Origin of the sequence: Citrobacter sp. Cpo045 (assembly GCF_030332875.1) — a bacterium.
Taxonomy (GTDB): domain Bacteria; phylum Pseudomonadota; class Gammaproteobacteria; order Enterobacterales; family Enterobacteriaceae; genus Citrobacter; species Citrobacter portucalensis.
The window spans coordinates 1-57,671 of record NZ_JAOWGZ010000086.1; the positions used below are offsets into that span (position 1 = coordinate 1).

Here is a 57,671-nt window from a genome sequence, read left to right on the forward strand (position 1 = left end):
CCATGCCGAACTCAGAAGTGAAACGCCGTAGCGCCGATGGTAGTGTGGGGTCTCCCCATGCGAGAGTAGGGAACTGCCAGACATCAAATAAAAGCGAAAGGCTCAGTCGAAAGACTGGGCCTTTTGTTTTATCTGTTGTTTGTCGGCGAGCGCTCTCCTGAGGAGGACAAATCCACCGGAACTTTATCCGGCATATATATTTAATGAATAACCTGCGATAAAAACGCGCGAGTGCGTTCCGATTTGGGGTGAGCAAAAAACTCATCCGGTGGTGCCTGTTCCACAATCTCGCCAAGATCCATAAAGATCACCCGATCAGCTACTGTGCGGGCAAAGCCCATTTCATGGGTTACACATAGCATGGTCATGCCCGATTGCGCCAGACCTATCATGGTATCCAGCACTTCTTTTACCATTTCAGGATCCAACGCTGATGTGGGTTCATCAAATAACATGATTTTGGGTTTCATACACAGCGAGCGTGCAATGGCCACGCGCTGTTGTTGTCCACCAGAGATTTGCCCGGGATATTTATGTGCATGTTCGGCAATGCGGACCCGCTCAAGGTAGTGCATTGCCAGTACTTCAGCCTCTTTTTTCGGCATCTTTTGCACCCAGATAGGCGCCAGCGTGCAGTTTTGCAAGACAGTCAAATGAGGAAAGAGATTAAAGTGCTGAAAGACCATGCCAACTTCTTGTCGGACGCGCTCAATATTGCGGATGTCTTCATTGAGCTCAATCCCATCCACTACTATGCGTCCTTGCTGATGTTCTTCCAGATGGTTAATACAGCGGATAGTTGTCGATTTACCCGAACCGGAAGGCCCGCATAATACGATGCGCTCTCCCTGTTTTACCTTCAGGTTGATGTTTTTCAGGACATGAAACTGTCCGTACCATTTGTTGACGTTTTCCAGCGTAATCATCGCGTCGGTAGACGGCATTAATAATTGGCTCATAAATTCCTCAGTGCGGTGTACGCCCGGTGTTAAAACGTTTTTCCAGATGTTGGCTGTAACGCGACATACTGAAACAGAAGATCCAGTAAATCAGTGCAGCGAAAACATATCCTTCTGTCGACATACCCAGCCACGCAGGGTCCACAGTTGCCTGCTGTACGCTACTGAAGAGATCAAACAGACCGATGATGATGACCAGGCTGGTATCCTTGAACAGGGCGATAATCGTGTTAACCAGACCAGGGATAACCAGCTTGAGGGCTTGCGGAAGAATGACCAGCCCCTGAGTTTTCCAGTACCCTAGCGCCAGTGATTCCGCGGCCTCATACTGACCTTTCGGTAGGGCCTGTAACCCTCCGCGAACCACTTCTGCGACATAGGCCGACTGGAAAAGAATAACGCCGACCAGCGCCCGGATAAGCTTGTCGATACTGGTTCCTTCGGACATAAACAGAGGAAGCATGACCGAGGACATAAACAGAACGGTAATCAACGGTACACCGCGCCAGAACTCAATGAAAATGACGGATAAAACCCGCACGACTGGCATATGGGAACGACGTCCCAACGCCAGTAAAATGCCCCATGGAAGCGCGCCTGCAATCCCCACGGATGCAATAATAAGCGTCAGTGTTAATCCGCCCCACTGCCGGGTTTCTACGCGTTCAAGTCCGAAAAAACCACCGTACATCAGCCACCAGACGACAATCGGATATATGACTGCCCAGATAGCGATATAACGGCCACGGTGGGGAATGGTTTTCCAGAACATCGGAACAATAGAAGCCAGACCAATTATCAGGGCCAGATTTACGCGCCAACGCTGATCGTGTGGATAAAGCCCATACATGAATTGCCCGAAGCGTTCATGGATGAACACCCAGCAGGCTCCCGCTTTGGTACAGTCTGCCCGGGTAGAACCGACCCAGTTGGCCTGAAAGAACACCCAGTTCAACAGTGGCGGGAGAAATGACCAAATCAGCCATACGCATAGCAGGGTGAGCAGGCTATTTGACCAGCTGGAGAACAGGTTTTTACGCACCCAGAGTAGACTGCGGCGTGCCGGATTGCTGCGCTGGCGCGAGGGGTGAGACAGCAGTGCTTTTGTCATCATGGCTCCTTAGCGCTCAATCAGTGCAATACGGCGGTTATAAATATTCATCAGCAAAGAAATACTCAGACTGATGATCAGGTATACCGACATGGTGATGGCGATCGTTTCAATGGCTTGCCCTGTTTGATTGAGTACCGTGCCGGCAAACAGTGAAACCATGTCCGGGTAGCCAATGGCGGCTGCAAGAGAAGAGTTCTTGACGATATTCAGGTACTGGCTGGTCAGTGGGGGTATGATGACGCGTAGCGCCTGTGGAATGATTACCTGGCGTAACGTCACCGGATTTGGCAGACCCAGCGAGCGTGCGGCTTCATGTTGGCCGTAAGGAACGGCCTGAATGCCCGCCCGAATAATTTCTGCAATAAATGCCGAGGTATATACCGAAAGCGCCAGAGTCAGTGCCGCCAGTTCAGGAATAAGCACCATACCGCCACGGAAGTTAAAACCACGGAGCGCGGGAATATCCCAGTGAAGCGCAGTGCCAAACATCCACTGTGAAATCACCGGTAAAAGTACGATCAACGCCAGAGCCGTGGGCCAGGTCCGACGTAGCTGACCGGTTTTGGTCTGATGCATTCTGTTGAAGCGAAATAATCCGATGGTGACGACGAGAGCGATAACGACAGCGGTACAAAAGGCAAAAAAACCTTCTCCCATTTGCGGGGCCGGAATATAGAGCCCCCGGTTACTCAGGAACATCAAATCCAGCGCGTTAACGGCCTGGCGTGGGCCGGGCAGATTACGTAATACGGCGAAATACCAGAAGAAGATCTGCAGCAGCGGCGGTATATTGCGGAACGTTTCGATGTAGATCGTCGAGAGCTTTCGCAATAACCAGTTATCTGACAGGCGTGCCAACCCGAGAAAGAAACCGAGAATTGATGCGAAAACAATGCACAGTGCTGAAACTAACAGAGTATTGAGCAGGCCGACCACAAAGACACGACCATACGTATCGCCTTGCTCGTAATCGATCAGATGCTGGACAATGCCAAATCCGGCGCTGCGATCGAGAAAAGAAAACCCCGAGGTAATACCGCTATTGTTCAGGTTATTTATCGTGTTATGAATGAGATAGACCGCAATGCTGATAACCGCAATGATGGCGAGTATTTGAAATAACCAGGCGCGGACCGCAGGGTTAGAAAAGGATAACGATCCTTTTACGGTTGAGCGGCGATGGAACATAAGAAAACCTCAGTAACTATGACTCTGGGCTGAGCGCCGCAGTTGCGGCGCCCGTTACATCACTACGCATTAGCGCACCGGTGGCGCATACTGAATGCCACCGTTATTCCAGAGGTTGTTCTGTCCACGTTTGATCTTCAGCGGACTTTCCGATCCAACGTTACGTTCAAAGATCTCCGAATAGTTACCAACCTGCTTGATAATGTTGTAGGCCCATTTGTTATCAAGCTTCAGATCCTTGCCATAATCCCCTTCTTTACCCAACAGGTGTGCCATATCCGGTGTTGCTGGATTAGCCGCTTTGTCATCGACGTTTTTCGAGTTAACACCCATTTCTTCCGCATTTAGCATGGCGAACAGCGTCCAGCGAACAATGGAGAACCACTCATCGTCCCCACGACGTACGACAGGTCCCAGAGGTTCTTTAGAAATAACTTCTGGCAGGACGATCCATTCCGCAGGATTGCTCAGCTTGATGCGTAGGGCATACAGCTGAGACTGGTCGGAAGCCAGCGTATCGCAACGTCCAGATTCCAGAGCTTTGGCTGATTCATCCGAACGGTCAAAGGTGACGGGGGTGTACTTCATCTTGTTGGCTTTAAAGTAGTCGGCCACGTTTAGTTCGGTATCGGTTCCCGCCTGAATACAGACCGTTGCACCATCCAGCTCTTTAGCGCTCTTCAGGCCTGCTTTATTGTGGGTAAGAAAGCCAATGCCGTCGTAATACGTTACACCAGTGAAGGACATGCCCATACCGGCATCACGAGAAGAGGTCCACGTGGTATTACGAGAGAGCATGTCGACTTCACCAGACTGTAATGCGGTAAAGCGTTCCTTGGCGGTGAGCGGGGTATATTTTACTTTACTATCATCGCCAAATACGGCGGAGGCAACGCCACGACATACATCAACATCAATACCCGAGAACTTGCCGCTTGCATCGGCGTAAGAAAAGCCAGGCAAGCCGTCGCTGATCCCACATTGCACAAACCCTTTTTTCTTTACGGCATCAAGTGTTGCGCCGGCATGTGCCTGATTTGCAACAGCAAGCAGCACACCGGCCGCAGCCAGGCTGGCGATTATCATCTTTTTCATAGAGCATCCTGTGTGGAGGAATTATTGTTATGGAAACGTTCTGAAAACGTCTTTTACCTGTCTGTGGCTTTGGCCATACTCTTTTAAGCAAAGGTAGTGCCAGTTTTTTGCGCCTGATTATTCGACGCAATATGCAGAGTGTAGACAGGAAAAAATAAATGCAGCGCCCTGAAGTGGTGCAAAATTGAAACGTAAGCCACATTTCGGCGCAAAAAATTTAAAAATCAGACAGGACGCGTGATAACGATTTCTGGCGTTAATATTAATGACGTGAGAATAATGAAAAGAAAATGTGGTGTTACGAAAAACAGAAAAAATGCTAATTTCAAATCGCGGATGTGTGAGTGAAATCTATAATAATTTTATTACATGTCAGGTTCTATTAAGCAACGTTTTGTCTTATATGTAGATTTTATGCTTATTGCTAAAAGCGCGGTAATAACCGCGCTTTTAATATGATTTATTTGGTCAGGGCGACAATCCCAAGCGTCAGTCCGGCAACGGCTGCAGCACCACCGGCGATGGCTCCGGCTGTTTCCCAGTTATCCTGGGTGGTGCCTTTCATACAGGTATTGGTATGAACCAGGCGTCCCTGATCGTCGTATACAGGTACGCAAGGAGAATCGTGTGCACAGCCAGCCAGGAATGCGGTAAGCAGTGCAACGGATATTAATCTTTTCATGGTGTTACCTCAAAATAAGCGTTTCGCTAATTAAGCAAAGACAAACGCTAAGCCATCTGCGAACTCGGCGATTATTTTACCACTTCTTAAAAAAGGACTGACATGAGGAATAATCTCAATTCATGTGGATTGTAAAAATAATGGATAAAAAGAAAGGCTGCAGGCGAGTTTAGAGGGATAGTTTAAATGAAATAAATGGCTATCTTACTAATAAATAAAGAGGAGCATCGTAGGTGAAAAAGGCGTCCGTAGACGCCTTTATTTTACAAATTAATCGTTGTGCCGACTAAAACGCCGTCTTACGACAACAAAGAAGACGGGGACGAAGAAGATAGCCAACAATGTTGCGGTCAGCATTCCTCCCATAACACCGGTACCGACCGCATTCTGCGCACCACTACCTGCACCGTGACTGATAACCAGAGGCATAACCCCCAGAATAAAGGCCAGGGATGTCATCAGGATAGGACGAAGACGCATGCGCGATGCCTCCAGCGTCGCTTCAATCAACCCCTTGCCTTCTTTATCCATCAGGTCTTTGGCAAACTCGACGATCAGGATGGCGTTCTTAGCCGAGAGGCCGATTGTGGTTAGTAAGCCAACCTGGAAATACACATCGTTATTCATCCCACGCAGTGATGCTGCTAACAATGCGCCCACAACACCGAGCGGTACAACCAGCATCACCGAGAAAGGAATAGACCAGCTTTCATACAATGCGGCAAGGCAAAGGAAGACAACGATTAGCGAGATGGCATACAGCGCAGGTGCCTGGTTACCCGACAGCCTTTCCTGATAGGACATCCCCGTCCAGTCATGACCAATACCGTTTGGCAGTTTTTCCGCCAGGCTTTCCATCAGCGCCATTGCTTCACCGGTACTTCTGCCAGGCGCTGCTTCTCCCAGCAGTTCCATAGAAGGCATACCGTTATAGCGCTCCAGGCGCGGTGAGCCGTAGATCCAGTGTGCGGAACTGAACGTGGAGAACGGAACCATTTCGCCATTGGCGCTACGAACATACAGATTATTGATGTCCTCCGGTAACATACGGAACTTGGCATCGGCTTGTACGTACACTTTTTTCACGCGTCCACGGTCAATGAAGTCATTGACGTAATAGCCGCCCAGCGCAGCTGAGATAGTTTCGTTGATATCAGACAGTGAGACACCAAGCGCTTGCGCTTTCTCCTGATCGACATCCAGCTTGAACTGTGCGGTATCCTCGAGCCCGTTTGGACGCACACGAACCAGCAGGTCAGGGTGTTTGGCAACCATGCCCAGCAGTTGGTTACGTGCCTGGGTTAGCGCAGCATGCCCCAACCCGCCCTGATCAATCAGCTCGAAGTCGAAGCCCGTCGCGGTACCCAGTTCAACGATGGCTGGCATGTTGAAAGGGAACACCAGACCATCACGAATCTGACTAAACGCTCGGGTAGCGCGGGCGATAATTGATTCAACGTTATTTTCGTTACCGCTACGTTCTTCCCATGGCTTGAGGCTGACGAACGCCATCCCTGAGTTTTGCCCCTGGCCGCTGAAGCTAAAGCCGTTAACCGTAAAGACGCTTTCAACGTTGGCTTTTTCATTGTTCAGGTAGTAGTGGGTGACCTGATCCAGCACCTTCTGGGTGCGTTCTTGCGTGGCGCCTGCAGGAAGTTGAATCATCGTCAGGAAGACGCCCTGATCTTCCTCTGGCAGGAAGGAGGTTGGCAGGCGCATAAACAGCACCGCCATCCCGATGACGATTATCAGGTAGACGACCAGGTAACGCCCAGTTTTACGCACAATACCGCTGACGCTATTGGTGTAATGATTGACGCTGTGATCGAATTTGGCGTTGAACCAGCCAAAGAAACCGCTTCTTTTCTCGTGATGTTCAGCTGATACCGGCTTCAGCAACGTTGCACAAAGTGCGGGAGTCAGGATCAGCGCGACCAGTACTGAAAGTGCCATGGCGGAAACGATGGTGATGGAAAACTGCCGATAGATAGCCCCGGTTGAACCGCCAAAGAAGGCCATCGGGATAAATACCGCAGACAGCACCATGGCGATACCAACCAGTGCTCCCTGTATTTGTGACATGGATTTTTCCGTCGCCTCTTTGGGCGGCAGATGATCCTCCATCATCACGCGTTCCACGTTTTCCACCACCACTATCGCATCATCGACCAATAGACCGATGGCGAGCACCATGCCGAACATCGTCAGGGTGTTTATTGAGTAGCCAAACGCAGCAAGCACGGCAAATGTGCCCAACAATACGACAGGTACGGCGATGGTAGGAATGAGCGTTGCCCGGATGTTTTGCAGGAACAAATACATGACCAGGAACACCAGCACGATCGCTTCAAACAGTGTTTTTACCACTTCATGAATGGAGATGGTCACAAATGGCGTCGTGTCGTACGGGTAGACCACCTTCATTCCCTGCGGGAAGAATGGTTGCAGTTCAACCAGCTTGGCTTTAATCGCGTTCGCGGTATCCAGCGCGTTTGCCCCAGTTGCCAGCTTGATCCCAAGGCCGGATGCAGGCTTACCGTTAATACGCGCCACGACGTTGTAGTTTTCCCCGCCTAACTCGATACGCGCGACGTCTTTCAGGTGAACAACCGAACCATCGCTGTTCACGCGTAACGTCACTTTGCCAAACTCTTCAGGGTCTTTCAGTCGCGTTTGCGCAATGATAGAAGCGTTAAGCTGCTGGTTAGGTAATGCAGGCGTCCCCCCTAACTGACCTGCGGCAATCTGATCGTTCTGTACCTTCAACTGATTGATCACATCAACCGGCGTGAGCTGATATTTGTTCAATAAGTTTGCATCCAGCCAGATGCGCATGGCGTACTGTGCACCAAACAGCTGCACGTCACCCACGCCATTCAGACGGCTGATTGAGTCTTTAACGTTCGAGGCGACGTAGTCGGAAATGTCATCCTGTGTGGTTTGTGGGTTGTCAGAGACAAAACCCGCGACCATCAAAAAGCTGCTGCTGGATTTCTCGACGCTGATCCCTTGCTGCTGAACTTCTTGCGGCAGTAGCGGAGTGGCGAGCTGCAGTTTATTTTGCACCTGCACTTGCGCGATATCGGGATCGGTACCGGACTGGAAAGTCAGTGTAATAGTCACACTCCCGGCCGAGTCGCTGGTGGAGGACATGTACATCAGGTTATCGATACCATTCATATTCTGTTCGATAACCTGTGTGACTGTATCCTGAACCGTCTGTGCATCTGCACCAGGGTAGGTGGCAGAAATAGCGACCGCAGGAGGCGCAATGGTCGGGTACTGTGCCACGGGCAGTTGCATGATTGCCAGAGCACCCGCCATCATCAGAATGATAGCCAATACCCAGGCAAAGATAGGACGCCTGATAAAAAAGTTAGCCATGTCCGGTTACCTTATTGGGCTTTCGTGGCAGGGGTTTCGGTATCGGCGGTTGCTTTAACCTGAACGCCTGGACGTGCTTTCTGTAAGCCGCTCACGATAACTTTGTCACCCGGTTGCAGGCCTTCGCTGATGAGCCACTTGTCACCAATAGCTTGTGCGGCAACGACTGCGCGAGACTCAACCTGACTCTTGTCGTTAACGACCATTACGGTGGCATCGCCGCGAGGCGTACGCGTTACCCCCTGCTGCGGAACGAGAATGGCATTTGGCTGGACGCCTTCATCAATGCGTGCGCGCACAAACATGCCCGGCAACAGCGTGTGCTGCGGGTTAGGGAACACGGCTCTGAGGGTGATTGAGCCGGTGCTTTCATCAACCGTCACATCAGAAAACTGCAAAGAGCCTTTTAGCGGGTATGACTGACCATTTTCCATCACCAGTTCGACAGTACTGCTGGCGCTGTCTTTATGCAGACTCCCTTGTTCAACGGACTGTTTGAGGCGCATAAAGTCGTTACTGGACTGTGTCACGTCGACGTAAATGGGATCGAGCTGTTGAACGGTAGCAAGCTCAGTAGCCTGGCCATTCGTGACTAATGCACCTTCGGTGACGTTAGATTTACCGATGCGTCCGCTAATTGGCGATGTCACTTTGGTGTAGGCCAGATTGATACGCGCGCTTTCGACCGCCGCTTTTGCCGCGATCACGGAGGCATCGGCCTGACGAGCATCAGCAATTGCCTGATCGTACTCTTGCTGGCTGATGTACTTGGTGCCAACCAACGGCACATAGCGTTTTACCGTTAAATGCGCGATTGCAGCCGCCGCTTCACTCTTCGCCAGTTCACCTTTGGCGCTGTCATAGTCAGCCTGATAAGTCGCGGGATCGATCTGATAAAGTGACTGTCCGGCTTCAATATCGCTTCCCTCAGTGAAATTCCGTTTAAGCACTATCCCGCTGACCTGGGGACGAACTTCTGCAATTCGGAATGCCGTTGTGCGCCCGGGTAATTCGGTCGTTACGGCTAAAGGAGCCTTTTCGACGATATGGACAGTCACCTGCGGTTCTGCGGGATGAGCTTGTGTTTCTCCCTGATCGTTACAACCGGCGAGTAATGCAGCGGAGACGATGATGAATGAGGGCAGGAGTGAAAACCTGGCATTTTTCGTCATTTCTATTCCTTAAAAAACCGAACGCTCGTTATTAACCGGGTAAAGCAGGGGGCGATAACGCGCACAAGAAAAATAATAGTTGGCTATCCTACAAATTATTAGCTTGCGATGTAAGCAATACTTATTTATGGGCACGATACACGGCACGTAAAAGCAAAAAAAGATTAATCGACAGCTGTTTCATTGTGGTGTTAATAGCAATACTATGATTCGCATAAACACAAATTGAAATAAACATTTGGTTTATGAATATATTTGTTGTTGGTATTCGTTTTGTTTATTCGTGTGCAAAGTCCGTAATAATATTTTTTAGAACTCGTTTAAATAAATGCTAAGTGATACATTTGTTCCGTATCGCAAATATTAGATAAGAAAGTTAATCATTCTCTACTCTACCTCAGACAGTCGGAACCATGGCCAGAAAAACGAAAGCTGATGCCCTCAAAACGCGGCAGCACCTGATAGAAACGGCAATTGTACAGTTTGCCGCACGTGGCGTAAGCAATACGACGCTAAACGACATTGCGGATGCCGCCAGCGTGACGCGTGGCGCACTCTATTGGCATTTCGAAAATAAAACTCAACTGTTTAATGAGCTATGGTTACAACAACCACCTTTACGCGATCTTATTCAGGACAAGTTAATTGGTCGTTGGGGTGATAACCCTTTACAGCGATTGCGAGAAAAGTTTGTGGTGGGGTTACAATATATTGCAGAGAACCCTCGTCAGCAGGCATTAATGCAGATTTTATATCATAAGTGTGAATTTCATAACGATATGATATCTGAGCAGGATATTCGCGATAAAATAGGTATCAGTCATCAAAGCATTCGTGATTCCCTGCAAAAGTGTGTCGATGACAATTTGATTGCCACCACTCTTGATTTAGATGTCATCATCATTATTCTGCACGGTAGTTTTAGCGGAATTATAAAAAACTGGTTAATGAATCCAGTGAGTTATGATCTATATGGGCAAGCTCCAGTATTAGTTGATAATGTACTAAAAATGTTAAGCCCAGACGGTAGCGTCATGCAATTAATGCAGAGTGAAAACCAGGTCGGATAGTTTTACCGCCAGAGGCTGACGGCTGTCGAAGTGTTATCTGAGGTGCTATTCGAGGTCGACGCAGTTGACCAGCTTAAGGGGATTCACTGAGTTCATATTCCGGCACTTGTCGTGCTCTGTTGTCATCAGCTCTATCCATTGGATGAGCAGCGCATCAAAAAGAAAAACGAAGACCGCAAAAACAACCAGCCACCAATACTTGCGAATCATTCCTAAACCCTGTGTATTCATGCCCAAGTGTGCAGGGAATATACACGAAATTTTTAAGCTGAAAAGCAGACTTACAATGCCTTTACTTTGTTGAAAGATCGCCACTCCTTGCCGTCAATCGACTCTTTTTAGACAGGTTTTTTGTCTTACGTTTTTTCACCTTGGCAAGCTCAATTTCTGAAAAATGAGAACCGATACTCAGTCTTCTGAGTCCCATTTTTACGTATTCAGTATTGATCTCAATCCCGACAAACTTGCGACCCAATTCCACGGCGGTAGCTCCGGTGGTGAAGCTGCCGGCAAACGGATCCAGTACCTTGTCATCTGGGTTCGAGGACGCCAGAATTATACGCTCCAGGAGGGCTTTGGGTTTCTGGGTGGGGTGGTTTTCGTATTCGTCCATCAGATAGCGTACGCGTGGGAACTCCCAGACATTGCCCGGCACTTTTTTCTGATTGTAGGGCTGCGGCGGGTTTTTTCTGTAGTCTATTAGCGCGCGTTTAGCGCCAGTTTTGGCTTCAACCAGAATATCGTCACGATTAAATGTGTAGTTTTTCTGATCTTTTACCATCATCAGGATCGGTTCATACATCGAACCAAAGTAATTTTTGGCCTGTACTCCTGAGCTATCGTATGACCACACGATACGACTCTTGATGGTAAAAAGCGGGCGGCATTTGAGATCGATGTACGGCATGTTCTCCGTACTGTTCATGATGTACATGGTGCCGTGTGGTTTGAGGATGCGATGGCACTCGTCGATGCACTCAAACAACCACGCCAGAAAGGTCTCTTCGTCCCAGGATTCAACCATCCCGTCAAAGTCTTTCCCGATGTTATAAGGAGGGTCAGCAAAAATGAGTTCGACGCTTTCAGACGGCAGTTTTTTCAGTTCAGTTAGCGCATCGCCCAGGATTATCTTTTTAGATTCATCGCCAAAATAGACAGGTTCACATCTCGCGTTCATCGCCAAAGCCTCCCGTGTGACGTCAATAAAAAAGGCGCTTCCCCATGCCGAGTAGCGCCTTTTAAAACAAACATTTAACTGATTAGTATCAGTTCATGCCGTATTGTAAAATACAGAGTCATTATACGTAATTTATTATCACTCTAGATAATTTGTATTCATCATAAATAATTGATGCGGAAAGAGATATTTATTTTTTATTGGCTCGCATTGTATCATCAGTTATCAGTTACTCCCTGCATACAGTTGTCAAAAAGGTTGTCATTAACTCTATGGCCGAAAATAAACTCTCAGATGTTCAATTGCGTGCGTTAACCCGCAAAGTCATCGAAAAACCTTTTGATGTTGCTGACGGTGGCAGCCTTTCTGTTCGCGTTACACCATCAAGGCGCAAAATCCTTGATGGCGAGAAGAGACCGGCCAATAACATCCAATGGTTGTTCCGTTATAAGAATAAGCATAAAAGCGCCAATACTTTGACGCTAGTGCTGGGCAAGTATCCTGCCTTATCTCTTGCTGAGGCGAGGGTGAAACGCGACCAATGCAAACGGTGGCTTGCTCATAATCTAGATCCTAAAGACCAGTTTGACCAAGAGTCAGCAAAAACCATGAAACCTGTCACTATCAGGGAAGCATTGGAACGCTGGATTAATGAGTACGCGGCGGAAAACCGGGTCAACTTTGAAAGGCATAGACGCCAATTCGAAAGACATATTTATCCTTTCATCGGCGAATTGCCACTTGAACAGTGCTCTAAAGCAAGATGGATGGAGACATTTAGCAGAATCAAAAAAGTCGCGCCGGTAGCAAGCGGCTACATATTAGGTAACTGCAAGCAGGCGTTGATTCACAACCGCAGGCTGCACGATGTTTACAGTGATGCGCTGGAGGATATCAAAGTTACTGATGTTGGAAGAAAGCAGTCAAAACGTGATCGTGTTTTAACTTCTGAAGAACTTAGTGGCCTTTGGAATGCGCTAAAAAGCGAATATGCGTTTCTACCTTACTACACCGCGCTTTTAAAATTGCTAATAGTGTTTGGTGCAAGAACACAAGAAATTCGTCTTTCGACATGGTCGGAATGGAACGTGAAAGAATGGATTTGGACAGTTCCGCGAGAACATAGCAAGGGTGGGGAGAAAATCATCAGACCCGTGCCTGAATCTATACAGCCATTTATTTTACAGCTACGCCAAAATCATCTTGATAGCGGAATGCTGCTTGGTGAAATGAAGAAACCCGAAGCTGTCAGCCAGTGGGGGCGTATCTTATACAGACGATTAGAGCATTCAACGCCGTGGACGTTGCATGACCTGCGCCGCACTTTTGCCACCAGTCTAAATAACTTGGGGATAGCCCCGCATGTGGTTGAACAGTTGCTGGGCCACTCAATGCCAGGAGTGATGGCGGTGTACAACCGTAGCCAGTACATCCCGGAAAAACGGTTAGCCTTGGACAAATGGATAAAATATTTAGAAAAAATAAACCTTTTAAAATCAGATAATTAAAAATTGATGATTATATAGAGTTATGTAGCGTTATTTGCAGTTAAGTTTATGAATTTAAAGGGTATTTACTGCTGATACAATTTGAGTATTATTGTCATGTAGTAATAAAAAGCCCCCAGCAGAACTGAGGGCTTGAATAAGGCGGGGATCGGTTCACGTCGCCAAACAGAAAACCGAACCCCTTAATACCAAAAAGCCGGTGAAGGCTGTAATGGTCGCGTTCTTTGTTAACGCAACATAATCATAAATCATTACAGACCACATATCCACCGGCCATGTTTTGAGGGCCGTAAGATGGAATTACTGACTGCTAAGCAAGTCACAACACTAACAACATTATCCCGCATGACTATCTGGCGCTATATCCAGGCTGGCACGTTTCCTAATTGCATAAAATTAGGGCCAAAACGCGTGGCCTGGCGGCGCAAAGATGTTATGGCGTGGCTTGAAAGCCGCCAGCCAGTACAGCGCTGAGGTGGCTTATGAAGAAAACAACCGTAAATCAGGCTATCAGTCGCTATAACAGCCTGTTGCGTAACCCACAGCGCCAGTTAACCGTTGGCGAACTTACCGCCCAGCGTATGGCGGCAGCACAATTATTGTTGCAAGCATGCATTCGCGAAGGTGTAAACCGCCCGTGGACTATTGTTTCACGTCACGCCGCTATGGCTGATAGCCTGGTGCCGTTTCGAATCAGCGATTCTGAATCATGGGCGATGTATCTGGAGTTAAAACGCGGGGTGCGATATGAGAAACGCGCCTAACGTTAAGCTATTACCTAAAGACCCTTTTACGGAAGCAATTATTTTTGCCGGTTCTGACGCTTGGAGCCATGCCAAGGGCTGGGAAGAAGGAATGGGTAAACAAGTTGCCGGTGACACTACTCCTCCTGTCTATCTTGGGCCAGGACAACTGGATGATTTAGATAATCTACGAATTATCGACGATGGTCGCCGGTCTGCGCGGGTATATCTGGCTGGTGATATTAAGCAACTTCAAATCAGCACTATTGCTGACAAGCTGGCAGTGGCTGGAGTTAAGGAAGCCCGTTTATTTAAAGGCATTACTGACCGTGAACCGGAAAAATGGAACATGGACAGGCTTAGAGACGCCGCCCTACGCGGTGAAAGCCTGGTGGGCATGCTGCGCAAAGAAGAACGAGCAACCGCCGCAGCAACTGTAAAAGACATTCACGATATGGCTCCTGTATTAATGACAACCTGGCCAAATATTGGAAGCAATGGCCAGCCTTTAAACACACGCCCTAATGTTGAACGTCTATTAGATAACTACAGCATTTCTGCAAAATATAATGAGATTAGCAAGGACGTTGAGGTTTTAGTACCTGGCGTTAGTGGCGGTTCAGATGCTCGCGATAACTGCGCTGTGAGTGAAATTTTAAGCCTCGCCGCACTGAACCGGTTACCAATGAGTAATATTGAAGGTCATATCAAAACTATCGCTGTGCGCAATACTTATAATCCTGTCAGGGATTTCATCAATCAACGTGAATGGGATGGACGAAGCCGATTTGCAGACCTGCTGAATACTATCAGCACGCCAGATGACTACAGTCGCGATCTGCTGGCCATGCTGGTGCGTCGTTGGTTGCTGTCTGCCGTGGCGGCTGCTTACTTAGAAGCGGGTTTCTGGTCCAAAGGCGTGCTGGTTTTCCAGGGCGAGCAGTCACTGGGTAAAACAGCATGGTTTAAAGCGCTTCTGCCCCCTGACAATCGCAACCTGGTTAAGGTGGGAGCAACTATTGACCCCGGCAATAAAGACAGCGTGGCCAGCGCAATTAGTCACTGGCTTGTTGAGCTAGGCGAATTGGATGCGACGTTTCGCAAGGCGGATATTGCCAAGCTCAAAGCATTTATCAGCCAGGACCGTGATGACCTGCGCCGCCCTTATGACCGGCTTGAATCGAAGTACCAGCGCCGCACCGTGTTTTTTGCGTCAGTGAACCCGAAACACTTCCTGGCCGATGACACCGGGAACGTTCGCTGGTGGACCATTCCTGTAACTGCCGTTAACTACGAGCATGGCATAGACACACAACAATTATGGGCCGAAGTTCTTTCCTGGTTTGAAGCAGGTGAACGCTGGTGGCTGGACCGTGATGAAGAAGCCATGCTGGAAGTCGTGAACGAACAGCACGGGCAAACTGACCCGATTGAAGAAATGATATTGGCGCGTTTTGATTGGAACAGTGATCGCCTGGCTGCATATATAGAAATGACTGCAACGGATGTTCTGTTGTCTATTGGGCAGGATCGGCCAACAAAATCCCAGGCAACGCAGTGCGGTAACATTCTGCGAAAACTGACAGGAAGGGATGCACGTAGAACAAGTAAAGGGCGTTTTTACCTAATGCCACCGAAAGTTTTTGGACAGCAAGACCATCGCTATTTTGATGGGCCTAACCACCAGTTTTGAGGTAATACTATGAGTTATCGCGCATATATCATTGCTTTTGACCCGGAACACGGCACCTACACCGAAACCGAAATTATGGAGGGTTTCGCCACTGAACAGGAAGCGGTAGACCATGCTCGCAATAGGCTGCCAGAGGTGCAGCAGGAACTGGCCAAGTTGGGTGAAAACCTGCTATGCAGCTACCGCATAAGGGTAGTGGATTCCGCTGAAATCTTGCCGTTCATCCGATCATAACATCACAACAGTTGTTGCCCATTACCCTGGCGAATGCCGGGGCTTTTTTTATTTTCAAAGTGACGCCTAGGTGTCATTCATTTATAAGGTGTCATGGTAGGTGTCATTGTTCTCAAGCCATAACCCGCAAGGGTTGCGACATTACTAATGACACCTATGACACCTATGACAGCATTTTTAAAGAAAATAACGACCACTGTAATAATGTAACAGTGGTCGTTATACTTTATAGAAATGGGTGTCATGGTGTCACAGGTGTCATTCATTACAGTATCTTGTTTGTATTTTTCTTTAATAATCAGCGTGTTTCCCGCTATGACACCTAATGACACCTTTCCAACATAACGCCGTCATGGTGACATTAGGTGTCATCGCCATCTGCTGCCAAAATATTCTGGGTCCTCCTGAGGGCGTACCGGGAGGGCGGGGGCATTGGTCCCGCGTAATTCGCGTTGTGCGTGCCCCTACAAAACTCACTTTATGATTACGTCAAGTAAATCAATCATTTATGTGAATCCTATCAAAGCACTGGCACCATACGTGCGCGATTGCAAAATAAAGCGAACACGTTTTACACACGCTGAATTGTAAAGATGTGTAAATATCGATTACGCCGGATTATGCCGGGTTATTTGCAAGTATTCAGGGTTATAAGTTACTGATTTTACATTAAAAAGCTCACATTGTGGCTATTGTGTTCGGTCTGGTTACTGTATATCTTTAAGTCATTCCAGGCGATTTATTGCACAACAACCGGAGCATTTTTAATGAACGTTTTATCTCAACTTATCAACGACGCGTTGAACCACCAGGGCGGCCACATTCGCACTGACGCCAACGGTGAAATTACTCAATTCATCCCTGTGGAACCTGCAGCAGTTCGCTACCTGTCCATGAATGACGTTTTATCCCCGAAAGGCGGCAAACAGACAACCATCAACGCTGTGCTGGCTGAACGTTCACTGGTGGCACAGGCAGGCGCTGAAATCATCCGCATTCCTGGCCCGATGACCACGCAACCGACCGGCAAAACCGGCGCAACGACTGGCCGCGAAGTGGCTGACCGCTTCGTTGTCATCCGCCCTGGCAAGTTCGCCAAAGTGGCTGACGGCGAAGAAATCACCATGAGCGGCCTGCCTTACCTGGTATCAGCGTTCAACCACAACAACGCACCAGCTTACGGCGTTGGCTACACCCTTAGCCGCAAGCAGATGAAACACGACTTCGCAGACGATACCACGCTGGAAGTGGTCAACACCGCCATTGAGCGCGGCATAGCTGATCTTTCTGACTTCGTACTGCTGAACCACCTGGAAAGCGTAGCGGAAAACCTTACCAGCCCGTCATTCACAGCAGTGGCACAGAAGATTGCAGCCAAAAACCTGCGCTTTGATGAAGTTAAAGCCATTGTTGGCGGTGATTGCACCGGCCTGGAACTGCAAGACGGCGTTCTGCGTGCCTACGGTGTACGCGCTGAAATCAGCGGCCAGACTTTCAGCACAATCATTGGCGCTTTCGGCAATGCAGCCGTTGCCCTGGATGATGAAATTCGCGTCACCGCCAGACGCGTGCTGAATGGTGCGGTTGAAGTGGTGGTTTGGGTGAACGCATCCGCACTGGTGCCTGACTCAACTATGTTCTGGAAGGCTTGATCATGTGGTGGGGCAGCAAAAAAGCGGCAGCGGAGCGCGCTGCCCTGCCGGGTGAAATCCTGGCAGCTATCGAAGGTGTGGCCATGTATGTGCGCCACGGTGATGAAAACACACCGCGCATCGTAGTGCAGCCGGTTGGCTGGTCAGGATTCATCTACAGCGATGACGCTGCTGAAAAATGGATTCGCAAGGCTTACCCGGAGCTTAAGCAGTACCAGATTGAACGCGCCGTGAATTACCTCGCTTCCCTGGTGCGCAGTCACTACCGCGAGCAGCGCCCGAAACAGAAGCGCGAAAGCTGGATGAACAGGTACTAAGCCATGAAACGACAAGAAACACGCCAGCACGTAACGGTACGCCTCGCCCCTGACCTGGTGCGCCAGGTCGAAAGAGAGCAAGCCAAACTGGAACGCAGAACAGGTATCCGCCCTTCACGCAGCCAGGTGATTGAAAAGTTTCTGAGTAGCGGGCTGAACGGCAAATAATGGCCAAGAATACAGGTTTCACCGGTTCCCTGTGCCCCAAATAACCGGCCAAATTTAACCTTCATCGTTCCTCAGACGATGGATGCTGGAACCAGGTTGGTGGTCATCCTGGAGGTGAAAAACCACAATAACCCTCACATCATTCTTAGCGGGCAAGACTATGAAAAATCACGACCTGTACGAATCAATGAAAGAAGAAGCGCGTTTGATCCTTAGCGAAACAAAGCGTTTCCAAACCATTTCAGAGAAAAACCCTATCAGCTACGAAGCAGCCGACCTGCTGGCAAATCTTCGTAACCGTTTAAACGCATTCGAACACATGACCGATGAAGCGGGCCGCATCATGCGTGACGAAGCGGAAAGCCACGCATCCACCCTGGAACGCAAGAAGTGGCAACCATCCAGCCGCATCAGTTCCGGTGAACGGGCCAAGCGCCAGGCAGTGAAGCGCGGCGCTATCCTGGTGCGGAGCGCATAAGAATGGCAACCAACAACAACATTTATGAAGCCGTTCTGAACGTCATCGGCGTAGCCGACAAGATGACGAAGAACAACGCAAGCCAACTGACCGACGCACAAAAGTTGGCGCTCAAGAACCTTAGCGGCGCGATGAAGTCCTGGAAAGGTATCACGTTTGGGATGCGCGACATCACCGCCAACGACAAACCAACAGAAAGCAAAACCGCATAAGGGGGCACCATGCTGGACCGTACTCACACAAAACCGGAAGGAACAAACCCCTGGCCTGAACTGGTGGATATGGTCCTGCCCAAAGTTATGGTTTGCGAAACAGCGGAGGGAATGCAGGCACAGCGTAAACATCGCACCGAATGCGCCCTGCAACTGGCTGCTGCCGCCCTGCGGGCTGCTGGTGAACACACCCTGGCAGAAAATCTACTTAATTAATTCTTTCAGAGACAAATTATTATGGCCAATAAGAAGTTGAACGCCACAATCACCATCGGGGGTGCCGTTTCCGGCAGCCTCCGTGGTGCGTTTGGTACGGTGGAGAAATCCACCATAAAGATTGGCGCAGCGATTAAGCACATGTCGCGCGAACAGCGCCAGCTTAACGACGCTATGAAGCGTTATGCGCAGGATGGTGCAATGGTCGGGCGCATGAAAGAGCGTTACCAGGCTGTTGTCGGCCAGGTGGAACGCCTTCGCGCTGCGCAAGAGCGTTTAAACAGAGTGCAACGCGCCAGTGCGGAAAACCTGGCGAAGCAGGCACAGCTACGCGGGCAGATTATCGATACCGTTATGGCTGGCGCTGCCGTTGCCGCACCCATCAAGATTGCTGCCGATCGTGAACAGCACGCCATTGGCATTGCCAAACAACTGGACGGCGCACGCGATGCAGCGGGCAACCTGACGGCGAAGTTTTGGGAAATGCGCAAGGCCGTTGCTGACCTTGGGCACGAAATTCCACTGGCCACAAACGACCTGTTTGACATGGCCACAGCAGGGCTGCGCATGGGCGTAGCTGGCGACCAAATCCTGGGGTTCACCCGGAACGTGGCCAAACTGGCCAGCGCCTTGGAACTGAACCCGGAAGAAGTCGCAGACAATATGGGCAAAATCCAGAATGTTTATCGACTTACTCAAGCTGAGCTTGTGCGCCTTGGTGATGCTATTAATTACCTGGACGACCAAAACACCGTTAAAGGCGGTGAGCTTATCGACTTCCTACAGCGTGTTGGTGGTTCCGCCTCCCTCGCCAAACTCACTGCCAACGATATGGCAGCAATCGGCACCACGCTGATTTCTATGGGTGAAAGCGCAGACACTGCTGCAACGTCAGTGAAGGCGCTTGTTTCCAAGATGACGCTGGGCAGCAAATCCACGAAATCTGCGCGCGAAGCGTTCAAGGAATTGGGTTATTCCGCGCAGGAAGTGGCGAAATCCATGCAACTGGATAGCGTCAAGACCATCGAAAACTTCATGAAGACGGTGAACAAGCTGCCAGATTACAAGAAATCCGGCATCCTGGTGTCCATCTTCGGGCAGGAACACGTTGGTTCTATCTCCAAACTGGCAGCCAACATGGACAAGTTTGGCGAGGCGTTGCACCAGGCTAATGGCGAAATGTCCAAAGGCAGTGTGCAGAAGGAATTCCAGAACACCGTCAACACCACCAACGCGCAGATGGTTATCCTTCGTAACCGCACAGCTGACGTGGCTGACAATATCGGCACCGTCCTGCTACCGACCGTCAATGACGCAGCCAAAGGCATTGGCCGCATCACAACTGTTGTGGCGAACTTCGCGGCGGAACACCCTGGCCTGACCAAAGCCGTGGTGGGCACAGCGATGGCGCTCACGTCCCTGCGTGTGGCCACCCTGGCGGCGCAGTTCGGCTTCACTTTCCTGAAAGGTGGAGTGTTGCAGATGTCCAGCCTGTTTGCCCGCATGAACGCATCTGCCGTTCTGGCCAGCACTCGTGGCCTGCCTGCGGTGGCTACCGGCATTCGTGCCGTTGGTGCGGCGTTCATATCCACTGGCGTGGGTGCTGCCGTAGCTGGCCTGGCGCTGGCAGGTTATCAGATTTACCGCCATTGGGCTGGTGTGAAGGCTTTCTTTGGCGGAGTGGGTGAAGGCATCAAATCCGGGCTGGAACCGCTTAGCGACGCTCTGAGCCGCCTTTATGAACGCATGGGGCCGCTGAAACCTGTCATTGATGGTGTGGGTGCTGCGGTTAAGACGGTTTTCAACTGGTTCACGTCATTGACCGAGCCGGTCAAGTACAGTGGCGAGGAACTGGATAAGGCCGGTAAAATGGGGATGACGTTCGGTAAGACCCTGGCGGCTGGCATCGAGCTTGTGACCGCACCGATCACGTTCCTGATTGATAAGATTCTGTGGGTGTCTGACAACATCGGCAACCTGACCAACAAGGCACTGGAGTTTAAAAACGCCGTGTCTGATGTTGCTGGTGGTGCGTGGCAGAAAACCAAAGATTTCTTTACCGCACCATTCCGCGACGATGTACAGCAGCCAGCAGCAACCACTGCCTCTGGTGCTGCCCTGCCGTCACCTGCACTGGCCAACCGCTCTGGTGGCACTACGGTGCATAGCAACGACCAGTACCACATCAGCGTGAAGGCAGAACCTGGTATGAATGAAGATGCATTAGCCCGGAAGGTGATACAGCAACTACGACAGCAACAAGCAGTAAGGCAGCGAAGCATGATGATAGATGGCGCGCAAACACCATAAGGGTTGTCAGTACGGTTGCAACAAAAAGTAAAGGGACTGAAATAGCCCCTTTAATTTCATGCCGTTACAGCTTGACTTTAGTTCATGCCGTATTTTTTCAGTTTTTTACGCAGCGTACCACGGTTGATGCCCATCATCAGGGCAGCACGGGTCTGGTTACCGCGGGTGTATTGCATCACCATGTCCAACAGGGGCTGTTCTACTTCAGCCAGTACCAGCTCATAGAGATCATTCACATCCTGACCATTCAATTGAGCAAAATAGTTCTTCAGTGCCTGTTTAACCGAGTCACGCAGGGGCTTTTGAGTTACCTGGTCCTGAGAGTTAACGGTAGAAACGGTCAGTACGTCAGAATTTACGCGTTGTTCGAACATAGTTCTGTCAGCTCTTTATTTCTGTTTACGCAAAATTTTCGAAGTATGCCTCCAACGCCGCCAGCTGTTCGCTGGAATCTTCAATGGCGTTGAATGTGCGCCGAAACTGGTCATCCGGAGCGTGTTCCTGGAGATACCAGGATACGTGTTTACGCGCAATTCGGTACCCTTTTGCCTGACCATAAAAGTCGTGCAGTTCCCGAATATGCGCACAAAGCAAGCGCTTCACCTCTGCCAGAGGCAGCGGGGGCAGCAGCTCCCCAGTGTCCAGATAATGCTGGATTTCCCGAAAGATCCAGGGTCTTCCCTGAGCTGCACGTCCTATCATCAGGGCATCCGCCCCCGTATAGTCGAGTACAGCTCTGGCTTTATGCGGGTCAGTAATGTCGCCATTCGCGATAATCGGAATGGAAACTTTCTGCTTAACTGCCCGAATACTGTCGTACTCAGCATCTCCATTGAACAAACAGGCGCGGGTGCGTCCATGAATGGTCAGAGCCTGAATGCCACAGTCTTCAGCCAGTTGGGCAATCTCTACGCAGTTACGGTGTTCCGGAGCCCAGCCGGTGCGAATCTTGAGTGTGACAGGAACGTCCACTGCATTGACGACCTCGGTTAGTATCGATTTCACTAAATCCGGGTACTGCAAGAGGGCTGAACCTGCGAGCTTGCGATTCACTTTTTTAGCCGGACACCCCATATTGATATCAATAATCTGGGCGCCGCTTTCCACGTTAATACGTGCGGCATCGGCCATCTCAACAGGGTCGCTACCGGCAATTTGCACCGTGCGAATTCCTGGCTCATCAACGTGCACCATCCGTAAACGAGACTTGTCACTTTCCCAAACCTGCGGGTTAGAAGACATCATCTCGGATACTGTCAATCCTGCTCCCATCTCATAGCACAGCGTCCTGAATGGTCTGTCAGTGATGCCAGCCATAGGTGCTGCGATCAGGCGATTTCTGAGCTGGTATTGTCCGATGCGCATGAGTTAAGAAATGACCATACTGTGACTGCAAGGCGGCGTATATTACGCATTTTTCGCACGAGATGAAAGGCCAAACTTTGACCAATCCACTGAGGTGGATCAATGAATTGCCGTAAATGTGAACGCATGAAAATATTTAATCATATAAATCATCGCATTATAAAAATGTGTCGATTTTATATACACATATAATTTTGCGTAACTTCTCATTTTTTCTTCAGCTGCAGACGGTACTGACAAGATATTCTGCTGAATTAATCAGCAAATTACCTCGTCATTGTGTGATCGCTACCTCATTTTAGTACAGGATCTCGGTATCCCCAGAATAGCTGTCCGTAATCTTGCGTTCATTCAACGGCTGCAGCGGGCGATTGTTTGCTGGCCCAACAATGTAGTGGAATTTATCCATCTGTTCGGCAGAAAGAGCAACAGGCGTTTTCAGGATAGTCCAGGTGACGCCTTCGGTGCAGGGAGGCGTTGTTAACGAACCACGGTAGCGCCAGTAGGTTTTATTGTCGGGTAAAAGCTGGTGGATATCGACCGGCGAGAAGATGGCCATGCTGCTGTCCTCCATGGTTGGAAAGGACTCCCACAAATTTTGAATCGCCTGGTTTGGTTCGCCGATATCAAACATAACCGCCACGATAGCGATGTCTCCGGATTGATTTTTGTGGACCAGCTGCAGCTCCAGCGGATAGGTTTTACCGTTGAGGGTATGTTCGCTCGGGGCATGAAAATCAAATTGTTTTAAATAATAAAGCGTTTCATCAATTTCAATAGAATTAGATGCGTAGCTACTCATCGTTGCTTGCAACGTATGGTTAATGCTCCGAAATCTAGTTGGGCCATCGACGTACTGCATGTTCAGCGCGGGGAGACCGAGTTTACTGGTTGTGGTGGTCTGGATGTCTATGGGGGATTGGTTTATGCCTGTCTGGCACGTTGCATACGCTTTGCTGATTTCTCCCCACCGTGCTGGGCCGTTTTCTTCGGTATATCCCCATGGTACGGCCAGCGTGGTCAGTGGCATCATGCATGCTGCCAGCAAAGTTGTTGTAAAACAGTTGAAACGCATACGTTTACTCAACGAGAATCAATATAAAAAATAACAAAATCAATTGATTATTATATCGCTGAGGAAAGTGTCGGTATGCTGGTCAATTGTCTGAAAATGGCGTGGTCAGATAACCACGCCGGAAGGGATTATTTTTTCTGGCCGGTAATGCGACACCACTCTTCTTTCTCGATAACCGGATCGAGCGTAAAGAGATCGGCATAGGCTTCACAGACGCTTTCCGCCTGGCTGGCAAGAATACCAGAAAGCCCCAGCAAACCGCCCTCAATGGGCAGTACGCTGATTAACGGAGCCAGTTCACGTAATGGGCCAGCAAGGATGTTGGCGACCACCACGTCGGCTTTCATCGCCTCTGGCTGGTCTTTCGGCAGATAAAGCTCCAGACGCTCAGAAACACCATTACGCTGGGCGTTATCACGGCTGGCCTGAATCGCTTGCGGGTCGATATCCACGCCAATGGCTTTCGCCGCACCCAGCTTCAGTGCCGCAATGGCAAGAATGCCGGAGCCGCAGCCAAAGTCGATAACCGTTTTGCCGTTAAGATCAAGACCGTCCAGCCATTGCAGGCACAGAGAGGTAGTGGGGTGCGTGCCTGTACCAAACGCCAGACCCGGGTCCAGCATCACGTTGACAGCATTCTCATCCGGGACATCGCGCCAGCTTGGGCAAATCCACAGACGTTCACCAAAGCGCATCGGGTGGAAGTTATCCATCCATTCGCGTTCCCAGTCTTTGTCTTCGAGCTGTTCGATTTTATGCGCGAAGCCTTCACCCAGCAGCGGATGCTGTTCCAGGATAGCAACTACTTCTTTCATGTCGGTTTCTGCATCAAACAAGCCGATAACGTCGGTATCACCCCACAGGCGAGTCTCGCCCGGCAGAGGTTCAAATACCGGCGTATCATGCGTATCCTGGAAAGTAATGGAAACGGAGCCCGCTTCCATCAGCGCATCGCTCAACTCTTCAGCGTTGGCACCGGTCGTGTTCAGTTTCAGTTGGATCCATGGCATGGCAAAACTCTTTATTTATCAGTAGTCAATATGGCGGCTTGCGGGACGGCGGAACCGAAACGGTTGCCTATCAGGAAAGCCAGCAAGCTTATCAGTAACGAGGGCACGATTGGGTGGAAGCCCAGGAACTGAACGTTAAAGGTGGCGAGTAGAGCATAAAGCACGCCGCCGACAATCATCGCGCTCAATGCGCCTGACGCGTTTGCCCGCTCCCAATAGAGGCCCAGCACCAGCGGCCACAGGAAGACGGCTTCCAGCCCGCCAAACGCCAGCAGATTCAGCCAGATAATCATCTCTGGCGGTTTCCAGGCGGCCAGCAACAGTAACGCGCCTAACAGTAGGGTAATCACTGCCGACATGCGTTTCAGCCGGGTTTCGTTTTCCAGCTGTTCCGGGCGAAGGTTCAGGTACAGATCCTTAATGATCGTAGCGGAACTTTGCAGCAATTGGGCATTGATCGTCGACATGATCGCGGCCATAGGTGCGGCGAGGAAAATCCCGGCAGCGACCGGCGGCAGGACTTTGACCATTAGCGTAGGGATTACCAGATCCGGTACCGTCAGGTCAGGGATTACCGCCCGTCCCAGGGCGCCCGCCAGATGCATACCAAACATCAGGATCGCCACCACGATGGTGCCGATGATAATGCCGCGGTGTACCGCTTTACTGTCTTTATAAGAGATACAGCGTACCGCCGTATGCGGCAGGCCAATCACGCCAAAGCATACCAGCACCCAGAATGAGGTCATAAACGTGGGTGACAAAATGTCATCAGCGCCCTGTGGCGAGACCAGTTTAGGATCGATAGTCTGCAGGGTTACCACCGCATTGCTGAGGCCACCGGCAGCATGAACAACGCCGACCAGCAAAACGATAGTACCAATCAGCATCACCATGCCCTGCATGGTGTCGTTCAACACGCTGGCGCGAAAGCCGCCGAACGCCGTGTATAACGCGATGCTGACGCCAAAAATCAGCAGACCGGTTTCGTAGGGGATACCCGCTGCGGTTTCCAGCAAACGTGCGCCGCCAATAAACTGTACGGTCATTGCCCCGACAAACGCGACCAACAGGCTGAGGCTCGCCAGCCATACCAGCAGGCGGCTCTGGTAGCGTGCAAATAGCATATCGTTGAGGGTAACCGCATTATAACGGCGTGCCAGAATGGCGAATTTCTTACCAAGAATCCCCAATGAGAGCCATACGGCCGGCAACTGGATCATCGCTAGCAGCACCCATCCCAGTCCGTATTTGTAAGCGGCACCAGGACCGCCAATAAACGAGCTGGCGCTAATGTAGGTTGCCGTTAGCGTCATCGCTAACACGACGCCGCCCATGGAGCGGCTGCCGAGGAAATATTCATTCAGGAAGGTACCGGTCGATCTCTTGCGCATGGCATAAACTGAGAGACCGAAGACCACCAGAAGATAGGCGACCAGCGGAAAAATAACTTCAAGCTGCATCGTCATCCTCCAACGGAATGTCGCGATAGATAAACTTCACCATCGCCCAGCACAGCACGATAAAAACCAGCGGCGTTAGCAGGCAGGCCATTTCGAACCAGTGCGGTAAGCCGGTAAAACCCAGCGTTGAATCTGGTAAGTAAGCGGCCACTAACCATGTGACCAGATATAAAAGGGTTAGCCACAGCGCCCAGCGCGCCTCTTTATGGGCCTGAACAAAACGAGCGTCCATTTTTTGTCCCTTGTGGATAAAGAAAGCGGGGATTGTACCTTATGGCACGTGCGGGAGGGGAGAAAAACAAAAGGCCGGAATTTCCGGCCTTTTCGGTTAACGCACGCTTACTTTTCCTGAAGTCCGAGTTTTTTCTCCAGGTAGTGGATATTGGTTCCACCGTGCTGGAAGTGCTCGTCATTCATGATACGGATCTGCAGGTCAACGTTGGTTTTGATACCGTCGATGATCAGTTCCTGCAATGCGTTTTTCATACGGGCGATAGCGACGTCGCGGTTTTCGCCATAGCAGATCAGCTTACCGATCATTGAGTCATAGTACGGAGGTACGGTGTAGCCTGCGTAAATATGAGACTCCCAACGCACACCAAAGCCACCCGGCGCGTGGAAACGCGTGATTTTACCCGGGCTTGGCAGGAAGGTGTTCGGGTCTTCGGCGTTGATACGGCATTCTACCGCATGGCCTTTAACCACAACTTCGTCCTGCTTGATGGACAGCGGTTGACCCGCTGCGATGCGCAGCTGCTCTTTGATCAGATCAACGCCGGTGATCATTTCGGTTACCGGGTGTTCAACCTGAATACGGGTGTTCATCTCAATGAAGTAGAACTCGCCGTTTTCGAACAGGAACTCGAAAGTACCCGCCCCGCGATAGCCGATATCAACACAGGCTTTGGCGCAACGCTCGCCGATGTAGCGACGCAGTTCCGGGGTAATGCCCGGCGCTGGTGCTTCTTCGACAACTTTCTGGTGACGACGCTGCATGGAGCAGTCACGTTCTGCCAGATAAATCGCGTTACCCTGACCGTCAGCCAGCACCTGAATTTCAATGTGGCGTGGGTTTTCCAGGTATTTCTCCATGTAGACCATGTCGTTATTGAAAGCGGCTTTTGCTTCCGCTTTGGTCATGGAGATGGATTGTGCCAGTTCGGCATCGCTGCGCACGACGCGCATACCGCGACCGCCGCCGCCGCCGGAGGCTTTGATGATAACCGGGTAGCCGATGCGTTTAGCATGAGCGCGGTTAGCGTCCATGTCATCGCCCAGCGGGCCGTCAGAGCCAGGAACGGTCGGTACGCCCGCTTTCTTCATCGCGGTGATTGCAGACACTTTGTCGCCCATCAGGCGGATGGTGTCAGCTTTCGGGCCGATGAAGATAAAGCCAGAACGCTCTACCTGCTCAGCAAAGTTGGCGTTCTCAGAGAGGAAGCCATAGCCCGGGTGAATTGCCACCGCGCCGGTGATTTCAGCGGCGCTGATGATAGCCGGGATGTTCAGATAGCTTTTTACGGACGGAGCCGGGCCGATACAGACCGTCTCATCCGCCAGCAATACGTGTTTTAAATCGCGATCCGCACTTGAATGCACAGCGACAGTCTTGATGCCCAGTTCTTTACAGGCACGAAGAATACGCAGGGCAATCTCGCCGCGGTTGGCGATAACAATTTTATCCAACATGTTCGCCTCGTTATTCGATGACGACCAGCGGCTCGTCAAATTCTACCGGTTGACCACTTTCTACCAGAATCGCTTTAACTACGCCGGATTTGTCGGCTTCGATCTGGTTCATCATTTTCATGGCTTCAACGATGCACAGGGTATCGCCCGCATTCACTTTCTGTCCGATTTCGATGAACGCTTTAGCATCCGGGCTCGGGGTGCGGTAGAACGTACCAACCATTGGGGAGCGTACGATGTGACCACTGATTTCCGCTGCTGCCGGAGCTTCCATACTTGGAGAGGCAGTTTGTGCGACAGCGTTAGACAGAGCTGGTTGCTGCATCACTGGTGCAGCATAAGCCTGTTGCATCATCGGAAAACTTGCAGCTGGCGCTGCACGGCTGATGCGTACAGATTCTTCGCCTTCAGAAATTTCCAGTTCGGAGATGCCTGATTCTTCAACCAGCTCGATCAGTTTTTTAATCTTACGAATATCCATGAGTGGGTTCCGTACTCTTTGTTTAGTGAGATTGTGACAGGCGTTTTACCGCCGTCTGTATAGCATTTTTATAACAGTGAGTGACAAGATGCCACGCATCTCAGGCGCTGCACTGGGTGCTGCTGCCATTAAGTGAGATTGCCAGACTTGTTAGTCATTGTGCGGCTATCTTCTGCCATTTTCGGGTAAAAGACAAAATATACCTTCAATATGCGATTGTCACCCTTTCAGCGCCTTAAAAACGCTACCGGGGATAGCAAAGTCGCACATTATAACTATTTCGTAGCAATTGGCAGCTAAATACTGGTCTTATCAGGGAAGATAATCAACCGTTAACATGTAAAGAAAATCGGATCGTCCGTGTTTTGCAACGCACTGCACATATCGTGAAACTACCGCCACCACTGGCGAAACTTCTTGTAACGGCACGCTAACAGCACCGCAGCGAGCGCTGCATAAATAATCGGTTGAGGGGAGATAATTTTTACCGACCACAGATAATGTATGGGTGCCAGGATCGCCACAAGATAGACGAAGTTATGCAAATACTGCCAGTTTTTACCCAGCTTTCGCTGTGCAGCCTGCGTGGACGTTAAGGTGAGGGCGAATAATATGACCCAACTGACAATGCCCAAGGTTAAATAAGGCCGCGTAATTAATTCCCGCCCTAACAACGACAGATTATTAATGCCCAGTTCCAGTAACGCGTAGCTGGTTAAATGCAGTGTTGCCCAGGCGAAACACCATAGCCCTAACAGACGACGTGTGCGTATCAATAATGGCTGTTTAGCGTAGCGCGCGAGTGGAGAGACCAGCAAGGTTGCCAGCAAGAATTTCAGAGCTGTCCTACCGGTAAAGTGCTGGATATCTTTGACCGGATCGGCGCTCAGACCGCCGTGATATATCGCCCAAAATAGCCAGATAAACGGCAAAAAACCGGCAAGATGCAGGCAAACTTTCAGCCCGGTAATGTGCTTTGCGGTCAGTCGCACTTAAAAATTCTCCTGCAAATTGAGTCCGCGATACAGTGACGCAACCTCTTCGGCATAGCCGTTAAACATCAGCGTGGGCTGACGCTGTACGTCCAGAATACCGCCAGCGCTAATAAAACGCTCTGTGGCCTGGGACCAGCGGGGATGATCGACATGCGGATTCACGTTGGCATAAAACCCGTATTCATTGGGCGCGGCCAGATTCCAGGTTGTCGGAGGGCGTTCGCGTGTGAGTTTGATACTCACGATCGACTTAATGCCTTTAAATCCATATTTCCACGGCACAATTAAGCGAATGGGCGCGCCATTTTGTGGCGGAAGGGCCTTACCATAAACCCCCACGGTAAGCAGTGTGAGTGGGTGCATCGCTTCATCCAGGCGCAACCCTTCTACATAGGGATACTTCAGCCCGCCGCCAATAAAGCGATCTTTTTGTCCTGGCATTTCTTCCGGAGCGTACAGCGTTTCGAACGCGACATACTTCGCATTGCTGGTGGGTTCTACCTGCGCCAACAGTTTATGTAACGGAAAGCCAATCCACGGCACGACCATTGACCAGGCTTCCACGCAGCGCATGCGGTAAATCCGTTGCTCCAGCGGGAAACGGGTGGTCAAGGTATCGTGATCGAGAGTGAGTGGTTTGGCGACCTCACCACTGATTTTTAATGTCCACGGATCGGTTTTCAGGCTACCTGCGTTGGCTGCCGGATCCGCTTTGTCGAGACCGAATTCATAGAAGTTGTTGTAGCCAGAAACTTTATCCGCTGGGGTTAAAGGAAGCGAATTTTGCCAGGCGGCGGGCTTGCTGAAATCAAGCGGCTTTCCCGCGGGCGCGGGCGGGCGGTCATTACCCTTAAACCAACTCAGAAGGTCAGCCTGCGCAGAGTGGGGTAAAGACAACGCGGCTGCGCTGATCCCTAATGCTTTCAGCACCTGGCGACGCTGCATAAAAAAAGCCGACTCGTCAGTGACGTCGGCTTCTGTAAATGGACGTAATTTCTTCATAACAGACTCCCGGCTTACGCGTCATAACTGACAGGGGACGCGTAGTTAATATGGCAGGGAGTCTGTAGATGTGCCGCGAAATTTCGTTAATTAAGTGTAAATTTCTGCGCCAGGGTCTGTTACTTCACCTTCACCAGCGTACGGCCTTGCACCTGGTTATTGATGATGGCATCGGCGAACTTCGGCGCATCCGCCAGCGTAATTTCCGTTGCCGCCTGAGCATAGAAAGATTCCGGCAGATCCTTAACCAGACGCGCCCAGGCTTCTGCACGGCGTGCCGGCGGGGTCATCACCGAGTCCACTCCTTGCAAACGAACGTTACGCAGAATGAATGGCATCACCGTGGTTGGCAGAGCGAAACCGCCCGCCAGACCGCAGGCGGCAACGCAGCCGCCGTAGTTCATCTGCGCGAGGACTTTCGCCAGAACTTTGTCGCCAACGGTATCCACCGCGCCAGCCCACAGCTGTTTTTCCAGCGGGCGAGATTCAGCAAATTCATCGCGGCCAAGAACACGATTAGCGCCCAGGCTTTTCAGGTAGTCGTGGGTGCTTTCACGACCCGAAACCGCCGCAACCTGATAACCCAGCTTATGCAGTAACGCAACGGCTGTGCTGCCCACGCCTCCGCTGGCACCAGTGACGACGATCTCACCGTCTTGCGGACGAATTCCTGCATCTTCAAGCGCCATGACGCAAAGCATGGCGGTAAAGCCAGCGGTACCGATGACCATGGCTTTACGTCCATCCAGCCCTTTTGGCAGCGCAACCAGCCAGTCGCCTTTCACGCGTGCGCGTTCTGCCAGTCCACCCCAATGATTTTCACCTACGCCCCAACCGGTCAGTAAAACCTCCTGACCCGCATGAAAACGGGGATCTTCGCTTGCACGCACGGTACCAGCGAAATCGATACCAGGAATCATCGGAAAATTACGAATGATTTTTCCCTTGCCGGTGATAGCCAGGGCGTCTTTATAGTTCAGGCTTGACCAGTGGACATCCACCGTTACATCGCCTTCCGGTAGCTGATTTTCGTCGAGGGGTTGAACGGATGCGAGGGTTTTTCCGTCCTGCTGTTCTAAGATCAAAGCCTGCATAACCTGTCCTCAATTCGTATAGTGGATTGGAAAATTAATAATGAAGACTATACTCGCTAATCAAAACATGATGCCGATTCTGCGCAATAAATTGCCAGATATACCTGATTTGGTAGTATGCCCTCACAGTTTGTATAAATTGGCGGATTTTGCGGTCAGTTTTGCATTTTAGAGTCGATTTATCACTTTCAGGCCTGTTTCATAACTGTCGGAGTTAACACAAGGATGCGATTAACGACGAAATTTTCAGCTTTTGTCACGCTGCTTACTGGGTTAACGATCTTCGTGACTCTGATCGGCTGTTCGCTGAGTTTCTACAACGCTATTCAATATAAGTTCACCACGCGCGTTCATGCGGTCGCGACGGCGATTGATACGCATCTGGTCTCCAGAGATGTCGTTGCGTTAACCCCGCAAATCGATGAACTGATGGTTTCTGTTGATATCGTGCGCATCGAACTGTTGCAGGGCGGAAACGTGGTGTATGACCACTCACGCACCAGCAGCTACCGACCGGCAGGGACAAACAATCTCTACCGCGAGATTACCGTACCGTTGGTCAAGCATCCGGGTATGTCATTGCGTCTGGTTTATCAGGATCCAATGGGTAACTATTTCCATTCGCTACTGACCACCGCACCGCTCACGATAGCCATTGCTTTCATTATTCTGATGCTCTTTTTGTCTGTGCGCTGGCTTCAGCGTCAGCTTTCGGGTCAGGAGCTGCTGGAGATCCGTTCTACGCGTATTCTGAACGGCGAACGTGGACCGAACGTGCGGGGAACGGTCTATGAATGGCCTGCGCGTACCAGCAGTGCGCTCGATATGCTGCTGACTGAAATTCAAAATGCCCGCGAGCAACGCAGCCGCCTGGATACGCTGATTCGTTCCTATGTCGCGCAGGATACAAAAACCGGGCTAAGCAACCGCTTGTTCTTTGATAACCAACTGGCCACGCTGCTGGAAGATCAGGAAAAAGTAGGCTCGCATGGCGTCGTGATGATGGTGCGCCTGCCGGACTTTACGCTGCTGCGCGATAGCTGGGGAATCACTCTCGCGGAAGAACAAATCTCGACGCTGATCAATTTGTTGTCGACTTTTATGACGCGCTATCCGGGCGCGTTGCTGGCGCGCTACCACCGTAGCGATTTTGCTATCCTGCTGCCGCACCGTACGCTGAAAGAGGCGGAAAGTATCGCCGGGCAATTATTAAAAGCGGTAGATGCACTTCCGGCTAATAAAATGATCGATCGTGCCGATATGGTTCATATTGGCATTTGCGTTTGCCGCAGCGGTCAGTCGCCGGAGCAAGTGATGGATCATGCTGAAGCCGCCACCCGGAATTCGGTATTGCAGGGCGGAAATAGCTGGTCGGTCTATGATGACTCGCTGCCGGAAAAAGGTCGGGGCAACGTACGCTGGCGAACGCTGATCGAACAGATGCTCAGCCGGGGCGGGCCGAGAATTTATCAAAAGCCTGCAGTAACGCGTGAAGGCCGGGTGCACCATCGGGAGTTGATGTGCCGAATTTTTGATGGCAACGAAGAGGTCATTTCGGCGGAATATATGCCGATGGTCCTGCAATTTGGTCTGGCAGAAGAATATGACCGTTTGCAGATAAGCCGTCTGATCCTGCTTTTGGGCTACTGGCCGCAGGAAAATCTGGCGATGCAGACAACGGTTGAATCGCTTATTCGTCCACGTTTTCAGCGCTGGCTGCGTGATACGCTGATGCAGTGCGAAAAATCATTACGCAAACGCATAATTATTGAACTTGCTGAGGCAGATGTCTGTCAACATATCAGCCGGTTACAGCCCGTCATCAGATTGATGAATGCGCTGGGCGTGCGTATTGCCGTTACGCAGGCGGGGTTAACGCTGGTGAGCACCAGTTGGATCAAAGAGCTTAACGTTGAGTTATTGAAGCTTCATCCAAGTCTGGTGAGGAACATTGATAAGCGAACGGAAAATCAGCTTCTGGTTCAAAGCCTGGTGGAGGCCTGTTCGGGAACACCCACGCAGGTTTACGCCACGGGCGTACGTTCGCGTAGTGAGTGGCATACGCTGACAGAACGCGGAGTTGCGGGTGGGCAAGGAGATTTTTTTGCCGCATCACAACCACTTGACACTAACGTGAAAAAATATTCGCAAAGATACTCGGTTTAACCTGCCGTTTAATTTGTTTTCACGTAGAATAACGCGCGCTGTGCCTTCTGGGGGTGTGCTTGCCTGCTCGCCAGGTTGTAACAGCAAACATGCAGGTGAATGACCTTTGACAGGTTGCAAACAAAAGCGAGGAGTGCTGCTGATTTATTCAGCCCTGATGGACTCAGGCCGGTTTTGTAACAAAGGAAACGAACTGCACTAATTTTCACCGTAGCAGATGATTTTTGCGCCTTGTCGCTGCTGCGTGTGGTTGGTAAAGTAAGCGGATTTTGTTTTCCGCCCCAGCTTTCAGGATTATCCCTTAGTATGTTGAAAAAATTTCGTGGCATGTTTTCCAATGACCTGTCCATTGACCTGGGTACCGCGAATACCCTTATTTATGTAAAAGGACAAGGCATCGTATTGAATGAGCCTTCTGTTGTGGCCATTCGTCAGGATCGTGCCGGTTCGCCGAAAAGCGTGGCTGCAGTAGGTCATGATGCGAAGCAGATGCTGGGTCGTACGCCGGGCAATATCGCTGCAATTCGCCCAATGAAAGACGGCGTTATTGCTGACTTCTTCGTGACTGAAAAAATGCTCCAGCACTTTATTAAGCAAGTGCACAGCAATAGCTTCATGCGCCCAAGCCCGCGCGTACTGGTGTGTGTACCGGTTGGAGCAACTCAGGTTGAACGCCGTGCGATCCGTGAATCCGCTCAGGGCGCAGGTGCTCGTGAAGTCTTCCTGATCGAAGAGCCGATGGCGGCCGCGATCGGTGCGGGTCTGCCAGTTTCTGAAGCAACCGGTTCAATGGTTGTGGATATCGGTGGTGGTACCACTGAAGTTGCCGTTATCTCCCTGAACGGCGTGGTTTACTCCTCTTCTGTCCGTATTGGCGGCGACCGCTTCGATGAAGCCATCATTAATTATGTTCGTCGTAACTACGGTTCACTGATCGGTGAAGCGACCGCAGAACGTATTAAACACGAGATCGGTTCCGCTTATCCGGGCGACGAAGTGCGCGAAATCGAAGTTCGCGGTCGTAACCTGGCTGAAGGCGTTCCGCGTGGCTTTACCCTGAACTCTAACGAGATTCTGGAAGCTCTGCAGGAACCACTGACCGGTATCGTAAGCGCAGTAATGGTTGCACTGGAACAGTGCCCGCCGGAACTGGCGTCTGACATCTCCGAACGCGGTATGGTGCTGACCGGTGGCGGTGCGCTGCTGCGTAACCTTGACCGTCTGTTAATGGAAGAAACCGGTATTCCAGTTGTTGTTGCTGAAGATCCGCTGACCTGCGTGGCGCGCGGCGGCGGCAAGGCGCTGGAAATGATCGACATGCACGGCGGCGACCTGTTCAGCGAAGAGTAATCGGATGCAGGTTGGGTAGCCCCCGCGGGTTGCCCTTCCGCTCTGATACGAGAATACGCATAGACTATGAAGCCAATTTTTAGCCGTGGCCCGTCGCTACAGATTCGCCTTATTCTGGCGGTGCTGGTGGCGCTCGGCGTTATTATTGCCGACAGCCGCCTGGGTACGTTTAGTCAAATCCGAACGTACATGGATACCGCCGTCAGTCCTTTCTACTTTATCTCAAATGGTCCTCGTGAATTACTCGACGGCGTGTCGCAAACGCTGGCTTCGCGTGACCAACTCGAACTTGAAAACCGGGCGTTGCGTCAGGAACTGCTGCTGAAAAACAGCGAACTGCTGATGCTGGGGCAATACAAACAGGAAAATGCGCGTTTGCGTGAGCTGCTGGGATCGCCATTGCGTCAGGACGAACAAAAGATGGTGACGCAGGTCATCTCAACGGTTAATGACCCTTACAGCGATCAGGTCGTGATCGACAAAGGGAGCGTTAACGGCGTCTACGAAGGCCAGCCGGTTATTAGCGACAAAGGCGTAGTAGGTCAGGTCGTGGCGGTGGCTAAATTGACCAGCCGCGTGCTGCTGATTTGCGATGCGACGCATGCGCTGCCCATTCAGGTACTGCGTAATGATATCCGCGTGATCGCTGCGGGTAACGGCTGCACCGACGATCTTCAGCTCGAACACCTGCCGGCTAACACCGACATTCGCGTTGGCGATGTGCTGGTCACCTCGGGTCTGGGTGGACGTTTCCCTGAAGGTTATCCGGTTGCTGTTGTTTCTTCCGTTAAGCTGGACACTCAGCGCGCATATACCGTGATTCAGGCTCGCCCGACTGCGGGTCTGCAGCGTCTGCGCTATCTGCTGCTGTTGTGGGGTGCCGATCGTAATGGCGCAAACCCGATGACGCCGGAAGAAGTACACCGCGTTGCGAATGAACGTCTGATGCAAATGATGCCGCAAGTTCTGCCTGCACCAGATACCATGGGACCGCCTGCGCCAATGCCTGCACCTGCAACAGGCGTGGCTCCAGCGCCCGCAGATACCACGCCGCCACAACCTGCTCCGCGTAAGCCGGGAGGACAGTAAGTGGCAAGCTATCGTAGCCAGGGACGTTGGGTGATTTGGCTCTCGTTCCTTATTGCACTGTTGCTGCAAGTCATGCCCTGGCCGGATGACATTCTGGTTTTCCGGCCAAACTGGGTGCTGCTCATCTTGTTGTATTGGATCCTGGCGCTGCCGCATCGCGTAAATGTGGGCACGGGATTTGTGGTGGGTGCCATACTGGATCTCATCAGCGGCTCCACGCTTGGCGTGCGCGCATTGTCGATGAGTATCATTGCTTATCTGGTCGCGCTGAAATTCCAGCTATTCCGAAACCTCGCGCTCTGGCAACAGGCGCTGGTGGTCATGTTGTTATCACTGGTCGTGGATATTATTGTTTTCTGGGCCGAGTTTTTAGTGATCAACGTCTCTTTCAGACCTGAAGTGTTCTGGAGTAGTGTAGTGAATGGTGTGCTTTGGCCATGGCTATTCTTACTGATGCGTAAAGTCCGTCAGCAGTTTGCGGTGCAATAAGGTTGATATGAATACTCTGTATCTTGCTTCAGGTTCTCCACGTCGTCAGGAGTTGCTCGCTCAGCTTGGTATTACGTTTGAACGACTGGTCCCTGGGATTGAAGAACAGCGGCACCCGCAGGAAAGCGCGCAGCAGTACGTTTCCCGTCTTGCGCGCGAAAAAGCGCAGGCTGGCGTAGCGCTGGCCCAGCGCGATTTGCCGGTATTGGGTGCGGATACCATCGTTATCCTTAATGGCGAAGTGTTGGAAAAACCGCACGACGCCGACCATGCCGCAGCAATGCTGCGCAAACTGTCGGGCAAAACGCATCAAGTTATGACGGCCGTGGCACTGGCCGATCGCCAGCACAGTCTGGACTGCCTGGTAGTGACGGAAGTGACATTCAGAGCACTAACCGATGAGGACATCGCGGGCTATGTTGCCAGCGGTGAACCAATGGATAAAGCAGGTGCATACGGTATTCAAGGGTTGGGTGGCTGTTTTGTCAGGAAGATAAATGGCAGCTATCACGCCGTAGTCGGCTTACCGCTGGTAGAAACGTATGAGTTGCTGACCAATTTTAACGCACTGCGTGAGAAAAGGGATAAACATGACGGCTGAATTGTTGGTAAACGTAACGCCATCGGAAACTCGGGTGGCTTACATCGATGGTGGTATTCTGCAGGAAATTCATATTGAACGTGAGGCGCGACGCGGAATCGTAGGCAATATCTACAAAGGTCGTGTAAGTCGTGTACTTCCGGGTATGCAGGCGGCTTTTGTAGATATTGGACTGGATAAAGCCGCATTTCTTCACGCTTCTGACATCATGCCGCACACCGAATGCGTGGCGGGTGAAGAACAAAAACAGTTCACCGTACGCGACATTTCTGAACTGGTGCGCCAGGGTCAGGATCTGATGGTGCAGGTGGTAAAAGATCCGTTGGGAACTAAAGGCGCACGCCTGACGACGGACATCACGCTGCCTTCCCGTTATCTCGTCTTTATGCCGGGTGCTTCGCACGTTGGCGTATCCCAACGTATTGAAAGCGAAACCGAACGCGAACGCCTGAAAAAAGTGGTGGCGGATTACTGCGATGAGCAGGGTGGATTTATCATTCGTACGGCGGCGGAAGGCGTATGCGAGGAGGATTTGGCCTCGGATGCTGCCTACCTGAAGCGCGTCTGGACGAAAGTCATGGAGCGTAAAAAGCGCCCACAAACGCGCTACCAGATGTACGGTGAGTTGGCACTGGCACAGCGCGTGTTGCGTGACTTTGCCGATGCGCAGCTTGACCGCATCCGCGTCGACTCCCGTCTGACCTATGAGGCGTTACTGGAATTTACGGCGGAATATATCCCCGAGATGACCAGCAAGCTGGAACATTACAGCGGGCGCCAGCCTATTTTTGATCTCTTTGACGTTGAGAATGAAATCCAGCGCGCGCTGGAACGCAAAGTTGAGCTGAAGTCCGGCGGCTATCTGATCATCGATCAAACCGAAGCGATGACCACCGTCGATATCAATACCGGCGCGTTTGTTGGGCATCGTAATCTCGACGACACTATCTTTAATACTAATATTGAAGCAACGCAGGCCATTGCTCGTCAGCTGCGTCTGCGTAACCTCGGCGGTATTATCATTATCGATTTTATCGACATGAATAATGAAGATCACCGTCGCCGGGTGCTGCACTCCCTGGAGCAGGCTCTGAGCAAGGATCGCGTAAAAACCAGCATTAACGGTTTTTCACAGCTGGGCCTGGTGGAGATGACGCGTAAACGCACACGTGAAAGCGTGGAACATGTACTGTGCAACGAGTGTCCGACCTGCCATGGGCGTGGTACGGTGAAAACGGTGGAAACCGTATGCTATGAAATCATGCGCGAAATCGTGCGCGTACACCATGCATATGACTCCGATCGTTTCCTGGTTTATGCCTCTCCGGCAGTGGCTGAAACCCTGAAAGGTGAAGAGTCACATGCGCTGGCGGAAGTTGAGATCTTTGTCGGCAAACAGGTCAAAGTACAAATCGAACCGCTGTATAACCAGGAGCAGTTCGACGTCGTCATGATGTAAATCGTGTAGTGGCACCCGCGCATGTAAGCCGGATAAGGCGCAAGCGCCGTTATCCGGCAATATTCACTCAAGGGGTGTGAGTCATATTTTTTGGTAGACAAGGAGAGGCGCGTGAGGCGATTGCCGGGGATTTTACTGCTCACTGGAGCCGCATTCGTTGTCATCGCAGCGCTGCTGGTCAGTGGACTGCGCCTTGCGTTACCTCATCTTGATAGCTGGCGTCCGGCCATTCTTGGCAAGATTGAATCCGCCACAGGTCTGCCTGTTTCCGCTAGCCAGCTTTCTGCCAGCTGGCAAAATTTCGGTCCTACGCTTGAAGCGCGCAATATCCATGCGCAGCTGAAAGATGGGGGAGAATTTTCGGTAAAACGCGTCACGCTGGCGCTGGATGTCTGGCAAAGTTTGCTGCACATGCGCTGGCAGTTTCGCGATCTCACCTTCTGGCAACTGCAGTTGCGCACCAATACGCCTATCCAGCGCAGCGAAGGCGGAGATGGGATTGAAACCGGCCATCTCAGCGATCTCTTCCTGCGTCAGTTTGATCATTTCGATCTACGCGACAGCCATATCAGCTTTATAACCCTCTCAGGTCAACGTGCTGAACTGGCGATCCCCCAGCTTACCTGGTTGAATGGTAAAAATCGCCATCGCGCCGAGGGTCAGGTCAGCCTCTCCAGCCTGACCGGACAGCACGGCATTATGCAGGTGCGTATGGATCTGCGTGATGACGAAGGGCTGTTGAATAACGGTCGAGTTTGGCTGCAGGCAGACGACATCGACGTCAAACCATGGCTGGGCAAATGGATGCAGGATAATGTCGCGCTACAAACCGCGCGTTTTAGCCTGGAAGCATGGATGACGATCAGCAAAGGCGTCGTTTCTGGTGGTGATGTCTGGCTGAAAAAAGGCGGGGCAAGTTGGCTGGGTGAAAATCGTACGCATACGCTTTCCGTCGATAATCTGACGGCGCACATCAGCCGTGAAGAGCCGGGCTGGCAATTCTCTATTCCCGATACGCGTATCACCATGGATGATAAGCCCTGGCCGAGCGGGGCATTAACGCTGGCCTGGATCCCTGAGCAGGAAGTCGGTGGCGAGAATAACAAACGCAGTGATGAGCTACGCATTCGCGCCAGTAATCTGGAACTGGCCGGGTTAGAAGGACTGCGTCCGATGGCGTCCAGGCTATCGCCTGCGCTGGGTGATATCTGGCGGGCCACGCAACCCAGCGGCAAAATAGATGTGCTTGCGCTGGATATCCCGTTACAGGCGACAGAAAAAACCCGATTCCTGTCCTCGTGGACCGATTTGGCCTGGAAACAGTGGAAGCTGCTGCCGGGGGCAGAACATTTCTCCGGTACGCTTGCGGGAAGCGTTGAAAATGGGGAGCTCACCGCCTCCATGAAACAAGCAAAAATGCCGTATGAAACCGTCTTCCGTGCGCCGCTGGAAATAGAGAACGGCGTGGCGACGCTAAGCTGGCTGAAGAATGATAAAGGCTTCCAGTTAGACGGGCGCAACATTGATGTTAAAGCGAAAGCGGTACATGCGCGCGGTGGTTTTCGCTATCTGCAACCGGCTGATGATGAGCCATGGTTGGGCATTCTGGCCGGTATCAGTACCGACGATGGCTCCCAGGCCTGGCGTTATTTCCCGGAAAACCTGATGGGTAAGGATCTGGTTGACTACCTCAGCGGCGCTATTCAAGGCGGCGAGGCGGATAACGCCACGCTGGTGTATGGCGGTAACCCGAATCTGTTCCCGTATCTGCACAATGAAGGGCAGTTTCAGGTCCTGGTGCCGCTACGCAATGCGAAATTTGCTTTCCAGCCCGACTGGCCTGCGCTAACCGATCTTAATATCGAACTAAACTTCATTAACGATGGCCTGTGGATGAAGACGGATAGTGTCAATTTAGGCGGTGTGAAGGCCAGTAACCTGACGGCCAATATTCCCGACTATGCAAAAGAAAAGCTACTGATTGATGCCGATATCAACGGGCCAGGCAAGGCGGTTGGACCTTATTTTGATGAGACTCCGTTGAAGGATTCTCTCGGTGCCACGCTGGAACAGTTGCAAATTGACGGCGATGTGAATGCTCGCTTACATCTTGATATTCCGCTAGACGGCTCGCTGGTTACCGCCAAAGGCGACGTCAACCTGCGTAATAACAGTCTGTTTATTAAACCACTCGACAGCACGCTGAAGAATTTGAATGGTAAATTCAGCTTTATCAACGGCGATCTGAAGAGCGAGCCGATGACGGCGAACTGGTTTAATCAGCCGCTGAACGTCGACTTCTCTACCACCGAAGGGGCGAAAGCCTATCAGGTAGCCGTGAACCTGCAAGGCGACTGGCAGCCAACCCGCATGGGGATTTTACCGGCGCAGGTCAACGATGCGTTAAGTGGCAGCATGGCGTGGAATGGCAAAGTGGGTATCGATCTTCCGTATCATGCCGGGCCGACCTACGACATTGAGCTAAAAGGTGATCTGAAGAATGTAAGTAGTCACTTACCTGCTCCGCTGAATAAGGCGCCCGGTGAAGCGTTGCCGGTGAATGTTAAGGCCAGCGGCAATCTGCGCAGCTTTGAACTGACCGGTAATGCTGGCAGTAAGAACCACTTTAACAGCCGCTGGCTGCTGAATCAGAAACTGACGCTTGACCGCGCTATCTGGACGTCGGAAAGCCGTACCGTGCCCGCGTTACCCGATCAGCAAGGCATTGAGCTTAATCTTCCCCCTATGGATGGCGCGCAATGGCTGGCGTTGTTCCAAAAAGGCGCAGCGGATAACGTTGGCACTAATGCCAACTTCCCACAACGCATCACCGTGCGTACGCCATCGTTATCCCTGGGCGGTCAGCAGTGGAATAATTTGAGTATTGTGTCTGAGCCTGCGAGCAATGGCTCCATCGTACAGGCGCAGGGTCGTGAAATTAACGCCACGCTGGCGATGCGCAATAATGCGCCATGGCTGGCCAATATTAAGTATCTTTATTACAACCCCAGCGCGGCGAAAGCGTCACCGGGCAACACATCAGCCTCGCCGTTTTCCGCCGTGGACAACTTCAGCTTCCGCGGCTGGCCGGACCTTCAGTTACGCTGTGCCGAGTGCTGGATGTGGGGACAGAAATATGGGCGCATTGATGCCGATGTAGCAATTAAAGGCGACACGCTAACGTTGAGCAACGGTCTGTTGGATACGGGCTTTGCCAGACTGACCACCGATGGCGTTTGGGTGAATGCGCCGGGCAAAGAGCGAACGTCACTGAAGGGTAAACTGAGCGGCAGTAAAATTGACTCCGCTGCCAGTTTCTTTGGCGTATCGACCCCGATTCGTAATTCTTCGTTCAACGTGGAGTATGACCTGCACTGGCGTAACCCGCCGTGGGATCCGGACGAAGCATCGCTGAATGGGATTTTGCGTACCCGGTTGGGCAAAGGTGAGCTTACCGAACTCAGTACCGGGCATGCGGGGCAACTGTTGCGACTGCTGAGCTTTGATGCGTTGCTACGTAAACTGCGTTTTGATTTTAGCGATACCTTCAGTGAAGGTTTCTATTTCGACTCGATTCGCAGCACGGCGTGGATCAAAGATGGTGTGATGCATACCGACGACACGCTGGTGGATGGTCTGGAGGCAGACATTGCGATGAAAGGCTCAGTGAACCTGGTCCGTCGGGAGCTGGATATGGAAGCCATTGTCGCGCCTGAAATTTCTGCCACCGTAGGGGTTGCCGCTGCGTTTGCTGTCAACCCGATTGTCGGCGCGGCGGTGTTTGCTGCCAGTAAGGTTCTGGGGCCATTGTGGAGCAAAGTTTCGATTCTGCGCTATCGCATCACCGGTCCGGTCGATAAACCGCAGATTAACGAAGTTCTGCGTCAGCCGCGCAAAGAAAGCCAGCAATGATTTGACGGGGGCGAGTAATTGCCCCAATCTCAGTACATAGTATTGCCGGATGGAGCAGCGCTTATCCGGCCTACAGTAGCCTAACAACGTAGGCCGGATAAGGCGTTTTTGCCGCCATCCGGCAGAATTAAATGAGTAACCAAAACGATGAGTCTGAACCTGGTAAGTGAACAATTGCTAGCGGCGAATGGCCTGAAACATCAGGATCTGTTTGCCATTCTGGGCCAACTGGCCGAACGCCGTCTTGACTACGGCGATCTCTATTTTCAGTCGAGCTATCACGAATCCTGGGTTTTAGAAGACCGCATCATTAAAGACGGCTCTTACAATATCGATCAGGGTGTTGGCGTGCGCGCCATCAGCGGCGAAAAAACAGGGTTTGCCTATGCAGACCAGATCAGCCTGCTGGCGCTGGAGCAAAGTGCTCATGCTGCTCGTACTATCGTGCGTGACAGCGGTGACGGCAAAGTAAAAACGCTGGGAGCGGTTGAGCATCAGGCGCTTTACACTTCGGTTGATCCGTTACAGAGCATGAGCCGCGAAGAGAAACTGGATATTCTGCGTCGCGTTGATAGCGTGGCCCGTGCCGCCGACAAACGCGTCCAGGAAGTAACCGCCAGCCTGACCGGTGTTTATGAACTGATCCTGGTAGCAGCGACCGACGGTACGTTGGCCGCTGACGTTCGTCCGCTGGTACGCCTGTCCGTAAGCGTACAGGTCGAAGAGGACGGTAAGCGCGAGCGCGGTGCCAGCGGTGGTGGCGGTCGTTTTGGCTATGACTATTTCCTTGGCGACCTTGATGGTGAAGTCCGTGCTGACGCGTGGGCGAAAGAAGCCGTACGCATGGCGTTAGTTAATTTGTCCGCGGTAGCAGCGCCTGCTGGTACGCTGCCGGTAGTACTCGGCGCTGGCTGGCCTGGCGTTCTGCTGCATGAAGCGGTCGGTCATGGTCTGGAAGGTGACTTTAACCGCCGTGGTACCTCGGTATTCAGCGGTCACATGGGTGAGCTGGTGGCGTCGGAACTGTGTACCGTTGTGGATGATGGCACAATGGCGGACCGTCGTGGCTCTGTGGCTATTGATGATGAAGGCACACCGGGTCAGTACAACGTGCTGATCGAAAACGGTATTCTGAAAGGCTACATGCAGGACAAACTGAACGCGCGCCTGATGGGCGTCGCGCCAACGGGTAACGGTCGCCGTGAATCTTACGCGCACCTGCCGATGCCACGCATGACCAACACCTACATGCTGCCGGGGAAATCCACGCCGCAGGAAATCATCGAATCCGTTGAATACGGCATTTATGCGCCTAACTTCGGCGGCGGCCAGGTGGATATCACCTCCGGGAAATTCGTGTTCTCGACGTCTGAAGCGTATCTGATTGAAAACGGTAAAGTAACCAAACCGGTGAAAGGCGCGACGCTGATTGGGTCTGGTATCGAAGCGATGCAGCAGATTTCAATGGTAGGTAACGACCTGAAGCTGGATAACGGGGTTGGTGTGTGCGGTAAAGAAGGGCAGAGCCTGCCGGTGGGCGTGGGCCAGCCGACGCTGAAGGTGGATAACCTGACGGTGGGTGGTACTGCATAACATCATGATGTATGCCCGATAAGCACCAGTGCAATCGGGCATCTTTCCGGACGCGGCGTCAACGCCTTATCCGGCCAATACTCTTTTTATTTCTCTTTTCCCCGGCCGTACATCCCCTGAAAAAGCTGCGCTACATCGACAAAATACTCCGTCAGATAGTTAATCACCACCTGGACCTTGAGCGGCAGTTTGTCTTTTTCGGTATACAGCGCATAGACCGGACGCGGATCCGACTGGTAGCGGGGGAGCAGGATCTCCACTTCGCCACGATTGATCTCATTGATCACCCACATTAGCGGCACATAGGCAATGCCTGCACCCGCAGCCAGCCAGCGCACCAATGTCATCGGATCGTTAGTCACAAAACGACCCTCTGGGATCAGGCGGGTGGAAATTCCTTCCGGAGCGATAAGCTCGAATTCATTATCCGGGCGCACGCTGTATTCCAGCCACGAGTGGTTGCTGAGATCGGCGGGTTTCTCCGGGGCACCAAACTGTGCGAGATAGCTTTTAGCCGCGCAGACTACCATCGGCATGGCACCCAGGCGACGCGAGAACAGACTGGAGTCCTGCAACGCACCGACGCGGATAACCACGTCCAGACCATCGGCGATTAAATCCGGGGCCGGGATGCCTGTTACCAGATTTACCGTCAGACCGGGGTATTCCTTCAGCATTGTCGCGGTCAATCCGGCGAGGACATTTTGTGCCATGGTTGAAGAACAACCAATGCGCAGTGTGCCGATGGGCGTGTTGTTAAAGGCATAAAGCTGCTCGTGAACATCCTGCGCTTCGTGCAGCATTCTCCGGCAGCCCTGGTAGTAAATTTTACCGGCTTCGGTCAGCCCAATGCTGCGTGTACTGCGGTTTAGCAGCTTAACCTGTAGCTCATCTTCCAGTTTGGAGACCGTCTGGCTTATCGATGAAACGCTCATTTGTAGCTGTCTTGCGGCGGCGGTGAAGGAGCCCAGTTCGACGACTTTGGCGAACACCGACATACGTTTTAATCGTTCCATTGTTCACTCTGGCTTAAAAGTGATTTAGATCACATAATATAGATAACAGCATAACAGTTACGTTAATATATTATTATTCAAATAACAGCTATGTCGCTCTCGCCTGGCTCATCCTTGCCCTTCTCTGCGGTGACATACGCTAGAAAATCTATCACCTGCACTCTCTTAAGTTACCAAGGTCAACATGAGTCTGTTTCCCGTTATCGTGGTGTTTGGTTTGTCCTTCCCACCGATTTTTTTCGAATTACTTTTGTCACTGGCGATTTTCTGGCTGGTGCGCCGGATGCTGGTTCCAACCGGCATCTATGATTTTGTCTGGCATCCGGCTCTGTTTAACACCGCGCTGTATTGCTGCCTGTTCTATTTAATAACGCGCCTGTTCGTTTGAGGTTGAAGTGAAAACACTAACAAAAAAACTCTCCCGTACGGCCACGACTCTCGTACTGGTCATTCTGGCCTTCATCGCTATTTTTCGCGCATGGGTGTATTACACCGAGTCGCCATGGACACGTGATGCGCGTTTCAGCGCGGAAGTTGTCGCTATTGCGCCGGATGTTGCGGGTCTTATTTCCAACGTTAACGTCCATGATAACCAACTGGTGAAAAAGGATCAGATTCTGTTCACCATCGATCAGCCACGCTATAAGAAAGCCCTTGAGCAGGCCGAAGCTGATGTTTCTTATTATCAGGTTCTGGCCCAGGAAAAACGCCAGGAGGCTGGTCGTCGTAACCGCCTGGGCGTGCAGGCCATGTCTCGTGAAGAGATTGACCAGTCAAACAACGTCCTGCAAACCGTATTACACCAGCTTGCGAAAGCACAAGCGACCCGCGACCTGGCAAAATTAGATCTGGAACGTACCGTCATTCGCGCACCAGCAGACGGTTGGGTCACTAACCTGAACGTTTATAGCGGCGAATTTATTACGCGTGGTTCCACAGCGGTGGCACTGGTCAAACAGCATTCTTTCTATGTGCTGGCTTATATGGAAGAAACCAAACTGGAAGGCGTTCGCCCTGGTTATCGCGCTGAGATCACCCCGTTGGGCAGTAATAATGTCTTAAAAGGCACCGTTGATAGCGTGGCGGCGGGGGTAACAAATGCCAGCAGTACGCAGGATGCAAAAGGTATGGCGACCATTGATTCAAATCTGGAATGGGTGCGCCTGGCGCAGCGTGTACCGGTGCGAATCCGCCTTGATGAACAGCAGGGAACTCTGTGGCCTGCCGGGACAACGGCTACCGTTGTCATTACCGGTAAGCAGGACCGTGATGCAAGCCAGGAGTCCTTCTTCCGTAAAATGGCGCACCGCCTGCGCGAGTTTGGTTAATCGCGATGGGTATTTTCTCCATTGCCAATCAGCATATCCGCTTTGCGGTAAAACTGGCGTGCGCGATTGTACTGGCGCTGTTCGTTGGTTTTCACTTCCAACTTGAGACTCCGCGTTGGGCGGTGCTGACTGCAGCCATTGTGGCGGCAGGCCCGGCCTTTGCTGCCGGTGGGGAACCCTATTCAGGGGCTATTCGCTATCGCGGCATGCTGCGTATTGTCGGGACATTTATCGGTTGTATTGCCGGACTGATCATTATCATCAGTATGATCTGCGCTCCGTTATTGATGATCCTGGTGTGCTGTATCTGGGCCGGATTTTGTACCTGGATCTCGTCACTGGTGAAGATCGAGAACTCCTATGCCTGGGGGCTTTCGGGCTATACGGCGCTGATCATCGTCATTACCATTCAGGCCGAACCGCTGCTGACGCCGCAATTTGCGCTCGAACGTTGCAGTGAAATTGTGATGGGGATTGTCTGTGCCATTGTGGCCGATCTACTTTTCTCTCCCCGTTCGATAAAACAAGAGATTGATGTTGAGCTGGACAGCCTGCTGGTGGCGCAATATCAACTGATGCAGTTGTGCATTAAGCACGGCGACAGCGAGGTTGTGGATAAAGCCTGGGGCGATTTAGTCCGTCGAACGGCAGCGCTGGAAGGCATGCGCAGCAACCTGAATATGGAGTCTTCACGCTGGGTGCGTGCTAATCGCAGACTCAAAGCATTAAACACGCTGTCGCTCACGCTCATTACTCAGTCCTGTGAAACTTACCTTATTCAAAATACCCGCCCGGAACTTATCACCGACACCTTCCGCGAGTTGTTCGATACGCCGGTTGAAACGGTGCAGGATGTCCACAAACAGTTGAAGCGGATGCGTCGGGTTATTGTCTGGACTGGCGAACGTGAAACACCGGTAACGATTTATAGCTGGGCAGGTGCGGCGACGCGCTACCTGCTGCTCAAACGTGGTGTGGTGAGTAATACCAAGATTAGCGCTACGGAAGAAGAGATCCTGCAAGGTGAGCCGGTGGTGAAAGTGGAGTCTGCCGAGCGTCATCATGCGATGGTTAACTTCTGGCGCACCACGCTTTCTTGTGTGCTGGGGACCTTATTCTGGCTATGGACCGGATGGACCTCCGGCAGCGGTGCAATGGTGATGATTGCGGTCGTCACCTCGCTGGCAATGCGTTTGCCAAATCCTCGCATGGTGGCGATAGACTTTATCTATGGGACGTTGGCAGCGTTACCGCTCGGAGCGCTCTATTTCCTGGTGATTATCCCTAATACGCAACAAAGCATGCTGTTACTGTGCCTGAGCCTGGCGGTGCTGGGATTCTTTCTGGGGATTGAGGTACAGAAACGACGGTTGGGATCGATGGGGGCGCTGGCCAGCACCATTAATATCATTGTGCTGGATAACCCGATGACCTTCCACTTTAGCCAGTTCCTTGATAGTGCGCTGGGGCAGATTGTTGGCTGCGTGTTGGCGTTTATCGTCATTCTGCTGGTGCGTGATAACTCTCGTGACAGAACAGGCCGCGTATTGCTCAACCAGTTTGTTTCGGCGGCGGTTTCAGCAATGACCACCAATGTAGTCCGTCGTAAAGAAAATCATCTTCCGGCACTTTATCAGCAGCTGTTTTTGCTGATGAACAAGTTTCCCGGTGATCTGGCGAAGTTTCGCCTGGCGCTGACGATGATCATCGCGCACCAGCGCCTGCGTGATGCACCGGTACCGGTAAACGAGGATCTATCCGCATTCCATCGTCAGCTTCGTCGTACTGCCGATCACGTAATTTCAGCAGGAAATGACGACAAGCGCCGACGCTACTTTAGCCAGTTACTGGAGGAGCTTGAGGTCTACCAGGAGAAATTAATTATCTGGCAAGCACCGCCGCAGGTGACCGAGCCGGTAAAACGACTCAGTGGGATGCTGCACAAATACCAGCATGCGCTGGTCAGTAATTAAGAGTTGTAAACCGACGCTAAAAGCGTCGGTTTTTTTATGGCTATACTTACCTGAAAATGCGAGAGACCCCTGGATATTGGCGGTCTGTAGAGTAGCTGGCGTCGGGATGGTGGCTATAGATGAACATCTATACATTTGATTTTGACGAGATAGAAGATCAGGGCGATTTCTACCGCGAGTTCACGCGCACATTCGGTCTGGCCCGGGAAAAGGTTGTTGATTTGGATTCTCTGTGGGAGGTGGTGATCGGGGAAGTCTTGCCGCTGCCGCTGGAGATTGAATTTGTCCATTTACCGGACAAGCTGCGCAGGCGATACGGCGCGTTGATTTTACTGTTCGATGAAGCGGAAGAAGAGCTGGAAGGGCAGTTGCGTTTTAACGTTCGTCACTCAATGTAAGACATAAAAAAGCCCCCGGCAGGCGGGGGCAAGTCGTCGGACTTAGACGACGAGGGTTTATTTGTAGAGTTCTGCAGTAGCGTGCCAGTGAGCACCTTCACGGAGTTCGGTGACGCGATAGCTGCTGGCGCCTGCTTTTTCAGCTTTAGCGGCGATGGCCTGACGCATGTCCATTGGTGAACTACCGATCTGAGAGACGGAGACGCTACCGATGGATTGCAGATTCTGTGCTTCTTGTGAGTTCACCTGAGTAACCGCGGCGCTTGCACCGAAGGAGAGAACAGAAAGAAGGCTTAAGGTTGCAATAGTAGTTTTGATTTTCATGATATTTACCTCGTCGAATTCTTTTATTGGGGTCTGTGTTTCGTGACCCTCATCACAAAATCAAGTATACACTAATCACCCGATAAATTAATACCACGCTAATTGTTTCATTGGGTTTTGAGTGTTAAGAAAATGATTTTTTATAACTCAATGGAATTAAAAAGAGCATTTCAAACAGCTTACACAAAATAAATTTAATTAAATCATGTAGATACTTTATTTTGCAAAATGTGCGTTTTTAAGGCTGCACATTCACCATGTGAATGTATTTTGATGGTTAAACGCACCATTTGTTAAATCAATAGCAGTGGAAAAGAGAAGGAGGGGGATGAAAAGAGAGTGTTTTCCCCCGCCGCGAGGCGACGGGGAGGTGGTATTACAGTTCTTGTTCGAACAGTTCCAGAATGGCTTCGTACAGATCTTTTACCGTAAAACCCTTAGCTGGGGTGGTGAAGATGGTATCGTCACCGGCAATCGTACCCAGGATACCTTCCGCTTTCCCCAATGAGTCCAGCAGACGTGCAATCAACTGAGCAGCGCCAGGGCTGGTATGAATAACCACGACCGCATCGTTATAGTCGATATCCAGCACCAGATTTTTCAGCGGACTGGAGGTCGTGGGTACGCCCAGTTCCGCCGGAAGGCAGTACACCATTTCCATTTTCGCATTGCGGGTACGCACGGCGCCAAATTTGGTCAGCATGCGTGAAACCTTGGACTGATTGATATTATCAAAGCCCTGATCCTGCAACGCGAGGACGATTTCGCCTTGAGAGCTGAACTTTTCTTCTTTAAGTAGCGCTTTAAACGCCTTTACTAATTCTTCTTGTTTTGCCGAGCTTCGCATAAGTCACCCGTAATATGGCGGTAGAAACAACATTATTGTGCATACAGATGAATTTTTATGCAAACAGTCTGCCTTGTTCAAGGCTGAAATAATGTTATGAAAGAGCGGAATTTTATCAAATTTCGTTATCAAGAAACATGCCTGTGTCACGGCTCGCAAATAAGGTTAAAAGTAAATTAAATGTTATCAAATTGATGTTGTTTTGAGAGGCGGGTAGGGTATATTGTCAGCACCTGTTGGAAAGTTGCTCTACTGTGTGGGTGGTTTTGAATTACGTAACTTAGGTTTTATTTTACGTAAGTTAAATGCATAAAAGCCAAATTTGCGTGACTACGCATTCTTGACGCGTGGTTGTTGTATTCATTGGATTTGTGAATTAAGGTCGCCGCCGCGGAGCAATAGACATTTTGCTTATCAATATAATAAGGAGTTTAGGATGAAAGTTGCAGTCCTCGGCGCTGCTGGTGGTATCGGTCAGGCGCTAGCATTACTGTTAAAAACCCAACTGCCTTCAGGTTCAGAACTCTCCCTGTACGACATCGCTCCAGTAACACCTGGTGTGGCCGTTGATTTGAGCCATATCCCTACTGCTGTGAAAATCAAAGGCTTCAGCGGTGAAGATGCTACCCCTGCACTGGAAGGTGCTGATGTGGTACTGATCTCTGCGGGTGTCGCACGTAAACCGGGTATGGATCGTTCCGACCTGTTCAACGTCAACGCCGGAATCGTGAAGAACCTGGTGCAGCAAGTTGCTAAAACCTGCCCGAAAGCGTGTATCGGTATCATCACCAACCCGGTGAATACTACCGTTGCCATCGCTGCAGAAGTGCTGAAAAAAGCAGGCGTATACGATAAGAACAAACTGTTTGGCGTGACCACGCTGGACATCATCCGCTCCAACACCTTTGTTGCGGAACTGAAAGGCAAACAACCAGGCGACGTTGAAGTTCCGGTTATTGGCGGCCATTCTGGCGTGACCATCCTGCCACTGCTGTCACAAATTCCTGGCGTAAGCTTCACCGAACAAGAAGCAGCTGACCTGACTAAACGTATCCAGAATGCGGGTACTGAAGTTGTGGAAGCCAAAGCCGGTGGCGGTTCTGCAACCCTGTCTATGGGTCAGGCTGCTGCACGTTTCGGCCTGTCCCTGGTTCGCGCATTGAGCGGCGAAAAAGGTGTGGTTGAATGTGCTTACGTTGAAGGCGACGGCCAGTATGCTCGTTTCTTCTCTCAGCCGCTGCTGCTGGGTAAAAACGGCGTAGAAGAGCGTCAGTCTATCGGCAAGCTGAGCGCGTTTGAACAAAGCTCGCTGGAAGGCATGCTGGATACGCTGAAAAAAGATATTACTCTGGGCGAAGAGTTCGTTAAGTAACGCGAAGAAAGGCCTGCGTGTATTTGTAGGCCTGATAAGCGTAGCGCCATCAGGCATTACGTACTAACTTTCTACGATATCGCCTAATAAAAACCGGAGCCAACATGCTCCGGTTTTTTTATGGTCAGTAGGCCGCCAGACGTGACGTTAATTGGTGGCCGGGTATTCCTGGATCGTTACCTGCAGCGTCAACTGTTTGTCATCACGCATCACGACAACGGAGATAACTGAACCTGGTCGAATCTCTGCCACCTGGTCCATCGTTTCCAGCGCAGACACCGCCGGTTTGTTATTGACCGAGATAATCAGATCGTTAACCTGAATGCCCGCCTGCGCTGCCGGACCATCCGGGGAAACTTCGTTAACCACAATCCCCTGAATTTGATCCATCCCGCCGCCCTGAGCGTGCAGTGGTGCAATTTCGCGACCGCTGATGCCGATGTAGCCACGAATCACGCGCCCGTCACGAATCAGCTTATCCATGATTTTGGTCGCCAACTGAAACGGAATGGCAAAGCCGATCCCTTCCGGGGTTTCGCCATCGTTGCTCTTATCAAATGACAGCGTGTTAATCCCCATCAATTCACCCAGTGAGTTGACCAGCGCACCGCCGGAGTTTCCGTGGTTGATGGAAGCATCTGTTTGCAGGAAGTTTTGCCGTCCTGTCGGGTTCAGGCCAATTCGACCGGTGGCGCTGATAATCCCCTGAGTGATGGTTTGCCCAAGGTTGTACGGGTTACCGATGGCGAGTACCACGTCACCAATGTGCGGCACGCGTTTGTTATTAATTGGGATTGTTGGCAGCCCGCCAGTGGCGTTGATTTTCAGCACCGCAAGGTCGGTTAACGTATCAGACCCCACAAGCAGCGCTTCAAATACGCGGCCGTCCTGCAATGCGACGATGATTTGGTCGGCATCGTTAATGACGTGCTTATTGGTAATGATATAGCCGCGCTGATCCATGATAACGCCTGAGCCGAGCGTGCGGATCTCAAGCTGGTTGTGCGCGGTACTGTTCATACTGCGGTTATAAACGTTCACAACGGCAGGCGCTGCGCGGCGAACCGCCGAGTTATAGCTGGCAGGCGTTTCATCTGCACTGTCGAACTGTGGTGCGGTAAGCGTATTAATTTTTCGCAGAGAGGGCATCGCGGCCAGCAGGATGGCGCCGACGATTAAACCAATCGCGACCGAACGTAAAAGCTTCACAAACATGATGGCGGCGTCATTAATAGAGGGAACGGCAGCAGCATATCACGAGTTTGCCGGACATCACACGAGGGGCTGATGTCCGGTTGCATGCGTTAACGCAGGAGCAGGTAAATACTCTCGTTACCGCGCACCACCTGCAGAGCAATGATCGACGGTTTCGCTTCCAGCACTTTTCGCATTTCGGCGATTGAGTTTACGCGATCGCGGTTAACGCCAATGATAACGTCATCTTTATGCAGACCGGCCTGTGCGGCAGGGCTGCTTTTTTCTACGTTATCAATTCTGATGCCTTTGGTGCCGTCTTTTAACTGACCGTCGCTGAGCGTAGCCCCTTGCAACGCAGGCGCAATCATCTCTGCGCTGGCGGACGATGATGTGCTGGTATCGAGGGTGACTTCAACCTCCAGCGGTTTACCGTTACGCAGCAGGCCCAGTTTGACCTTGGTCCCAGGTTCAGTTGTTGCAATGCGTGAACGCAGTTCGGCGAAGCTGTTGAGCGGTTTACCGTTGAGGCTGGTAATGACGTCACCAGATTTCACTCCCGCTTTTGCGGAGCCGGAGTTAGGTAGAACCTCACTGACAAACGCGCCACGCTGTACGTCCAGTTTGAACGCTTTGGCGATATCCGAGGTCATTTCGGTGCCTTTGATACCCAACAGACCGCGTTTGATTTCACCAAATTGCATCAGCTGCTGTGCCAGCGTGCGCGCCATGTTGCTCGGTATTGCAAAACCAATCCCGATGCTGCCGCCGCCGGGGGCCAGAATCGCGGTGTTAATACCGATCAGCTCACCGTTCAGGTTGAGCAATGCGCCGCCGGAGTTACCGCGGTTGATAGAGGCATCAGTCTGAATAAAGTTTTCCAGACCTTCCAGGTTCAACCCACTGCGACCCAAGGCAGATACAATGCCGGAGGTGGCTGTTTGACCCAAACCGAACGGGTTACCCACAGCCACCGCGAAATCACCCACGCGGAGTTTGTCGGAGTCAGCAATGGCAATTTGCGTCAGGTTGCTGGGGTGCTGAATTTGTAGCAGTGCGATATCGCTCTGATCGTCGCTGCCGATAAGCTTAGCGTCGAACTCACGGCCATCATTAAGCTGAACGCTGATTTTTTGCGCCTGATTAATAACGTGGTTATTGGTCAGAACGTAGCCTTTGGCTGCGTCAATGATGACCCCTGAGCCCAGCCCTTCAAAGGGTTGTGACGGTTGATCGGGAAGTTCGTCACCAAAAAACTTTTTGAACTCTTCCGGGACTTTCTGCCCCTGAGTGGCGGTGCCTTCAACCCTTACGCTCACCACGGCAGGTAACACTTTCTCCAGCATCGGAGCGAGGCTGGGAAGCGCAGCCTGACCGGGAACCTGGCCGGGGATAGACGCTGCGGCCGGGAATGGCGCCGAGAGAGTTAACCCGACACTTAACGCTAATGCACTCAACAGCTGGGTTTGTTTTTTCATGGATCCTGCTCTCGTACCTTGAGTAAACGGAAGATGATTCAAAACAGGTTGATGTTATTGAATTTTCGGTTAGGTCACAATGCGGCTAACGACTAAATAATAGCTGGGACAGGAAGAGAAGCGGAGGGCGCAATTGCTGCGCCCAATAAATTTCTTAACGATGTGCGGTTAGTCGCGCTTTGCGCCGCTACGCAGCAGGCCGGATGCCCCTTCAGAATAGTCGCGTGGCATCTGAACCGGCGCCTGATCGTTGCCTGCTTCAGACTCTGCCAGACGGTTACGGAACGGGTTGTTTTCCGGAGACATACCCGGCAGCAGGTTGCTGGAGCTTTTCGCCATGTGCTGGTAAATCTGACGATAATCGTCCGCCATGTTATCCAGCAATTCAGCGCTGCGGGCAAAGTGGCTCACAAGCTCTTCGCGGTACTCTTCCAGCTCAGCTTTATTTTTTTCCAGTTCGTACTGCAATGCCTGCTGTTGGCGTAATTTACGATTACCAAAACGCATGGCTACAGCACCAATAATGATACCGACGACTAACCCAATTAGCGCATATTCCCAGGTCATGAACATCTCCCGTTGTCTTGTGTTTCCGTAGGGTGTTGGCTTTAGGCTCCATGCCTGCGCCTGATTATGCCACTATAACCGCTAATCCCGTAGAAGTGGAATCCCGTGTTTATATCACGTAATGTAGAACGGCCTTTTTTTCGTCAACCGTGAGCGACGGCACATCGATTCTCAAGGAATAACAATAACATCATGCAAAGCTTTTCCCCTACATCGCGTTACCAGCAAGCCCTCAACGACGGCAGTCATCAACCCGACAACGTACAACTCGAAGCCGTGAATCGACTGGAAACCATTTTCCAGGCGCTTACGACGCCAGCACGTCCTGCGCCGCAGGAGAGTGGACTGATGGCGCGTTTTGGTAAGTTGCTGGGCAAGCGTGAGTCACCGATCAACGCGCCGGTGCGTGGTTTATATATGTGGGGCGGAGTTGGGCGCGGAAAAACCTGGCTGATGGATCTGTTCTACCATAGCCTGCCGGGCGAACGTAAACAGCGTTTGCACTTTCACCGTTTTATGCTGCGCGTGCATGAAGAGCTTACTGCCTTACAGGGGCAGAGCGATCCGCTGGAAATCATCGCCGACCGCTTTAAGGCCGAAACCGACGTGCTGTGCTTCGACGAATTTTTTGTTTCTGATATCACCGACGCCATGCTGCTCGGCGGCCTGATGAAAGCGCTGTTTGCCCGCGGTATTACGCTGGTGGCGACCTCCAATATTCCGCCAGATGAGCTATATCGCAACGGTTTGCAACGCACGCGTTTTCTTCCTGCCATTGATGCGATCAAACAGCATTGCGACATCATGAATGTCGATGCCGGCGTCGATTATCGTCTGCGCACCTTAACGCAGGCGCATTTGTGGTTGTCGCCATTGAATGAGGAAACCCGCCAGCAGATGGATAAGCTTTGGCTGGCATTAGCGGGAACCAAAGGTGAACATGCGCCAACGCTGGAGATCAATCATCGTCCGATGCAGACGCTGGCCGTCGAAAACCAAACGCTGGCGGTGTCGTTTACCACGCTCTGCGTCGATGCCCGGAGTCAGCATGACTACATTGTGCTGTCGCGTCTGTTTCACACGGTGCTGTTGTCTGATGTGCCGGTCATGACCCCGCTGATGGAGAGTGAAGCGCGACGCTTTATCGCATTGGTGGATGAGTTCTACGAACGCCACGTCAAGCTGGTGGTCAGTGCGGCATCACCCCTCTATGAAATTTATCAGGGCGAGCGTCTGAAGTTTGAATTTCAGCGTTGTTTGTCGCGTTTGCAGGAGATGCAAAGCGAAGAGTATCTGAAGCGGGAACATTTAGCCGGTTAAACCTGCCGCAAATCACATAAAGGGGTCGATCTTTGACCCTGACTTCTCTATAATCTTGCGACCCCACGTTACGAGAGAGTTTTTTTCCCAAAACTTTCTATGCGCCGGCATAGGCTATTCGAAGGGGTAGGTTTGCTGGACAATGTCGTGTGAACCTCAACTGACAAAACGTTTGGGTGTTCACCAACGTGTAACTTATTTATTTGGGTAAGCTTTTAATGAAAACTTTTACAGCTAAACCAGAAACCGTAAAACGCGACTGGTATGTTGTTGACGCGACCGGTAAAACTCTGGGCCGTCTGGCTTCCGAACTGGCTCTGCGCCTGCGCGGTAAGCACAAAGCGGAATACACTCCGCACGTAGATACCGGTGATTACATCATCGTTCTGAACGCTGACAAAGTTGCTGTAACCGGCAACAAGCGTACTGACAAAGTGTACTATCACCACACCGGCCACATCGGTGGTATCAAACAAGCGACCTTTGAAGAGATGATTGCTCGCCGTCCTGAGCGTGTGCTTGAAATCGCGGTTAAAGGCATGCTGCCAAAAGGCCCGCTGGGTCGTGCTATGTTCCGTAAACTGAAAGTTTACGCTGGCAACGAGCACAACCACGCGGCACAGCAACCGCAAGTTCTTGACATCTAATCGGGATTATAGGCAATGGCTGAAAATCAATACTACGGCACTGGTCGCCGCAAAAGTTCCGCAGCTCGCGTTTTCATCAAACCGGGCAGTGGTAAAATCGTAATCAACCAACGTTCTCTGGAACAGTACTTCGGTCGTGAAACTGCCCGCATGGTAGTTCGTCAGCCGCTGGAACTGGTCGACATGGTTGAGAAACTGGATCTGTACATCACTGTTAAAGGTGGTGGTATCTCTGGTCAGGCTGGTGCGATCCGTCACGGTATCACCCGCGCTCTGATGGAGTACGACGAATCCCTGCGTGGCGAACTGCGTAAAGCTGGCTTCGTTACCCGTGATGCTCGTCAGGTTGAACGTAAGAAAGTCGGTCTGCGTAAAGCACGTCGTCGTCCTCAGTTCTCCAAACGTTAATTGTACTCTGCTTCGGCAGACGACAATTTGCGAAAAAACCCGCTTCGGCGGGTTTTTTTATCGTTATTTCTCGCCTCAGATCCACGGTAATCCGCTGATTGCCACCTCTTTTTCCCCATTTCAAGAATCGACTCACCACAAAGGTCACAAAATCTGGTAAACTATCATCCAATTTTCTGCCCAAATGTCCGGTATCGTTCATTTTTTGTTTGTATTTTGAACAGTAATGACTTTCCCGAGTCTGGGTGACATCACTTCTGGCTGGCCACTGAGTGGCTGGTAGCAGTAAAAATTCTGAATATACCTGGAGGTTTTCATGGCTGTCGCTGCCAACAAACGTTCGGTAATGACGCTGTTTTCTGGTCCTACTGACATCTATAGCCATCAGGTCCGCATTGTGCTGGCTGAGAAAGGTGTTAGTTTCGAGATTGAGCATGTGGAGAAGGACAATCCACCTCAGGATCTGATCGACCTCAACCCGAATCAGAGCGTACCGACACTGGTGGATCGTGAGCTGACCCTGTGGGAATCTCGCATCATTATGGAATACCTGGATGAGCGCTTCCCGCATCCGCCGCTGATGCCGGTTTACCC

At 51.3% G+C, this 57,671-nt stretch carries 56 protein-coding genes and 1 rRNA gene (1 of these 57 running past the window's edge); 31 read left to right on the forward strand and 26 right to left on the reverse strand.

Annotated elements, in window-relative coordinates; genetic code table 11:
- A 5S ribosomal RNA gene (rrf, locus tag OGY13_RS25110) occupies positions 1-82 on the forward strand; the annotation flags it as partial.
- Between the two features lie 118 nt (positions 83-200).
- Here rrf and OGY13_RS06565 read toward each other — a convergent pair.
- From OGY13_RS06565 to OGY13_RS06595, 7 genes are all read right to left on the reverse strand, one after another.
- Positions 201-959: an amino acid ABC transporter ATP-binding protein gene (locus OGY13_RS06565; RefSeq protein ID WP_003025300.1), complete on the reverse strand. Its 759-nt coding sequence runs from the start codon at positions 957-959 to the stop codon at positions 201-203.
- A gap of 7 nt (positions 960-966) precedes the next feature.
- Complete coding sequence (locus OGY13_RS06570; RefSeq protein ID WP_213752433.1) at positions 967-2,070, reverse strand: amino acid ABC transporter permease; 1,104 nt, start codon at positions 2,068-2,070, stop codon at positions 967-969.
- A gap of 9 nt (positions 2,071-2,079) precedes the next feature.
- Complete coding sequence (locus tag OGY13_RS06575; RefSeq protein WP_213752414.1) at positions 2,080-3,261, reverse strand: amino acid ABC transporter permease; 1,182 nt, start codon at positions 3,259-3,261, stop codon at positions 2,080-2,082.
- A gap of 69 nt (positions 3,262-3,330) precedes the next feature.
- Positions 3,331-4,356 carry an amino acid ABC transporter substrate-binding protein gene (locus OGY13_RS06580; RefSeq protein WP_048225761.1) on the reverse strand — a complete coding sequence of 342 codons (1,026 nt, stop codon included), beginning with the start codon at positions 4,354-4,356 and terminating at the stop codon, positions 3,331-3,333.
- 460 nt (positions 4,357-4,816) lie between these two features.
- Entirely contained in the window at positions 4,817-5,038 is a 222-nt protein-coding gene (locus tag OGY13_RS06585) for a lipoprotein (protein ID WP_003025292.1), read from the reverse strand.
- A gap of 270 nt (positions 5,039-5,308) precedes the next feature.
- Positions 5,309-8,422: an efflux RND transporter permease subunit gene (locus tag OGY13_RS06590; protein ID WP_008785975.1), complete on the reverse strand. Its 3,114-nt coding sequence runs from the start codon at positions 8,420-8,422 to the stop codon at positions 5,309-5,311.
- Between the two features lie 11 nt (positions 8,423-8,433).
- On the reverse strand, positions 8,434-9,594 hold the full coding sequence (locus tag OGY13_RS06595) for an efflux RND transporter periplasmic adaptor subunit (RefSeq protein ID WP_060683116.1): 1,161 nt from the start codon (positions 9,592-9,594) through the stop codon (positions 8,434-8,436).
- Between the two features lie 413 nt (positions 9,595-10,007).
- Between OGY13_RS06595 and envR the strand changes: the two genes are divergently transcribed.
- On the forward strand, positions 10,008-10,664 hold the full coding sequence (gene envR / locus OGY13_RS06600; protein ID WP_008785973.1) for an acrEF/envCD operon transcriptional regulator: 657 nt from the start codon (positions 10,008-10,010) through the stop codon (positions 10,662-10,664).
- 45 nt (positions 10,665-10,709) lie between these two features.
- Here the strand turns inward: envR and OGY13_RS06605 are convergent, their stop codons facing one another.
- A complete protein-coding gene (locus tag OGY13_RS06605) occupies positions 10,710-10,874 on the reverse strand; it encodes a DUF2556 family protein (protein ID WP_003025279.1) in 165 nt (54 codons plus the stop codon).
- Between the two features lie 82 nt (positions 10,875-10,956).
- Entirely contained in the window at positions 10,957-11,841 is an 885-nt protein-coding gene (gene yhdJ / locus OGY13_RS06610; protein ID WP_103284658.1) for an adenine-specific DNA-methyltransferase, read from the reverse strand.
- A gap of 272 nt (positions 11,842-12,113) precedes the next feature.
- Here yhdJ and OGY13_RS06615 point away from each other — a divergent pair, with 272 nt between their 5' ends.
- The 12 genes from OGY13_RS06615 (at position 12,114) to OGY13_RS06670 (ending at position 21,372) form a co-directional block, all read left to right on the forward strand.
- Positions 12,114-13,349 carry a tyrosine-type recombinase/integrase gene (locus tag OGY13_RS06615; RefSeq protein WP_001460096.1) on the forward strand — a complete coding sequence of 412 codons (1,236 nt, stop codon included), beginning with the start codon at positions 12,114-12,116 and terminating at the stop codon, positions 13,347-13,349.
- A gap of 294 nt (positions 13,350-13,643) precedes the next feature.
- Complete coding sequence (locus OGY13_RS06620; RefSeq protein ID WP_001439227.1) at positions 13,644-13,823, forward strand: helix-turn-helix transcriptional regulator; 180 nt, start codon at positions 13,644-13,646, stop codon at positions 13,821-13,823.
- A gap of 8 nt (positions 13,824-13,831) precedes the next feature.
- Complete coding sequence (locus OGY13_RS06625; protein ID WP_000754198.1) at positions 13,832-14,113, forward strand: hypothetical protein; 282 nt, start codon at positions 13,832-13,834, stop codon at positions 14,111-14,113.
- Positions 14,097-15,785, forward strand: coding sequence for a VapE domain-containing protein (locus OGY13_RS06630; protein ID WP_286637571.1), 1,689 nt, complete (start codon positions 14,097-14,099; stop codon positions 15,783-15,785). Before OGY13_RS06625 ends, OGY13_RS06630 begins: the two co-directional genes overlap by 17 nt.
- A gap of 9 nt (positions 15,786-15,794) precedes the next feature.
- The gene (locus OGY13_RS06635) at positions 15,795-16,019 is read left to right on the forward strand and encodes a hypothetical protein (RefSeq protein WP_000122089.1); all 225 of its coding nucleotides are present in this window, start codon (positions 15,795-15,797) and stop codon (positions 16,017-16,019) included.
- Positions 16,020-16,786: 767 nt separating this feature from the next.
- Positions 16,787-17,671, forward strand: a complete 885-nt coding sequence (locus OGY13_RS06640) for a hypothetical protein (protein WP_213752415.1) — start codon at positions 16,787-16,789, stop codon at positions 17,669-17,671.
- 2 nt (positions 17,672-17,673) lie between these two features.
- Positions 17,674-17,988 (forward strand): hypothetical protein, encoded by a 315-nt coding sequence (locus OGY13_RS06645; RefSeq protein ID WP_000270230.1) that lies wholly within the window; start codon positions 17,674-17,676, stop codon positions 17,986-17,988.
- Between the two features lie 3 nt (positions 17,989-17,991).
- Positions 17,992-18,156, forward strand: a complete 165-nt coding sequence (locus tag OGY13_RS06650; RefSeq protein ID WP_000828579.1) for a hypothetical protein — start codon at positions 17,992-17,994, stop codon at positions 18,154-18,156.
- A gap of 160 nt (positions 18,157-18,316) precedes the next feature.
- Positions 18,317-18,634 (forward strand): hypothetical protein, encoded by a 318-nt coding sequence (locus tag OGY13_RS06655; RefSeq protein WP_000788502.1) that lies wholly within the window; start codon positions 18,317-18,319, stop codon positions 18,632-18,634.
- Between the two features lie 2 nt (positions 18,635-18,636).
- Positions 18,637-18,846: a hypothetical protein gene (locus OGY13_RS06660; RefSeq protein WP_000224730.1), complete on the forward strand. Its 210-nt coding sequence runs from the start codon at positions 18,637-18,639 to the stop codon at positions 18,844-18,846.
- Between the two features lie 9 nt (positions 18,847-18,855).
- Complete coding sequence (locus OGY13_RS06665) at positions 18,856-19,062, forward strand: hypothetical protein (protein WP_213752416.1); 207 nt, start codon at positions 18,856-18,858, stop codon at positions 19,060-19,062.
- Between the two features lie 21 nt (positions 19,063-19,083).
- A complete protein-coding gene (locus tag OGY13_RS06670) occupies positions 19,084-21,372 on the forward strand; it encodes a phage tail tape measure protein (RefSeq protein ID WP_001284540.1) in 2,289 nt (762 codons plus the stop codon).
- Between the two features lie 77 nt (positions 21,373-21,449).
- Here OGY13_RS06670 and fis read toward each other — a convergent pair whose 3' ends face one another.
- The 11 genes from fis to acuI form a co-directional block, all read right to left on the reverse strand.
- Positions 21,450-21,746: a DNA-binding transcriptional regulator Fis gene (gene fis, locus OGY13_RS06675; protein WP_000462905.1), complete on the reverse strand. Its 297-nt coding sequence runs from the start codon at positions 21,744-21,746 to the stop codon at positions 21,450-21,452.
- 25 nt (positions 21,747-21,771) lie between these two features.
- Entirely contained in the window at positions 21,772-22,737 is a 966-nt protein-coding gene (gene dusB, locus OGY13_RS06680; RefSeq protein ID WP_008785970.1) for a tRNA dihydrouridine synthase DusB, read from the reverse strand.
- A 298-nt stretch (positions 22,738-23,035) separates the two neighbouring features.
- On the reverse strand, positions 23,036-23,770 hold the full coding sequence (locus OGY13_RS06685) for a carbonic anhydrase (RefSeq protein ID WP_223849040.1): 735 nt from the start codon (positions 23,768-23,770) through the stop codon (positions 23,036-23,038).
- A gap of 170 nt (positions 23,771-23,940) precedes the next feature.
- A complete protein-coding gene (gene prmA / locus OGY13_RS06690; RefSeq protein ID WP_213752417.1) occupies positions 23,941-24,822 on the reverse strand; it encodes a 50S ribosomal protein L11 methyltransferase in 882 nt (293 codons plus the stop codon).
- A gap of 11 nt (positions 24,823-24,833) precedes the next feature.
- Positions 24,834-26,285: a sodium/pantothenate symporter gene (panF, locus tag OGY13_RS06695; RefSeq protein WP_020996361.1), complete on the reverse strand. Its 1,452-nt coding sequence runs from the start codon at positions 26,283-26,285 to the stop codon at positions 24,834-24,836.
- Entirely contained in the window at positions 26,275-26,517 is a 243-nt protein-coding gene (locus OGY13_RS06700; RefSeq protein WP_003828839.1) for a YhdT family protein, read from the reverse strand. The genes panF and OGY13_RS06700 overlap by 11 nt, the downstream gene beginning before the upstream one ends.
- A gap of 107 nt (positions 26,518-26,624) precedes the next feature.
- Positions 26,625-27,974 (reverse strand): acetyl-CoA carboxylase biotin carboxylase subunit, encoded by a 1,350-nt coding sequence (gene accC / locus OGY13_RS06705; RefSeq protein ID WP_003828838.1) that lies wholly within the window; start codon positions 27,972-27,974, stop codon positions 26,625-26,627.
- Positions 27,975-27,984: 10 nt separating this feature from the next.
- Positions 27,985-28,455 (reverse strand): acetyl-CoA carboxylase biotin carboxyl carrier protein, encoded by a 471-nt coding sequence (accB, locus tag OGY13_RS06710; protein ID WP_003025210.1) that lies wholly within the window; start codon positions 28,453-28,455, stop codon positions 27,985-27,987.
- A 392-nt stretch (positions 28,456-28,847) separates the two neighbouring features.
- Entirely contained in the window at positions 28,848-29,447 is a 600-nt protein-coding gene (gene msrQ, locus OGY13_RS06715; RefSeq protein ID WP_060683118.1) for a protein-methionine-sulfoxide reductase heme-binding subunit MsrQ, read from the reverse strand.
- Entirely contained in the window at positions 29,448-30,452 is a 1,005-nt protein-coding gene (msrP, locus tag OGY13_RS06720; protein ID WP_213752418.1) for a protein-methionine-sulfoxide reductase catalytic subunit MsrP, read from the reverse strand.
- 119 nt (positions 30,453-30,571) lie between these two features.
- Positions 30,572-31,546, reverse strand: coding sequence for an acrylyl-CoA reductase (NADPH) (acuI, locus tag OGY13_RS06725; protein WP_048236873.1), 975 nt, complete (start codon positions 31,544-31,546; stop codon positions 30,572-30,574).
- A gap of 225 nt (positions 31,547-31,771) precedes the next feature.
- Here acuI and csrD point away from each other — a divergent pair, with 225 nt between their 5' ends.
- The 8 genes from csrD to tldD all read left to right on the forward strand — a co-directional run bounded on the left by csrD (position 31,772) and on the right by tldD (position 44,205).
- Entirely contained in the window at positions 31,772-33,712 is a 1,941-nt protein-coding gene (gene csrD, locus OGY13_RS06730) for an RNase E specificity factor CsrD (RefSeq protein ID WP_048236872.1), read from the forward strand.
- A 306-nt stretch (positions 33,713-34,018) separates the two neighbouring features.
- Complete coding sequence (mreB, locus tag OGY13_RS06735) at positions 34,019-35,062, forward strand: rod shape-determining protein MreB (RefSeq protein ID WP_000913396.1); 1,044 nt, start codon at positions 34,019-34,021, stop codon at positions 35,060-35,062.
- A 66-nt stretch (positions 35,063-35,128) separates the two neighbouring features.
- The gene (mreC, locus tag OGY13_RS06740) at positions 35,129-36,151 is read left to right on the forward strand and encodes a rod shape-determining protein MreC (RefSeq protein WP_003828827.1); all 1,023 of its coding nucleotides are present in this window, start codon (positions 35,129-35,131) and stop codon (positions 36,149-36,151) included.
- A complete protein-coding gene (gene mreD, locus OGY13_RS06745; RefSeq protein WP_003025196.1) occupies positions 36,152-36,640 on the forward strand; it encodes a rod shape-determining protein MreD in 489 nt (162 codons plus the stop codon). It begins immediately after the preceding gene.
- Between the two features lie 7 nt (positions 36,641-36,647).
- Positions 36,648-37,241, forward strand: a complete 594-nt coding sequence (locus tag OGY13_RS06750) for a Maf family protein (protein ID WP_048215443.1) — start codon at positions 36,648-36,650, stop codon at positions 37,239-37,241.
- Positions 37,231-38,700 (forward strand): ribonuclease G, encoded by a 1,470-nt coding sequence (gene rng / locus OGY13_RS06755; protein ID WP_003025190.1) that lies wholly within the window; start codon positions 37,231-37,233, stop codon positions 38,698-38,700. Before OGY13_RS06750 ends, rng begins: the two co-directional genes overlap by 11 nt.
- A gap of 111 nt (positions 38,701-38,811) precedes the next feature.
- A complete protein-coding gene (gene yhdP, locus OGY13_RS06760; protein ID WP_213752419.1) occupies positions 38,812-42,612 on the forward strand; it encodes an AsmA2 domain-containing protein YhdP in 3,801 nt (1,266 codons plus the stop codon).
- Positions 42,613-42,759: 147 nt separating this feature from the next.
- Entirely contained in the window at positions 42,760-44,205 is a 1,446-nt protein-coding gene (gene tldD, locus OGY13_RS06765) for a metalloprotease TldD (protein WP_003025183.1), read from the forward strand.
- A gap of 86 nt (positions 44,206-44,291) precedes the next feature.
- Here tldD and aaeR read toward each other — a convergent pair whose 3' ends face one another.
- Positions 44,292-45,221, reverse strand: coding sequence for an HTH-type transcriptional activator AaeR (aaeR, locus tag OGY13_RS06770; protein ID WP_008785957.1), 930 nt, complete (start codon positions 45,219-45,221; stop codon positions 44,292-44,294).
- A gap of 184 nt (positions 45,222-45,405) precedes the next feature.
- On the opposite strand from aaeR, the gene aaeX reads away from it, so the two are divergent.
- The 4 genes from aaeX to OGY13_RS06790 all read left to right on the forward strand — a co-directional run bounded on the left by aaeX (position 45,406) and on the right by OGY13_RS06790 (position 48,920).
- Positions 45,406-45,609 carry a p-hydroxybenzoic acid efflux pump operon protein AaeX gene (aaeX, locus tag OGY13_RS06775; protein WP_003828816.1) on the forward strand — a complete coding sequence of 68 codons (204 nt, stop codon included), beginning with the start codon at positions 45,406-45,408 and terminating at the stop codon, positions 45,607-45,609.
- Positions 45,610-45,616: 7 nt separating this feature from the next.
- A complete protein-coding gene (aaeA, locus tag OGY13_RS06780) occupies positions 45,617-46,549 on the forward strand; it encodes a p-hydroxybenzoic acid efflux pump subunit AaeA (protein WP_003828814.1) in 933 nt (310 codons plus the stop codon).
- Positions 46,550-46,554: 5 nt separating this feature from the next.
- Complete coding sequence (aaeB, locus tag OGY13_RS06785) at positions 46,555-48,522, forward strand: p-hydroxybenzoic acid efflux pump subunit AaeB (RefSeq protein WP_213752420.1); 1,968 nt, start codon at positions 46,555-46,557, stop codon at positions 48,520-48,522.
- Positions 48,523-48,641: 119 nt separating this feature from the next.
- The gene (locus tag OGY13_RS06790) at positions 48,642-48,920 is read left to right on the forward strand and encodes a barstar family protein (RefSeq protein WP_003025168.1); all 279 of its coding nucleotides are present in this window, start codon (positions 48,642-48,644) and stop codon (positions 48,918-48,920) included.
- 57 nt (positions 48,921-48,977) lie between these two features.
- Here OGY13_RS06790 and yhcN read toward each other — a convergent pair whose 3' ends face one another.
- Positions 48,978-49,244, reverse strand: coding sequence for a peroxide/acid stress response protein YhcN (gene yhcN / locus OGY13_RS06795; RefSeq protein WP_003828812.1), 267 nt, complete (start codon positions 49,242-49,244; stop codon positions 48,978-48,980).
- Positions 49,245-49,620: 376 nt separating this feature from the next.
- Positions 49,621-50,091 carry a transcriptional regulator ArgR gene (argR, locus tag OGY13_RS06800; protein WP_003025162.1) on the reverse strand — a complete coding sequence of 157 codons (471 nt, stop codon included), beginning with the start codon at positions 50,089-50,091 and terminating at the stop codon, positions 49,621-49,623.
- 436 nt (positions 50,092-50,527) lie between these two features.
- Here argR and mdh point away from each other — a divergent pair, with 436 nt between their 5' ends.
- A complete protein-coding gene (gene mdh, locus OGY13_RS06805) occupies positions 50,528-51,463 on the forward strand; it encodes a malate dehydrogenase (protein ID WP_008785953.1) in 936 nt (311 codons plus the stop codon).
- A 147-nt stretch (positions 51,464-51,610) separates the two neighbouring features.
- On the opposite strand, the gene degS is transcribed toward mdh, so the two are convergent.
- The 3 genes from degS to zapG all read right to left on the reverse strand — a co-directional run bounded on the left by degS (position 51,611) and on the right by zapG (position 54,702).
- A complete protein-coding gene (gene degS / locus OGY13_RS06810) occupies positions 51,611-52,678 on the reverse strand; it encodes an outer membrane-stress sensor serine endopeptidase DegS (protein WP_032945146.1) in 1,068 nt (355 codons plus the stop codon).
- An 89-nt stretch (positions 52,679-52,767) separates the two neighbouring features.
- Positions 52,768-54,135: a serine endoprotease DegQ gene (gene degQ, locus OGY13_RS06815; protein WP_008785951.1), complete on the reverse strand. Its 1,368-nt coding sequence runs from the start codon at positions 54,133-54,135 to the stop codon at positions 52,768-52,770.
- A 168-nt stretch (positions 54,136-54,303) separates the two neighbouring features.
- A complete protein-coding gene (gene zapG / locus OGY13_RS06820) occupies positions 54,304-54,702 on the reverse strand; it encodes a Z-ring associated protein ZapG (protein ID WP_003025147.1) in 399 nt (132 codons plus the stop codon).
- A 192-nt stretch (positions 54,703-54,894) separates the two neighbouring features.
- Between zapG and zapE the strand changes: the two genes are divergently transcribed.
- The 4 genes from zapE to sspA all read left to right on the forward strand — a co-directional run.
- A complete protein-coding gene (gene zapE / locus OGY13_RS06825) occupies positions 54,895-56,022 on the forward strand; it encodes a cell division protein ZapE (protein ID WP_204192246.1) in 1,128 nt (375 codons plus the stop codon).
- 218 nt (positions 56,023-56,240) lie between these two features.
- Positions 56,241-56,669 (forward strand): 50S ribosomal protein L13, encoded by a 429-nt coding sequence (gene rplM / locus OGY13_RS06830; RefSeq protein WP_003025141.1) that lies wholly within the window; start codon positions 56,241-56,243, stop codon positions 56,667-56,669.
- Between the two features lie 15 nt (positions 56,670-56,684).
- On the forward strand, positions 56,685-57,077 hold the full coding sequence (rpsI, locus tag OGY13_RS06835; protein ID WP_003025138.1) for a 30S ribosomal protein S9: 393 nt from the start codon (positions 56,685-56,687) through the stop codon (positions 57,075-57,077).
- 316 nt (positions 57,078-57,393) lie between these two features.
- Positions 57,394-57,671: the 5' end (the start) of a stringent starvation protein SspA gene (gene sspA / locus OGY13_RS06840; RefSeq protein ID WP_003025132.1), read on the forward strand. It continues 361 nt past the right edge of the window; 278 of the gene's 639 nt are visible here — the first part of the coding sequence; its start codon is at positions 57,394-57,396; the stop codon falls past the right edge of the window.

What these genes read in the sequence shown, in the direction of transcription:
- OGY13_RS06565 (WP_003025300.1), bottom strand. Translation starts at nt 959, where the DNA reads ATGAGCCAATTATTAATGCCGTCTACCGACGCGATGATTACGCTGGAA.
- OGY13_RS06570 (WP_213752433.1), bottom strand. Translation starts at nt 2,070, where the DNA reads ATGACAAAAGCACTGCTGTCTCACCCCTCGCGCCAGCGCAGCAATCCG.
- OGY13_RS06575 (WP_213752414.1), bottom strand. Translation starts at nt 3,261, where the DNA reads ATGTTCCATCGCCGCTCAACCGTAAAAGGATCGTTATCCTTTTCTAAC.
- OGY13_RS06580 (WP_048225761.1), bottom strand. Translation starts at nt 4,356, where the DNA reads ATGAAAAAGATGATAATCGCCAGCCTGGCTGCGGCCGGTGTGCTGCTT.
- OGY13_RS06585 (WP_003025292.1), bottom strand. Translation starts at nt 5,038, where the DNA reads ATGAAAAGATTAATATCCGTTGCACTGCTTACCGCATTCCTGGCTGGC.
- OGY13_RS06590 (WP_008785975.1), bottom strand. Translation starts at nt 8,422, where the DNA reads ATGGCTAACTTTTTTATCAGGCGTCCTATCTTTGCCTGGGTATTGGCT.
- OGY13_RS06595 (WP_060683116.1), bottom strand. Translation starts at nt 9,594, where the DNA reads ATGACGAAAAATGCCAGGTTTTCACTCCTGCCCTCATTCATCATCGTC.
- envR (WP_008785973.1), top strand. Translation starts at nt 10,008, where the DNA reads ATGGCCAGAAAAACGAAAGCTGATGCCCTCAAAACGCGGCAGCACCTG.
- OGY13_RS06605 (WP_003025279.1), bottom strand. Translation starts at nt 10,874, where the DNA reads ATGATTCGCAAGTATTGGTGGCTGGTTGTTTTTGCGGTCTTCGTTTTT.
- yhdJ (WP_103284658.1), bottom strand. Translation starts at nt 11,841, where the DNA reads ATGAACGCGAGATGTGAACCTGTCTATTTTGGCGATGAATCTAAAAAG.
- OGY13_RS06615 (WP_001460096.1), top strand. Translation starts at nt 12,114, where the DNA reads ATGGCCGAAAATAAACTCTCAGATGTTCAATTGCGTGCGTTAACCCGC.
- OGY13_RS06620 (WP_001439227.1), top strand. Translation starts at nt 13,644, where the DNA reads ATGGAATTACTGACTGCTAAGCAAGTCACAACACTAACAACATTATCC.
- OGY13_RS06625 (WP_000754198.1), top strand. Translation starts at nt 13,832, where the DNA reads ATGAAGAAAACAACCGTAAATCAGGCTATCAGTCGCTATAACAGCCTG.
- OGY13_RS06630 (WP_286637571.1), top strand. Translation starts at nt 14,097, where the DNA reads ATGAGAAACGCGCCTAACGTTAAGCTATTACCTAAAGACCCTTTTACG.
- OGY13_RS06635 (WP_000122089.1), top strand. Translation starts at nt 15,795, where the DNA reads ATGAGTTATCGCGCATATATCATTGCTTTTGACCCGGAACACGGCACC.
- OGY13_RS06640 (WP_213752415.1), top strand. Translation starts at nt 16,787, where the DNA reads ATGAACGTTTTATCTCAACTTATCAACGACGCGTTGAACCACCAGGGC.
- OGY13_RS06645 (WP_000270230.1), top strand. Translation starts at nt 17,674, where the DNA reads ATGTGGTGGGGCAGCAAAAAAGCGGCAGCGGAGCGCGCTGCCCTGCCG.
- OGY13_RS06650 (WP_000828579.1), top strand. Translation starts at nt 17,992, where the DNA reads ATGAAACGACAAGAAACACGCCAGCACGTAACGGTACGCCTCGCCCCT.
- OGY13_RS06655 (WP_000788502.1), top strand. Translation starts at nt 18,317, where the DNA reads ATGAAAAATCACGACCTGTACGAATCAATGAAAGAAGAAGCGCGTTTG.
- OGY13_RS06660 (WP_000224730.1), top strand. Translation starts at nt 18,637, where the DNA reads ATGGCAACCAACAACAACATTTATGAAGCCGTTCTGAACGTCATCGGC.
- OGY13_RS06665 (WP_213752416.1), top strand. Translation starts at nt 18,856, where the DNA reads ATGCTGGACCGTACTCACACAAAACCGGAAGGAACAAACCCCTGGCCT.
- OGY13_RS06670 (WP_001284540.1), top strand. Translation starts at nt 19,084, where the DNA reads ATGGCCAATAAGAAGTTGAACGCCACAATCACCATCGGGGGTGCCGTT.
- fis (WP_000462905.1), bottom strand. Translation starts at nt 21,746, where the DNA reads ATGTTCGAACAACGCGTAAATTCTGACGTACTGACCGTTTCTACCGTT.
- dusB (WP_008785970.1), bottom strand. Translation starts at nt 22,737, where the DNA reads ATGCGCATCGGACAATACCAGCTCAGAAATCGCCTGATCGCAGCACCT.
- OGY13_RS06685 (WP_223849040.1), bottom strand. Translation starts at nt 23,770, where the DNA reads ATGATGCCACTGACCACGCTGGCCGTACCATGGGGATATACCGAAGAA.
- prmA (WP_213752417.1), bottom strand. Translation starts at nt 24,822, where the DNA reads ATGCCATGGATCCAACTGAAACTGAACACGACCGGTGCCAACGCTGAA.
- panF (WP_020996361.1), bottom strand. Translation starts at nt 26,285, where the DNA reads ATGCAGCTTGAAGTTATTTTTCCGCTGGTCGCCTATCTTCTGGTGGTC.
- OGY13_RS06700 (WP_003828839.1), bottom strand. Translation starts at nt 26,517, where the DNA reads ATGGACGCTCGTTTTGTTCAGGCCCATAAAGAGGCGCGCTGGGCGCTG.
- accC (WP_003828838.1), bottom strand. Translation starts at nt 27,974, where the DNA reads ATGTTGGATAAAATTGTTATCGCCAACCGCGGCGAGATTGCCCTGCGT.
- accB (WP_003025210.1), bottom strand. Translation starts at nt 28,455, where the DNA reads ATGGATATTCGTAAGATTAAAAAACTGATCGAGCTGGTTGAAGAATCA.
- msrP (WP_213752418.1), bottom strand. Translation starts at nt 30,452, where the DNA reads ATGAAGAAATTACGTCCATTTACAGAAGCCGACGTCACTGACGAGTCG.
- acuI (WP_048236873.1), bottom strand. Translation starts at nt 31,546, where the DNA reads ATGCAGGCTTTGATCTTAGAACAGCAGGACGGAAAAACCCTCGCATCC.
- csrD (WP_048236872.1), top strand. Translation starts at nt 31,772, where the DNA reads ATGCGATTAACGACGAAATTTTCAGCTTTTGTCACGCTGCTTACTGGG.
- mreB (WP_000913396.1), top strand. Translation starts at nt 34,019, where the DNA reads ATGTTGAAAAAATTTCGTGGCATGTTTTCCAATGACCTGTCCATTGAC.
- mreC (WP_003828827.1), top strand. Translation starts at nt 35,129, where the DNA reads ATGAAGCCAATTTTTAGCCGTGGCCCGTCGCTACAGATTCGCCTTATT.
- OGY13_RS06750 (WP_048215443.1), top strand. Translation starts at nt 36,648, where the DNA reads ATGAATACTCTGTATCTTGCTTCAGGTTCTCCACGTCGTCAGGAGTTG.
- rng (WP_003025190.1), top strand. Translation starts at nt 37,231, where the DNA reads ATGACGGCTGAATTGTTGGTAAACGTAACGCCATCGGAAACTCGGGTG.
- tldD (WP_003025183.1), top strand. Translation starts at nt 42,760, where the DNA reads ATGAGTCTGAACCTGGTAAGTGAACAATTGCTAGCGGCGAATGGCCTG.
- aaeR (WP_008785957.1), bottom strand. Translation starts at nt 45,221, where the DNA reads ATGGAACGATTAAAACGTATGTCGGTGTTCGCCAAAGTCGTCGAACTG.
- aaeX (WP_003828816.1), top strand. Translation starts at nt 45,406, where the DNA reads ATGAGTCTGTTTCCCGTTATCGTGGTGTTTGGTTTGTCCTTCCCACCG.
- aaeB (WP_213752420.1), top strand. Translation starts at nt 46,555, where the DNA reads ATGGGTATTTTCTCCATTGCCAATCAGCATATCCGCTTTGCGGTAAAA.
- OGY13_RS06790 (WP_003025168.1), top strand. Translation starts at nt 48,642, where the DNA reads ATGAACATCTATACATTTGATTTTGACGAGATAGAAGATCAGGGCGAT.
- yhcN (WP_003828812.1), bottom strand. Translation starts at nt 49,244, where the DNA reads ATGAAAATCAAAACTACTATTGCAACCTTAAGCCTTCTTTCTGTTCTC.
- argR (WP_003025162.1), bottom strand. Translation starts at nt 50,091, where the DNA reads ATGCGAAGCTCGGCAAAACAAGAAGAATTAGTAAAGGCGTTTAAAGCG.
- mdh (WP_008785953.1), top strand. Translation starts at nt 50,528, where the DNA reads ATGAAAGTTGCAGTCCTCGGCGCTGCTGGTGGTATCGGTCAGGCGCTA.
- degS (WP_032945146.1), bottom strand. Translation starts at nt 52,678, where the DNA reads ATGTTTGTGAAGCTTTTACGTTCGGTCGCGATTGGTTTAATCGTCGGC.
- degQ (WP_008785951.1), bottom strand. Translation starts at nt 54,135, where the DNA reads ATGAAAAAACAAACCCAGCTGTTGAGTGCATTAGCGTTAAGTGTCGGG.
- zapG (WP_003025147.1), bottom strand. Translation starts at nt 54,702, where the DNA reads ATGACCTGGGAATATGCGCTAATTGGGTTAGTCGTCGGTATCATTATT.
- zapE (WP_204192246.1), top strand. Translation starts at nt 54,895, where the DNA reads ATGCAAAGCTTTTCCCCTACATCGCGTTACCAGCAAGCCCTCAACGAC.
- rplM (WP_003025141.1), top strand. Translation starts at nt 56,241, where the DNA reads ATGAAAACTTTTACAGCTAAACCAGAAACCGTAAAACGCGACTGGTAT.
- rpsI (WP_003025138.1), top strand. Translation starts at nt 56,685, where the DNA reads ATGGCTGAAAATCAATACTACGGCACTGGTCGCCGCAAAAGTTCCGCA.